Source organism: Methyloprofundus sp., from assembly GCF_965251085.1.
Classification (GTDB): domain Bacteria; phylum Pseudomonadota; class Gammaproteobacteria; order Methylococcales; family Methylomonadaceae; genus Methyloprofundus.
The window spans coordinates 3,921,661-3,979,331 of the sequence record NZ_OZ252594.1 but is presented as its reverse complement, the minus strand read 5'-3'; the positions used below and the strand labels follow the sequence as shown (position 1 = coordinate 3,979,331).

Sequence of the window (57,671 nt, the reverse complement as noted above, 5' to 3'; positions counted from 1 at the left end):
TTCGAGCCCGTGTTGCTGGAATAGTGCGGCTAACTGGCGTAATTGAAAGCCCCTGTCTTTTGAAGCTATACCTTGGGGATCAGATAATACTTTACCGAGTACGTATTCTCTGGATTTTGGGCTATTCAGAAATATATTATTTTGCGTGTAACGCTGAAAAAAAGGCGACCATTTTTTGCTTGTCAGATACTGTAAATCAGACTGATTCAATAAGGCTTTGTCTTCAGGTAGTTGTATGCTGCCATTTCGCACCCGCAAAGAATTTAGCACAATAGCCGCAGAAGCTGGCCCGCAAAAAATCTTATTATGTTGACTCTCAAATTGGTTAGCTAGCTTAAAAAAATCGGTTTTATAATTGGATTCTTCCAAGCGATGAATTCCAGTAGCGCTGCCCCAGTTGACAATGGCTTGATGGGTTGGTTTTACTGATTTGTCTGCAACAGAACAGGCTGATATAAATAGTACGCAAAGAGTATACGATAGAATTAAAGAGCGACTCATATTAACAGGGCTGGGTAATTTATTAACAAAACACCTGAATTATATAATATTTTTTATCTTTAAAAATTGTTACAGTCGTTTAATCTTTTTAAGTGATGGCGCTATTCGAATCAACTATTGGTAAAAAGGATTATACATTCTGAGTAGTTGGTTTATGACTATCAATGCTTTAGTGCTTGGAGGCGGAACTAAATAGCTGTGAAAGTATTTAATAATACGCCTAAAAAGGACAGGCTTCGTAATTTGCGAGTCGGCTTGTAAGCTCCGCCAATCAATTGCTTTCGTGGCCTCGATTGTTGGGTTTCGTACCTCTACCCAACCTACACAAAATACTTTCACAGTCTCTAAAGATCCTGCTTCCGAATATTGCTTGTAAATTCCTGAGAACCTATAGAACACGGGGAATATAATATATTCGTGGTACTTATTTCCCGGGTTCAGTAAGCTTCATACGGGCAACGTCTACTTACTGTAATTGAGTAACAGTTTTAAGGTTACTGAAACGCGTGGGGAATCAGAAAATATTTTTGAAATAACCAACGTTTAGCTGGTTATGATCAGTGAAGAAACGATTTCAAAGTAATTATTTAACAAAGTTGCTAATGAATCATAGTATATGTTTTCTACTGTCTGGATAGGCTGTTCAATTAATAGTGTAATGATTTCATCCGCTTTTGCACTGAGTTCATCAAGTATGATCGATGATACATTGACTGATTTATCGATGAATAGGGTTAAAGCCTGGTTAAAGGCGGTGAAGGCTTCTACCGTCACTTTTTCGGGATTATCCAGGAAAACCTGAAATGATTCGCGGGACCTAATACCATAGTTCGTGACATTGCTCACGAGTTGTATATAGTCTGCCTGGGCACTAGGGATAATTTCAGTATTGAGTATGCTATACAGCTCATTACCCTTCTCAACAGCTTGTGCCTGCCAGCGTGTGGCAGTTTCAGTCGGGTGTTGATAAAGGTCCAGTCCGGATTCTGCAATCTGGGCATGTAGTTCAATAGCAGATTCTTTTGCCTGTGCAAATAATTCATCTGCCTGAGTGCTTAGCTGTTGATAGAGCTGTTTACTTGGGGTGATTATTTTTGCCTGGTAATCTAGGTTTTCCGGGTTCATTGCATTGCTCCTGAGGAATTTATATCATTAATGAATGGAGCCTTATCGTTCATTAGGGCACTAGATTTAGAAAAGACGAAAAGGCATAATAATATATTCTATCGACAAGTTTAGGCTATGAAAATGTGGCAATTTGCCGCGCGACATTTTGCCGCTGATATTGGCATGAAATTTGAATGATTTATTTGGTTTGTCTCCATAAGATCTTGACTAGCCAAGCTAAATACTAATTTATGCACGGGTAAACTGAGTCATTTCGCACAGTTATAAAGCTAAATAACCTAATGTGTTTGTTTGCAGTGAAGAAATGATGTTTTTCACTCTTGCAAAGCATCGGGATAAAATAATTGTTCACCATGTTTTTTATAAGCAGCAATCAATTTCTGTCCTTCAGTGCCGGTGACAAAAGCGATATATTTCTTGGCAAGCTGATAATTAACGTGCGGATGCTTAGCGGGGTTTACCGCGATGATATGGTATGGGTTGAACAGTGCTTTGTCTCCTTCGTTGAGGATGATCAAATCAATTTTATCTTTATAGGCTAGATAAGTTCCTCGGTCAGTTAAGGTATAAGCCAGTTTCTCATCGGCTATAGTAATAACGGCTCCCATACCTTGCCCGACTTCAAGATACCATGGCTTTGCGGGTGTTATTTCAGCCTGTTGCCATAATAAGAGTTCTTTTTTATGCGTACCGGAGTCATCCCCGCGAGAAATAAATGCGAGCTGTGTTTGAGAGATTTTTTCAAGTGCACGAACTATGGTTTGATTGAGCTCAATGTCGGCAGTATTTGATTTAGGTCCAATCAATACAAAATCATTATGCATTACCGCATGTCTATCTGTGCCATAGCCTTCATTTACGAATTTTAGTTCAGCGCTAGGTGCATGCACAAATACCACATCAACATCGCCATTTTCGCCTAAACGTAATGCTTTGCCAGTGCCAACAGCTATAATGTCTAGCTGAACTTTATAACGTTCCTCAAACGCAGGATTGAGTAGATTTAGCAGGCCTGAGTTTTCGGTGCTAGTCGTGGTTGATATGCGCAGCTTGTCTTGCGCATAGACAGGGGAAAATATTAGGAAAACACTGATTAGCAACAGGCTTTTAAGCATAAGGGGGTTTGCTTTGGGGAGGTTTTATTTGATAATAAATAGTGCTGTATTTTACTGTAAATTTATGAAGTATTCTTTTGTTTAACCATTTTTCCAGGTTTATTCTGGTTCTGTCATAAAATAAAAAAATGACTCATATTTATCAATTAAATAATATGCACTTTGCCTATGCGGATAAAAATGCATTATCGATAGATCACTTGCAGATAGAAGAGGGAAAAGCTTTCGCTTTAATCGGAGCGAATGGCTCAGGAAAAAGTACCTTACTTAATCTCCTTGCTTTTTTGGCTAGCCCTACTCAGGGAGACATTTTGTTTAAGGGGGAGCGTGTCAAACTGCGGCATTTAATTCAGTATAGGCGGCGTGTAGGGTTTTTAACGCAAAAGCCATTTATGCTGGCTGGGACGGTTTACGACAATATTGAGTTAGCCTTAAAAATTCAGGGAATACGGCAGCGTGCTGAGAAAATTCTTAAGATTTTAAAGCAACTGGATATAAGTCATTGTATGCACAGCCAAGCTAAATTATTATCCGGTGGCGAATTACAAAAAGCTGCTTTGGCGCGTATTCTGGTTTTAGAGCCCGAGGTATTGTTATTGGATGAGCCCTTTAGTTACTTAGACCAAAGTAGTGCGCAAACTCTGGAATTGTTTTTGCAAAGCTATACACAGGATACCGGGGGCAGCTTAATTTTTAGCACTCATGATCGTCTGCAAGGTTTTGCTCTGGCTGATAATGTACTGGCATTAGCTGAAGGCAAAGAAGTGAAAACGCCGTTAATCAATTTATTTCATGGTGAAATTAAACAGCATGAATTTCATAGTGGCGCATTGTGTATTAAATTACCCGACGCGATTAAAAGTGGTCGCCATATTTCAATTAATCCTCAGGATATTGTGTTGTCCAATACTGCACTGGTTTCTAGTATGCGTAATCATTTTCTCGGGCGTATTATTATGGTTGCCGAGGAAATGGGCAGCGTCAGGGTAAATATTGATACAGGCGTTGTTTTTAAGGCGCTGATTACCTATCAGTCTTTACACGAGTTAGATTTAAAGCTGGGAGGGAATGTCTGGGTGAATTTTAAGTCCAGTGCGGTTGTAGTGTTTTAATAAGAGACGAGGCTCTAAGTACCCAAGCATAATTAATTTAACATTTTTCTTGTCTTTTTTCTCATTTTCAGCGTTGCATAAATAGTTGCGTAGCCAGCTATGCGCCTATTTATGAGCCTTGAAAATGAAAAAAAATCCTGCGTAAAATTTGTTAAATTAATTATGCTTGGGTACTTATGCGGCTGCGGTATTTTTCAGGTGGATTTAACTTTCAAGGTATAATTTAATAAATAGTTGTTTAACTTCTTTAGTCGCCTGGAAATAAATAAGCGTCCAATATTTGGGCAGGATTTTTGTTTGTCATTAGTGCGGTAGTAGTAGGCGCATAGCTGGCTACGTAACTATTTCTACAGTGCTAATGACGGACAAAAAGACCCGCAAAGTTGGATGATTATCTGTTTCCAGGTGCCTTAGTTGATTCAGGCTTGTAATCTGGCAAACATTTATCTCGATTTCTTCAGTAAACAAGCAATTAACTCAGTCATTATTGGGTATTATTTTTGAAAAAATCTTTGTTTAATCAATATGCTTTTGCTCTAATCTTGTACTTGGGTTTAAGCCCTTTATTATGTTTTGCTAGCAACCCATTAATTGATATTCAAACTTCTGAAGGATTGGTTACTGTTGAGTTAGCGGCCGATAAAGCCCCGCTCACAACAGAAAATTTCCTAAGCTATGTTGAGGGCGGCTTTTATAACAATACGCTGTTTCATCGAGTTGTAGATGACTTTCTGATTCAGGGAGGTGGCTATACAGCTACTTTGGAACTCAAGGAAAATAAACAGCCCATAGTTCTGGAACTTGGTGAAGATTTGTCCCATGTGCGCGGCAGTATAGCCATGGCAAGACGCAGCAGCCCAGATAGTGCAAGGTCACAATTCTTTATAAATACAGTCGATAATTTAAGGCTCGATGAATTAGGCTACGCTGTATTTGGCAAAGTTATTGCCGGTATGAATGTGGTGGATAGTATTGGTGAAGTAGCAACCGAGTCAGTTGCAATTGAGGCAGGCACTCTTCGCAATGTGCCTAAAGAACCGGTGATTATTGAAGCCATACGCCCACGAACTGGGCAATTGAGTTTTGTTGCTTTGCACGAGACCTATGCTGAAGGAGAAGTTGTTGCAGTGACGCTGGTGGAAACGATACCCAGATTTGAAACGTTGGATTTATGGGTGGCTGTTCAAGACCCTGCAGGGCGTTTGTTTTTTGTGGGAGAAGCAGGATTTTCTGCTACGCCGGTTGCATTTAAAAGTGGAGTAGCAGAGAGCGAAACAAGTCACCCGGTCATTGAATTTAGAGTTCCGAAAGGTCTTGCCGGGCAATACACTTTGCTGGCTGCCTTCAATCAGCAGGGTGCCGAAATTGAAGATTTAATTTTTAGTTTACGTTCTAATATCGCGCAAACTCGTATTAATTTTAAGCTGGAATAAAAATGAAATTATTTTTTAAATTATTAGCCGTTCTGTTAATAGTCGGCTTGCTAGCCTATATTACTGCCGAGTTTTTAATGGAGTTTTGGTGGTTTCGCTCCTTGAATTTAGGCGCTTATTTTGTACTACGCGAAAGTTATGAATGGCTGGTAAAAATTGGCACGACACTGCTTTTAACGAGTCTAGTTTATTTAAACTTCTCGTATATGCCGCGAGCATTGTCGCTACATAAAGAGAGTGATATTAAAGGCCTGTTAGCCTTCTTGCAAAGAAATAAAAAGCTTTTATGGTTAATTTCCTTTTTGGTGGTGATGCCGCTATTAATGCCTGTTTATACACATTGGGAAAGGTTTTTACTTTTTTATTTTGGTGCGAAATCTGAACTTGTTGATCCGGTCTATGCTAAAAATATTAGCTTTTATTTATTTTCTTACCCCGTTTATGCGCTGATTCAAAAAGAGTTACTTTGGGTTTTTGGTATTTTATTAAGCTTGGTTAGTTTTTTGTATTTTGTGTTTTATAGAAAACATAAACAACAATTGCAGCAGTTCCCTCGGGCTGCCAAATTACATATAGCAAAAATATTGGCGATTCTGGTGTTGTTGCAAGCCTGGTCAATCGCTTTGGAGCGGATTGAAATGCTCTACGAAGATAGGCATTTGCCAGTCTTTTTTGGCCCTGGTTTTGTGGAAATGAATTACCACTTACCACTGATTTTTTTAAGTTTTCTATTGTTCTTAGCCACTGCAATTGCAACTGTGTATAGTTTGTATACGGGAAAAAAATATACCCTGACAGTGGCTTTTGGAATTGCGTACTTACTTGTTTTTACCATTAAACAGGTCGATGGTATACCAAATATGATTGATGATTATTATGTTGATCCTAACCCGGTTAAGGCGGAAGCTAAATATATTCAGTATCATATCAAGGCGACTTCAGATGCTTTTAATTTTGCTGATGTGACTGTAAAAAATTACACCATAGCTCCCGCATTAACGCCTGCTATTAGCAATGAAATAAAAAGTGAATTAGCGAATATTCCACTATGGGATAATGACTTACTTTTACCCGTATTAGAGCAATTACAAAGCATCCGCCCATTTTTTAGCTTTTATACGGTGGCTGCAGATCGGTATGAACTGGGTGGTAAAAATCATCAGGTTAATATTGCTGCGCGTGAAATGGATTATCAAAGCCTTGCTACAGAAGCGAAGAACTGGCGTAACAGGCACCTGATTTATACGCATGGTTATGGCATGGTGATGTCGCCTTCTGACCAGCTAGCGAATCAACCGATGCAGTGGTTAATCAATAATTTTGGCCAGGATATAAAATTTGATAAATTACGTATAGATCGGCCGGAGATTTATTATGGGCTGGCAAAGTCCGGGTATGCGATTGTTCCGAATACCGAATCGATAGGGCAGGAAGATAAAATATCCGGTGATATGGACACTGATTATCAAGGGACGGGAGGGCTGCCACTGTCTTCTCTAGTCACTAAAGCTGTTGCCGCGATATTTTTTCAAGATCAGCGAGTGTTCTTTTCTGCAGGCATAAATAACGATAGCCGCATTCTTGTGCGACGTAATATTTATAAACGCATTAGTGAGATTGCGCCGTTTTTAATGCTGGATAGTGACCCCTATCCCGTTCTGGTTGATCATAAAATCTACTGGATAGTCGATGCATATACTACTTCCCAGCTATACCCGTTAGTGATGCCTGTAACGCTGACTGGTAAAGATGAAATAGCAGAGAAATTTAATTATGCGCGCAACTCGGTCAAGGTTGTTATCGATGCATATAATGGCTCTGTTGACTTTTATGTAGTCGATGATAAGGATCCCTTAATCAGAACCTATCAGCGGCTTTATCCGGGCTTATTTAAAGAGTTTGCTGCAGTGCCCAAACCCTTTATTAAGCACTTTAGTTATCCAAAAGCCTGGTTTGCTTTGCAGATGCGAATGTATTCCCGTTTTCATCAGACCGATCCGGTTATCTTTTATCAGCAGAGTGAGGCACTGGAGTTTTCCAGTATGGATGATAAGCCGGTTGAGCCTTACTATCTAACGCTTGATATCGAAGAGCAGGAAAATGTAGAAAATATTGAGCAGCAAAAATTTATTTTAGTCGGACCGTTGTCACCAGTAGGGCGAGATAACTTAGACTCGTTAGCAATAGCAGGTTGCTTAAAGGCATTGCATTGCATGGATCATTATCAGGATGATATTTTTATCTATAAGTTCCCCAAAGATGTGCAAGTCGAAGGGCCAGGGCAAATCAGTGCATTAATGAGCCAGAATCCAGATATATCCAGACAATTTACGCTCTGGAATCAGCGAGGCTCCGGTGTTATTCGGGGGCGGATGATTGTTGTTCCGGTAGAGCATACCTTGTTGTATATTCAGCCTTTATACATTAAAGCAAGTTCAGAAGAAGGCTTTCCTAATCTGGTAAAAGTGGTGGTCGCTATGAACCGGCATACTGCTATGGCTGATTCTCTGGCTGAAGCTTTTAAAATACTGTATGGCAAAATAATGGCTGCAGAAAACCCTGTCAGTATGCCGGTTAGTGAGCCTGAGTTAAGCAATTAAAATGCTAGTGGCACGGCAATTTTGGTTTGATGGTTAAAAAATGTTGAGTTAGTTTGTTTAGGGAATCTATACTTCGCGCGGTCACGACGGCGGATTTCTAGCGGCTGATTTTTTGCTGATAGCAAAGCCTGCCCCGTACTTGATGCGAGGGCGCTGAAAAATGCGCATAGCTCGCTACGTAACGGTTTCAGCAACGTAGCTATCGGCAAAAAAATCAGTCGTGACCGCGCGAAGGATACGATTGCAAAAGGGGAGGAGTAAAAAAGCTTTAGCTTTTCATGTGTAACAGCAATAGCTAAAGCTATTGCACTCCTACAGCACTTTTTAGCTTAATGAAGGCGCTTATCACGCGAAGTGCGATACACCTCTAGCAATCTAGCCAAAGAGCTTAAGGCTTAATCATCATCCTTGCGCTTTTGCTTTGCTGGTATAGCTAATAAAGGCACGTGGTAGCTTTTCAGGATGCTATCAATTTCCGCCTGATTACTATGGATAAGCTCATTTAGCTGAGCTTTACGTTGCTTATCTGCATAACGCACGCCCATAGCCATAGAATAATCAAACTTCATATTCAGGCTTGATTTCATCGGCAATATTAGATAATCATCCGGGTTTTTCGCGACGATGTATCCCGCCATCGGGCCCCATAAAATGACCATATCAATGTTGCCTGCCTGGAGTTCTTTTTCTATCATCATGGCAGTGTTGTTTTCATTGTCACCGGTCATGGTCTGATAGGGTACCCCTTGTTCTAATAAACCATTCTGCTGTAGCCAGGCTGTGCCTGGGCCTCGGTCAAACATGGCTATTTTTAAACTATCCTGCTTGGCAAGCGGAAGTGATCGGAGTTGTTCAGGAATAGTAATATTGTCCCAGCCACGCCCCTTGGCGATCAATAATACATAGGTCGAGTGGTAATAAGCATCAGTCGTTGCAGTAAAGTCAAAACCTGCGGGTATACCGATAATGACATCGCATTTAAACTGCTCGGTATCACCCACCGTTGCTTTTAACGTGTTACGTACAAAACCGATGCGTTGCGGAAACCAATAATATTCAACTTCTTGTCCAAGTTTATTGGCAAACAATTCGGCAATTTTATTTTCGTAGCCATCCTGTTTTTTAGAAGAATAGGGAGGGTTAAGTGGGTCAGCGCAAACTCTAAATTTTTCAGTTGCATGGCTAGCAAGTGCAACGAAAAGTAATAAGGTAGCGAACAGTGGTTTTGAAAAGTGTGAAGCTGACATGAGTTCCCTTTATGATGTGATTAGGTGGTTATATCTGTAGGGCGTGGCTTTAGTCCGGCTTGGACAAGCTAAAAGGCCAATGCTGTTGCCTTAAGCCCTCTCTTGTTGGAGAGGGTTGGGTGAGGAGTATAAAATCATGCATTGATAATCCCTTGATCCCCAATTTTCTCCCTCTGGAGTGGGAGATTATTCTTAAGTCAACAGCATTGAGCTAAAAGGCGGGCTAAAGCCGCGCCCCACAGTTACTTTACATACACAATATAGCAGATACAAAAAAGCCCCGGCTAAAAAAATAGCCGGGGCTTTTTAGGTTTAAGTTAATCTAGAAACAGATTAGCTTAGTTTGGTAGTGCGAATACTGTAAATACACCACCTAATTTAGTGAAAGCGCTTAAGCTTCTATATGCTCCAACAGCACCTAGACCTTCTGTGTTAGAAGAGTCAGTACCGTCATCGATACCTGCTGCGATACCAATACCAGCCCAGCCACCGATACCAGAAAGTACACCTACGTATTGCTTGCCTTTGTAAGACCAAGTGTTTACGTTACCGATGATGCCAGAAGGTGTTTTGAATTTATATAATTCTTTACCTGTGTTAGCGTCAACTGCTTTTAAGTAACCTTCTAATGTGCCGTAGAATACGATGTCACCTGCCGTTGCAACTGAACCAGACCAGACAGAGAATGTTTCTTTGTTAGACCACTTGATTTCACCAGTCGTTGCATCAAAAGCAGTGAACTGACCAAGGTTAGTTGTACCGTCTTTTTTACCCGTTAGTACATCTGCACCTGCTGGCATCATTGTTAAAGTAGCACCTACATACGGTTGGCCCGCAGTGTATGAAACTTCAAATGGTTCGTATTCCATACATAGGTGGTTACCAGAGATATAGAATAATCCAGTTTTAGGAGAAAAAGAAACAGGTTGCTGGTTTTTAGCGCCTAATGCTGCAGGACATGTGCCGATAGTATTTTCATCTTCACCATTAGCTTCTGTGCTGTACTTAAGATCTAAAACAGGACGACCTGATTTCATATCAATATGTGTTGCCCAGTTAACTGATTCATCAAATTTCTCAGCAACTAACAATTCACCAGTAACACGATCTAATGTATAACCAAAACCATTACGGTCGAAATGCACGACAGTTTTGCGCATTTTACCTTTAATTTTTTGGTCAACTAAAACAGTCTCATTGATACCATCGTAATCCCACTCATCATGTGGAGTCATTTGGTAAACCCATTTAACTTCACCAGTGTCAGCATCACGTGCCCATAAAGACATGGACCATTTGTTGTCACCGGGACGTTGTACTGGGTTCCATGTAGATGGATTACCTGATCCGTAATACACCAGGTTTAAATCTGAGTCATAACTGAACCAGCCCCAGGTAGTACCGCCACCGATTTTCCATTGGTCACCTTCCCAGGTGTTAAGCCCAGAGTTTTTACCAACGGGTGTGACTTTACCATCTTTCCAGGTTGTTGATTTTTTAGGATCCATAATAGTATCGCCGTCAGGGCCCATACTATAACCTTTCCAAACTAATTGACCTGATTTGATGTCATAAGCTGCCAAGAAACCACGTACGCCAAATTCACCACCAGAAATACCGGTGATAACTTTGTCTTTAACAACTAAAGGCGCTTGAGTGTTAGTCATCCCTAATTTAGGATCACCATTTTGCACACTCCAGATACGTTTTCCTGATTTGGCATCTAATGCTGTTAAAACAGTATCAGATTGCTGCAGGAAGATTTTTCCATCGCCGTAAGCTAATCCACGGTTAACCGTGTCACAGCACATAACCGGGATAGTCACATCAGCATCCATAACGGGTGTATATTCCCAGATAACTGATTGTGTTGCTTGATCCAGTGCATAAACCGTATTAGGGAAAGGCGTGTGAATATAGATAATATCGTCAACTACGAGTGGTCCACCTTCGTGTCCACGTAATACTCCCGTAGAAAAAGACCAGGCTGGTTGCAGGTTTTTAACATTTTTGGCGTTGATTTGATCTAATTTACTATAACGCGTACCTGCATAGTCGCCACCCCAAGTAGCCCAATTAGCAGGGTTTTTGGTTAAGTTCTCAACGCCACTATTTGCAGATGCAATAAAAGGTGTTGCAAGTAAAGCTGCTACAGTTGAAGCAAGTAGTAAGCTTTTTAAAGGCTTCTTCATATAATTCCTCCAAAGATTCTATTTAAAAAATAGATCTGTGTTTGTTGTTGTTAAGACTAATATTAGTTTTAAGCTTTAGAGAAGTTGAATGTTATTTTGATCCCGAGCTACGGGTAATTCCAATCACTTCAGCTTAGTAAATTTAATGATTTTGAGGTAAAAGTCAACTTATAACTTTTTCACCAGCCTTAGAAAAATGGGTTGAGTTAATAAGAAAACAATGTAAGTTATTGGTAATTCGGAACTTCTTGCGGCATAATTTTATTAAGATCAATATTATATTAATGACATTAATATGACAAAATGATGAGTTGGTAAGTACCCAAGCATAATTAATTTAACAAATTTTACGCAGAATTTTTTTTCATTTTCAAGGCGCATAAATAGGCGCATAGCTGGCTACGCAACTATTTATGCAACGCTGAAAATTAGAAAAAAGACAAGTAAAATGTTGGATTAATTATGCTTGGGTACTTATACTTCGCGCGGTGACGGTTGCGGATTTTATAACGAGTCGATTTTTGTTGAGAGCAAGGCGCTGAAATAGGCGCATAGCTAGCTACGCAACTGTTTCAGCAACGCAGCTATCGGCAAAAAGCGGCCGCTAGAAAACCGCAACCGTGGCCGTGCGAAGTATATGTAACTGCTTTAGCTAAATACTTAAATGCAATGATAATATTAAACAATAATGGATAATCAGCAACAAATTGAGGAGTTTTTCGCTAGTGACGGAAAACTGGCAAAAGTCATTCCAGGTTATCTGCCGCGTGCTGCGCAGGTGGAAATGGCAGAGGCCATAGCGCAAAGCATAGAAAATAAAGAGCATGTGATTGTTGAAGCCGGTACAGGCACAGGGAAAACCTTTGCTTATCTGGTGCCTGCGATTTTATCGGGCAAAAAGGTCATCGTATCGACAGGTACAAAGAACCTGCAGGATCAACTGTTTAATAAGGATGTTCCACTGATACGCGAAGCGATGACGGTACCCTTTTCTGCAGCTTTACTAAAAGGGCGCGCGAACTATCTATGTACTTACCGTTTAGAGCTCGCTGTCCACTCTAATTTAGGCTTTAGCCGTGAAGAGGCTGCTGACCTTGCGAATATAAAAAAATGGTCTAAAAGCACACGCACAGGCGATATTTCAGATATGCCAGATGTAATGGAATCTAACCCTATCTGGGGACAGGCAACTTCGACACGCGAAAACTGCATAGGCCAGGATTGTCCAGAGCATGCTGAATGCTTTTTAATGAAAGCACGGAAAAAAGCTCAGGATGCACACTTAATCGTAGTAAATCATCATTTACTGTGTGCAGACTGGTCAATTCGGGAAACTGGCTTTGGCGAATTGCTGCCTAATGCAGAAGTGGTGATTATCGACGAAGCGCATCAGTTAGCCGATACCGCTTCTAATTTCTTGGGCATGTCGCTGAGCTCAAAGTTACTTAGCGATTTAGCCAAAGATGCTTTAATGGAATACTTTCAGGATGCAAGTGATATGCCTGATTTGCGTGTCGCTAGCGAAAACCTGGAGCATGAAATTAAAGATATGCGCTTAGCCTTTGGTTTGAATATGACCCGGGGTGAGTGGAAGGATCTCGAAGCAAACCCTAAAATTATGGATGGTTTACTGCGCCTGCAAGAGCATCTGGATACTTTGGCCGATCAATTAGAGCTTGCATCTGTGCGTAGCAAAGGATTGGAAAGCTGCTTTAAGCGTGCAGAAGAACTAGAGCTACAGTTTAAAACTGTGATGCAGGATAACAGTGGGAAATGGGTGCGCTGGTATGAAACGCATAAAAAATCCTTCACCCTAAACCTTACCCCATTAGATATTGCAGCAGAATTTAAAGCGTTTATGGCGCAGCACAGTGCCTCGTGGGTATTTACCTCTGCAACCTTAAGTGTCGCACATAAATTTGATTATTTTGCTAAAAGTTTAGGTATAGGTGATCCGAAAAGTTATAGCTGGGAAAGCCCCTTTGATTTTCCTAATCAATCCTTGTTCTATCATCCCAAGGGCTTGCCTCAGCCGAATGCGCCAGAATTTGTCGAAGAAATTGTTAAAGTGGCTATTCCGGTAATCAATGCCAGCAAAGGACGCACGTTCTTCTTGTTCACCAGCCACCGGGCTTTGCAAGCGGCGGCGAAATTATTAGATAAACAGATCAAATATCCGATACTGATTCAGGGAGACAAACCCAAAGCAATATTGCTGGATGACTTTAAGCAAAAAGGTAATGCTGTATTACTCGGCACAGCCAGCTTCTGGGAAGGTATCGATGTAAGAGGAGAGGCGTTATCCACTGTAATTATCGATAAACTGCCTTTTTCATCACCCGGCGATCCGGTATTAAAGGCTCGCCTGGATGCCATGGAAAAGCAGGGCCGCAAGCCCTTTATCGAATACCAGTTACCGACTGCAGTGATCGCTTTGCGCCAGGGAATAGGGCGCTTGATTCGCGATGTAAATGACCGTGGCGTGTTATTGCTGTGTGACCCTCGATTACTCAAAAAGTCTTACGGACATATGTTTTTAAATAGCGTGCCGGCTATGCGTAGAACACGAGATATTAAAGATGTTGAGGCATTTTTTGCTGAGCAAGAGAAATAGAAAACTATTGATCATGAAAGCGCAAAATTATTTCCGTTTATACTCATTGTTCATGTTCTATGGTTGCCGAGGATATTTACCGGGAGCGCTTTGCGTTCTGAGATATAGAGTGTCAAAATGAGAAATTTATAAACCTATCACTCAATTACAGATACTGTTTAGTGTTAATAACTTATTTAAGAGGGTTAGATCATGTATGCAGCCATTCAAGGTACTCATGAAAATGGGGAAATTACTTTAGAAGAAATACCTCCTACAACTAAAAAATCTAAAGTAGTGATAATGTTTATTGAGGAAAAAATTGAAAACAAACTAGACCAACACAAAGGTGTAAAAATAGGAGGTTTAGCCGGTAAAGGATATAAAATTCCTGATGACTTTAACGAGCCGCTCGATGACTTAAACGAGTACCTGTAAATGGCTTACCTTGTTGATACACAGATACTAATATGGGTGATGATTAACCCTAAAAAAATAGCAAGTCAGGTAGTACAGACATTAGAGAATAACACTATTTTTGTCAGCTATATCAGTCTTTGCTAGTTTTTTTGTCAGTTATCAGCACAATAACACAATTGAGTAAAAATGGGCATTACACTGCAAGCCCCTTTCAGAGTGTGTTGGTTTTTTAGTAGCGCTTGGCACACTAGATATGTCGGCAAAGGAGCTCATGATGCGGCGTAACAATGTTTTTGTTGAAAGTGAGCGACGGCTGACTATTCTCTATTGTAGCTTATTTGTCAATAAATTCGCAATTCGGGACCTGACCCCGTGTTTCTTGACCCCGTGTTTCTCATATCTAAATTATTAACTGTGGAGTATCAGTGAAAGGCATCTCAATAAACGGTTCAAAGCTACATGACATAAACATGCCATTAATGCCTTATAATTGTGGTGTTGTGGCATCTTTACGCTACCCAAAGGAACGTATGGATTTTGAGCGCTCAGAAGGTGGCAATGTTAAACTAACAGTGCCCACACGCTTGGTTTTAGAAATGTACAGAACTGGTGTTTTACCACAAGATGAAAACCAAATATTTCCAATTTGTATCAGTGGCAAATCAATTGGTACGTATCGGGTTGTAAAATTTTTGTATTCAAACGATCACAGCGATGTTGTAATCATCACCTTTCAAAGGTAAAAGTGTTAACAAGCAGTACCACCAGACTCCGTAATGTGAGCTGGGCGTTAGCACTGCAAGGAGACAATCATGGAAATAAATTTTGAGTGTAAGAAATGCAACCAAATATTTTACTCTGAAGTTGGAAAAATAAAAATGAATGAGCAAACATTTAGACCCGATTTCGAGGAAGAGGTTAAGTGCCCTAGGTGTGGTGTTCGTACAATTGATGAAGTTTTTTTGACTGAGTTAGGTCAGTCTCAAATAACTGAAGTTATGATGAATATTTAGCAATGGCCAAAATTAAAAAGGCACTTACAAAAATACAAAAACAAGCCCGAAAAGATGCAAAAATTGAGCGCCAAAAAAAATATGAATGGATTTTTATTAATGGCAAGCAAGTTAGAATAAAGAGAAGTCCCACAGTTGATGGTATTGATGTAGATGAGTTTATTGAAAGAAATGCTGACCTCATTTGGTTACATCAAAATGAAATGTGGGAATATATAGATACTGATGAAGAGCAATTATCTTTCAAAGAAGATAATGATGAAATACCATTTTAAATCTATATTGATGAAAATTGGGGTCTTTGATTTATGATTTTTACATGTACCCTGAAATTCAAAAATCTTTATTTTTAAGTTCTCTCCCTCATAAATCAAGGCTATGTCACCGTTAAGTGTGGAATTTTAAAATCACTTATTTTTTTTCAATCACTTAAGAACGTGGTGAAATACTGCTTAAAGCTTGGTAGGTCAAGCGTTCAAAAGTTTTGATCTATATTTTCCACACTTAACGGTGACATAGCCTAAATCAAAGACCCTATATTTCTTTGACCCTAGATTTTTTCGTTTACTAAAGCGCGTTGGTTGGGCTGACGGTAGGAAGCCCAATAATTCACTCGATAGATTAATTGATTATGCAATATCGAAGAGCCAAATATACGAAAATGTTGGATTTCGTTATCTACGCTTCGCTAGATAAGCTCATCCAACCTACAGGACGCTCACCCACTTCAATATCTTTGTCTTCACTTCCTGCCCAATCAGCGGGATAAAGTCCATTTTTTTGATAACGGTGAAAACTTGAATAACGCCAGTCGATTACTTTTGTTACCCAGCCATGTTTAACGGGATTAAAGTGTAAATAATCCATATGTATTGCATAATCCCGATCATCTCGAATCGTATGCTCCCAAAAGCGGCGTTGCCAGATACCTCGCTCACCGCGTTTTATACGTATCATTGATACGCCTTTCATCTTTTGGCAATCCTTTGGAAAATTCTGCTTTAATTAATTTCCAACGTTTTGAAAAATTCGCATCACCTTCAGGTAATGTCCAGATACAATGCATATGCTCCGGCAACACCACCCACGCATCAATATAAAACGGATGTTTTTGTTTACACAATCGCACCGATTCCCGTAATAAATCAACATGATCAACCAATAATGATTTATTCCGTTCCAACAAAGTCACAGTAAAAAAATAACACCCACCCGCAATACGATAGCGTCGGTAATTAGACATAATCCACCGTCATATGTTTTATAAAACAAATTCAAAACCGTAGGTTGGATGAGATTTTTTATTGCAAAGCATTAAAAAACGAAATCCGACATAAAACGCATAGAACAAGCCCAAAATTGTTAGGCAGAAAAGCGGTACATATCCCAAGTCAAACAACACCACATAGACCAAAATCAAACCAGCACCATCAACATCAACAAGGTGCATCCCGAAACATGTGGGGTTTCGCAAAACTCACTCAACTTACGACATATACGATACACCGTACCACGTAGGTGGATGAGATTTTTTATTGCGGAGCATTAAAAAACGAAATCCGACTTATAAAGGTACCCGAAAGTGTCGGATTTCGTTATCTACGCTCCGCTTGATAAGCTCATCCAACCTACGTATGCGCCTTACGGGTTGAACCTTATGCGACACAAGACCTCCTGGTATTTATTATAATTTTCAAATAAGAATGGAAAAAAGGGGAGTAGACTTTAGTCTACACGGAGCATGAATTGCATGAATGAATTGTATGCATTACTTGAATTAGTGTAGGCTAAAGCCTACTCCCCAAGTCTATAATATACGCCCTAATTCAATATATCTATCTACGAAAAACCGTAATCCAAATGTTAAGATAATGATGAATCAAGCCTTCTCCAATACGAAACTGTTTCTTCAGCGCAGAAGACGGATAAAGAGGGGAGTAGACTTTAGTCTACACGGAGCATGAGTTGTATGCATGAATCGTATGAATTACTTGAATTTGTGTAGGCTAAAGCCTACTCCCCGGTCTATGAAACCGGGAAACAAAAAAGGCAGCCCGTGGGCTGCCTTTTTATTGCGTTAATAAAATTGTTATTAACTGGGAGGAAGGCCAAATTTACCGCCTTTCTTTATCCCGCGACGCTGACGCAAGACCTCTGGCTGGTGCTCTTTGATATATTTCATTGCACCACTGGCCGGATCAAAATGGCTGGCGTTGATAGAGCCCAGTACCCAACGAAATTGACGGCTGGTTTTACCGGTCTCCATAGTGAACGTATAGCTGTTTAATTCACCTTCCGCTGATACTGCCGGGATGACCTCCAGTGTTTCCAGATCAATCAACTGCAGGCGCTTCAATGTCCGGCTATTCAGCGTCTTGTTTTCAGCATACGTAAGGCGGCCATGGGCATTAGTCGGGGTTAATTCAAACAAGCCATTCCAGTTTAAGGTGACTTTACCCTCTTTTACGGTACTGAAAACCGTCATTTCCCAGCTATCACTCTGGCGTTTACTGCCATGATAGTTGCTGTTAAATTCGCCTGAACGGTTTCCCCAGTTTTCTTGAATAAATAACACCGCTGCTTTGGAATTGGCCAATGACGCATAAGGGCGTATATCATGTTTATCATAACCATCACTACTTTCAGCCAGTTTTCCCAATACTGCCGGGTTAATACTCTTATGGGTCTGTTCAGTGACCGGATCATAAACAGAGACGCTATTACTTAAATACCATTGCTTTACCGGCTGATTATTATGTTTCTGTGTAGCGTCTTTTGCTGGTTTGCCTTTACTGATCGCCAGGCCGCTTGATGTGATCAATGTCGCGGCTGTGAGCAGCGTGATCATAAATTTTGTGTTGCTTGTTTTCATTGTTTATATCTCCTATTTGCTCACAGCGAGTTCAAGTATTGGCGTCATGAAGCTAACAGAGAAATTGCTTATGCGCAGAAAAAAAACCTCCCCTGGCTTAATTCCCCGGGCCAGGCCAGGCGTTGCGTAGGCGATCGTTATATAGTCGCCTGTGGTTGGATCATAAACATACGCTGACCGATCTGTGTCCCCAAGATCACCGGTTAGATTTAGAGCAAAAGCTAGGGCTGCTGTTGGGGTGTTGGGCAAGCCACTGTCGTCAAGAAACGACTGTGTGGTCTGAACTTCCATCAGCGTATCACTCCAGTCTACAGCGGATGAAAATGGATTTGAAAACATCATTCTATTATCACTGCCATTTGTGGGGTCGGTGGCGACGGGGGCTGTTCTAGCTGCAAGCAACGGGACCAGGTCATATGGAAAGATGCCGGCAAGATCATTCCTTGTAGGAATTCCAATGCTGTGGGGCGCCGTCGGCGGCTGCACCGCTCCCGCAGGCCAGGCAGTGATCGCCGTTTGTGTGGCGGCATCCCCTATTGTTGTAGGGATAGTCCAGGTCTTGTCAGTATCGCTAATAATCCAGTAACCCTGACCTTGAACCATGGTATCGGTGTCCGCCATTTTCACATAAGGGACATTAGGAGTAGCACCATGACCATCAGCGTCATAGGTATATCTACCTACATAGTTAGGGAGATGGAAAGAAATAATCATCCAAACGAAGTAAGCTTGTGTCTCAATAATTTATAATAATGAATTCTGAATTTATTCTCACACTAGGCAGATAAGCTTGTTGATATTAACAGATAGCATTATAGGTTGGATTATAAATACAGCCCATCGTTTAAAAGGCTCGGTACGTCGTATATTCATGGCTGAAACGGTGGAGCTACTAGGCTCAGGTGGTGCAAGTATTGCTGAAGAAAAACTAGGATGGAATAGAGGCACTATCCGAAAAGGACAATATGAACTTGAAACTCAGCCCATAGAAGATAATTTTTCAGCGAGAGGGCGTAATAAAAGTGAAGAGCATTTTCCTCATCTACTTGATGACATAAAAAAAATTGCTGAACCGGAGTGTCAAACGGATCCCTCTTTTAATTCCTGTCGATTATATACCCGGCTAACGGCTAAAGAAGTTAGAAAACGTTTACTGGAGATTGATTATTACGATGAAAAAACATTACCTTGCTCAAAAACTATCAATACAAAATTAAATGACCTGAGTTACCATCCAAAAAAGGTACAAAAAACAAAGCCTCATAAGAAAATCAAGGAAACGGATGCAATTTTTGAACAAGTTCATTCAGTCAATGGAATGGCAGATATCAACCCAAAAGAGATTCGTATATCAATTGATGCCAAAGCAAGAATGAATATAGGAAATTTTTCACGGGGAGGACGAAATCGGGTTTTAACAAAAGCAGAGGATCATGATTTAGATGTTAAGGAAAAGTTAACTCCTTTTGGTTTTTATCTGCCTGAACATGATGATTTTTTCCTTTTCTTTACAGCAGGCTATGCCAGCAGTGATTTCATCGTTGACCGATTGGAAGAAATTTGGCCAGAAATTCAAGAAAAATATGGAGTAGATATTCTGACAATTAACGCTGACAATGGTATGGAGAACAGTAGCTCCAGAACTCAGTTTATAAAAAGGCTTGTGGAGTTTGCTGAAAAAAGCAACATAAAGATAAAACTGGCCTACTACCCTCCTTATCATAGTAAATATAACCCAATTGAACGAGTATGGGGAGCCTATGAAAATCATATTAGTGGCGACATAATGGATACAGTTGAAACAACTTTAAAATTTGCCAAAAGTATGACCTACAATGGCAAAGCACCTATTGTTAAATTAACAGAAAAAATATATGAAACAGGAGTAAAGGTAGGTAAAAAAGCAATGAAGACGTATTATCAGTTTGTTGACCGAATGCCATCGTTGGAGAAATGGTTTTTGACCATTTCTCCTGGTTGTTCTGGATGATTATTTCTTTCCATCTCCCTTAGTTGTCTGTTGGTACATCACCCAGTTTGTATCATAGGCACCCAGGTCGGGTGTGAAAATCTCATCAATAGTTGCTGCTGCTGCGCCGCCGGCACCAGCCGAACTGACATCACACTGCAAGCCAATCATGGTCCATTCATTCGCTTTGAGATCACCACCGTGGTAACAGGAAGCAGTGTAATAGGCATAAGCAACACCGCCGCCATCGCCAATCGTGGTATTGCCATTACCATTGACCATCACCCTGAGCCCGCTACCCCCAGCAACACTGATATCACGACCGTATTCCGACTCTGTTTTTTGGAACAACCAGTCTGGCATCCCGCTGACATTCTGTTTATCAAAAAACAGTTCGACTCGATCACCCTGAAAACCAAACCCGGCGATATCTCCATCTTGAAAAACATCACCATTTAAAGTGTTAACCTGGCCGCCTGGAGCCGTTGAATATGGGCCATTTGGACTCGTTAAACCATTGTATATGTGTTGCGAGGCCAATGCATTTCCACCCAGCAACATCACGCTACCGGTTAAATCACCTGGGGCGGAGCCTGGAGAAAGAGAGACTGATATGCCGGTGTTCTGGTCAGTACCTGTGGTTGGAATAAGTGCTTGTAGCTGTGTTATCGCACCACCCAAAACAGGAACGAAGCTGTATAAGAAACCAGCCCCATTATCTGTCCCGGCTAAATCAGTCAAAGGCGCCCCAACAAGGAAGTGTATCCCATTTGACGTAACACTTTGTCCAAAGTGAGCATCAGCTTGCGTAACCTCCACGGAATTAATAAACTGAACCGTACCGGTGCCGGGTGTTGCTCCTGCAGTATATTCATAGACATACACCTTACCGGCATAGGCATTTTCACCGACATCGTATAACGGCGCACCGCCCAGTAAAATACCGCGGTTTAATGCCGGGTTAAAACGTATTGACACGACCGTACCGTATGCGGCACCGGCCTGGGAATCCGGAGTGACATTTGTGCCATCTGTATTTTGGGGGAAACCAAAGTTGATATCTCCTACCCAGCCACCCGTGCCGTTCGTTACCTGCGTTGGATCATACTGATAGAAAAATATTTTACCGCCGCGAATACTACCGCCATCTTTTGCCAATGGGGCACCAACAGCCAATAAACCGTTTGAAGTTGAAACCGAGGCGCCAAAACCACCAAACTCTGCCGTCTTACAGGAGCCTGTCTCACGCAACCTGGTATAGGGAAAATAATCAAAGAAAAATCAAAGGGTGTGCGGCCGAGCAAGGTCGATAATTCCAGCGGGTGAAAGTCCCGCTCTGGCAAGGTAGGTCAACCACCAGATAGTAAACATCGGGCAGGCGGAGGTAACTCCAAATGTTAAGCACGATGGGCGCAAGCCAGCAGGCCGTAAGCGCAAGTTGAAGTGATTTAGCCTCGAAATGGTTTTACGTAAGCAGGACGACAGAGTACCCTTTCTGGAAGTCCCTATTCTATGACGCGCATGACAAGTATCATAGGGCTGCTTCGGGGTTGTAAAGCATGGCATGTTGGACATTGGGAATAATCGGCAACTCGGGAGATCCTGAATCGTCTTTCAAGAAGAGAGTAGGTTGAACAAGTGATAATAAAACAAGAACAGCCGAAGCGGTTCAGGAAGTCGGATGGTGGCATAGTACCGATGAAAGTGTGTAATGCATCTGGAGGGAAGGCCATCACGACAACAACAGCGAAGCAAGGACACACGTATCATGCACAGTAATGTAGAAAGCGTGCCAACAAAACTGCAACGAAGCCTGAGAAAGCCAGCACAGACAAGGACTGTCAATTCACCAGTCTGTATCACTTGATGAATAAAGAACTACTGCTGGAATGCTTCACGCAGCTCAAAGGGAAAGCCGCGTCAGGCATAGATAATATCACCAAAGATCAATACGCTATTCATTTAGACGCAAACCTAGACAATCTAGTCGAGCGACTACATAAAATGGCGTATAAACCACAGCCTGTCTTAAGGATTTACATCCCCAAAGCAGGCAGTCAACGGAAACGACCACTGGGTATTCCCACGCTAGAGGATAAACTGGTACAGGCAGGCTTGGTCAGAATTCTGCAAGCCATCTATGAGCAAGACTTTCTTGATGATTCTTATGGATTCAGACCGCTACGAAGTTGTCATGATGCGCTACGCGCATTAAGTCAAACAGTCGAAGGTCAGCCCGTTCATTATATAGTGGAAGCCGATATAAAAGGCTTCTTCGATAATGTAAATCAAGAGCAACTGATACGCTTTATCAGTCATCGAATAGCGGACAAACGGATCCTCAGACTCATCCAACGGTTTCTAAAAGCAGGGATACAAGAAGACGGACAGCACAAAGCCAGTGAAACAGGCACACCGCAAGGTGGAGTCATCTCACCACTGTTAGCCAACATTTACCTACACTACACATTAGACTTCTGGTTTGAAAAGTGTATAAAGGAAAAGTGTCAAGGCTATGCAAAGCTCATCCGCTATGCGGATGACTATGTTGTTTGTTTTCAAATAGAAGCTGAAGCCAAGCACTTCAAGAAAGCCATGGAAACACGGCTAAAGCAATTTAACCTAGAAGTCGCGCCTAAGAAAACCAAGCTGTTTGAATTTGGAATATTTGCGCAGTCAAAAGCAAAAGCCAGAGGCGAAAGACCATCCACGTTCGATTTTCTAGGGTTCACGCACGTAGTCGAGATGGCAAGCGTTATCGGATGAAAAGGAAAACGGTTAGCAAAAGATTGATCGCCAAAGTTGTTGGATATAAAGAATGGTTGAAGGCACATCGAACACTGCCCACCGCTCAAATTATGAAAACGACAGCCGCGAAACTACGCGGACATTTTGCCTATTACGGTGTGACCGATAATAGTAAAAGTCTACAAAGCTTTGCCTATTGGGTAAGGAAAACGTTGTATAAATGGTTAAATCGTCGTGGAAAACGGGGTTGCTACACATGGGAAAAGTTTATTAAACTTCTCAAGTTGTATCCATTACCGAATCCACGAATTACGGTGAATTTATTATCTACTTCATGGTAAAGCGTGTTGTCGAGGAGCCGTGTGCGTAAATAGCGCCAGCACGGTTCTGTGAGGGGCGTGGTAACAACTGATGAGAATTAGCAATGGTTAGAAATCACACAGTAGCTGCGTGCAGCGAAGTGTACAATAAAAGTATTATCGACTCATTGACTAGCTTGTCGGAAGAACCCGTCTACTCGACCGGCCAGCTTGATTTGTCATTAAGAGTTCGGTATAGACCTTGAATGGCCCGATTATCCAGAATCGTCATTCCCAACCACCCCGTGCATATTATGCATAGGGCATCAGTGTTCCCATATTTTCACCTACCTAGGACTGCCTATTACCCATAAATCATGACACACAATATCACCCGCCTTCCAGTAGCAAGAACCCGGCACACAAAAGCTGCAAAGCTGCGTACCCTCGCCACATGATTTGATGACCGGGCGGGGGATCTTTTTTCCGCCCCAGATGTCCTCCAATTCTTGCTACCAATTGTACAGCTTCACCTAGTAACAAAGGGGGGTTTAATCTTTTTTTTTGCGTAGGCGTGCAGGGTACGCAATTCAACATCAGAAAATAATATTTCAGCAGGAAGCTCAGGCGTTTCTCTACCCAGAAGCGTCATGAGCATGATCCGCCAGGCGATAACCAGATTGATACCAATCGCCCGACGCAACCGCTCAGCCGTTTCATGAGCAAGATCGTCAATTTTACAGCCTGATTTTAGCACACGATGCCAGTCTTCAATTCGCCAGCGCAACGTATACCAACGCAAACACTTTTCAATGTCCTTTGCGGATTCAATTTTAATCGTTGTCAGTAAAAACCACTCGACGGCCTTTGTGCCTTGAGGCGGGTTTTCTTCTAGCGCATGGATAAGCTGTATTTCAACCGGCTCTTTGTCATGATAATAGCTGGGAGCAGGGAGTTGTATGGCTAAGTGACGCAATGCCAGTTCTGCCCGCCTTCCTGGTCTTGCTGCTTTGGCTTTTTGCTTGCTTTTTTTAGGCCGGGCACTTTGCTGGGGAACATTGACGCTAACTCGACTTTGTACTCTGGTTTCACGAATGGCTGCGAACAGCTTGAAGGGGGATTCATTAATATTACGGTCGTGCTGAGCACGAATAAGCAGTTCAACACAGGGATTTTTTCTTTGTTCATCAAACAATTCAAAAAAATCAGCTTCCCGGTCACAGACATTAATCAGTTGTGTTTGCGGCATGGTTGCCGCTAATTCAACCAGGTCACGGTGGTGCTCTATCCAGACAAAGGTCTTTTTTCTTCAATCGGTATTTTTGATGGTTTACGTTTGTCATCGGGCAATCGGGGGTGCGGAGCAATACACTGTGCTTTTAGGACGCCCAATGGCAAGCCATTGGGCGCAATGGCGAAGCTTGAGTGTAAAGTCAGTCCTTTGGTTTTTGCACCGGTCTGGTTGGCTTTCAACTCTCCTAAGCCACTGCATTTATCCAGGTTTGTGTAGTTGAGTTCACTGCCATCTTGCAGGCATAGCACCGTTTTTTGCCCCATCATCCGTCGCGCTGTCCGTTCGCGGTGAGGTTGCAAGATATTTTCCAGATTAACGGCTGAGCCTTCTGGCTGGTCAATCATGCGATAGTAGGCCTTGGTGGCGGGCCAGTCACCTTCAACTGTCCCTGAGAAGGCACTGCCAGGATTCTGGGCTTTAGCATCAGCGACGTTGACGAGCCTTTTACTTAATCGTTTATCGCCCAGTGGCGCACCGCCAAATTCATGTTCGGCCCATTGCTCAGCATCCAGTCCTTCACTGATAGTCAGTGCGCCCAGACCTGCATTGGCTGATAATCCCAGCTGTTTCCTGAAAGAGGTATCGAGTGGGTACATATAAATCGTTTTTTGACTTAATGTCGAGTCATTATGCCGGTCCTGGCGTCCCCGCCCTTTGGTTTTTCCGATGGCCAACCAGTTTGAAGCCCTTGCCTTCCAGTAATTGTTTGATGTATTCTATATTGCTTGATAAGGAGAGTGTTCGTTTGATTTGGTTTTGTTTATTCATGCCTTATAGCATGCAATAATTATTCTTGATTGTCCAGCTGTAATTTATGGGTAATAGGTAGACCTAGGAACTAATCGAGCCATAAGGTCGACCAGAGACATTCCTGTTATTATTACGTTTTGAACGGCTCGAAAACCTTGTTCGTTATGCTTTTATATTTTTCAGCTCCTCTCGAATTACTTTTCGTAATAGGTTTTCGTCGAATACCGCTGACGAGCTACATGTTTTTAATGCTTGATTAATAAGCGTTTGATAACCAAGACCTTCTTGCTTTGCTTTTAATCTAAAGTTATATATAACATCGTTATCGAGCATAATTGTTATTCGTGTTTTCCCTTTTTCTTCTGCTTGTAATTGTGCTAAATGTGGAATGTCTTTAGCCCTTTTTCCTTTTGAAAAGTCATATTCTTCACGCATAGTATTCAGCCTCTTTTTTTGTCGCCTTTCTTGCGGAAATAAGGCGGATTGTATCTTCATTTCCCAACGTGTAAACAACGGTAAGAAAATCAGGGTCTTTCTGTAACACATTGAAATATAATTAGGACGGTTACTTTTCTGTCATGGAATGACCTGACCCTTAGTTTCACATCCTACGAGGAATGTTGTTTACTACAATATTTATGCTGAAAATAAACTTTAAAGCAATGGAGCAAGAGCAGATAAAGGCAAAACTAGGCGATTAGGGGAAGCGATAAGTCGTTTAAAACCGAATTTTTCATAAAATCTAGTAGCCGTTTCATCTTTAGCATCAACCACCATACCTAAAATTCCGATTTTTTCAGCCATGTCTAGTGTTGTCTTAAATGCATGAAAAAGTAATGCATCGCCAAAACCCTGCCCCTTAAAATCGTTATCTATTGCTAAACGGCCTAGCAATAAGAAAGGCGCATAAGGGTAATGCGCTAACCTTTTACCATCTGGTAATTCATTCGTCAAAACAGAGTGTGCACTAATTGAATAGTAGCCAATAATACGTGTTTCTTCTGCTAAAACATAAATACGGGTTAGGTTACGTTTTTGGTCTTGATTTGCAAAGCGTTGTAAATAAATATTAAGTACGTTAACCCCACAATCAAATTGTTGTCGATTGTGTTGTTTTGTATTTAATAACTCAAATTTCATTAGCAGCTATAATTTTTTGGTAAGTTTTTGCAGCCATTTTCATACGTTCTGTAGGTTTAGGTGGGTTATCCAGCATCGAAAAAAACAATTCCCAATCTTCAGTGTTAAAGCGAGTTCTTTCGTGCTCTGAAATAATAGCCTTAGACCTTTCTTGAATACATTGACGAATAAATTTACTTTTATCTAAATTAACATGGGCTCTTGCTTGTTCAATGAGTTGTAGCGTTTCGCTATCTATACGTACTTTTAATACATCACTTTTTATATTTTCGGTTCTCATTTTATATCTCCAGTTACGATCATTTACAGAAGTATTGTACCCACAAATGTACCTATAAACATAAAATTTAAAGGACAAGGTGTGAATCTTGAATTCAGTAAAAGAAAAAGCATTAACCGGAATTGAATACCTTAATGAAAAGCTATGCCACAACCGCTTAGTCCACAATAACCATCAGGATTTTTAGCCAGATATTGCTGGTGTTCATTTTCTGCATAGTAAAACTCCGGAGCAAGAGTAACTTCGGTGCTGATAAGGTCTAAACCCGCTTCGGTGAGGCGTTGCTGATAGTGCTGTTTTGATTCGAGTGCTGCCTCAAGTTGCTCTGTACTAGTCGCGTAAATGGCTGAGCGATACTGGGTACCTATATCATTACCCTGACGCATTCCCTGGGTTGGATTATGTGCCTGCCAGAAAAGCATCAGTAAATTCTGATAACTGATTTTCTCAGGATCAAACATCACTTTGACGACTTCGGTATGCCCGGTTAAGCCAGTGCACAGTTCTTTATAGGTAGGATTGGGTGTTATTCCACCGGCATAGCCTACTGCGGTGCTGAAGATGCCTTTTTGTTGCCAAAAAAAACGTTCGGCTCCCCAAAAACAGCCCATGGCGAAGATAGCAACCTGAATATTGTCCGGGAAGGGGGGGGCGATAGATTGAGCCGTGACAAAGTGTTTTTCTGGAATACAAATCGCGGTTGTACGGCCGGGCAGTGCTTCGTCAACTGAAGGTAGGGATAGTTTTTTTTGTGAGAAAAGCATGGTGTGAGTCCTTAATAAAAAGTTCTAAATAGGATGTTTTAGGTTTAAACCTAGAAAAATCAGTTGCTCACGGTTTCTAGCGCAAGCTCTTGATTCCACAGCACTTCCAAAAAATGTCCGCTTAACCTATGGGTGAAGCTAAAATTTTTTGAAAGCACTGTGAAACCAATATCTTGCACTATAAATTCGCGCTCAACTGATTTTTCTAGGTTATAGGGAAGAGTGATAGCGCTATGTTGTGAACATACATATGCTCTTGCCGATATGAACTGTGTTCAGTACGCAGTTGCAAAATAAGATCATTGATAGGTTTAGATAAACAAGCTGTATCGCTTATTTTCATAAGATATTTCATTGCACTCGTTTGAATATCAAAACCACTATGGCTGGCATGGCGACTTTTTAAACAATCGGTCCATGCAGCGGTTTCAGGCCCTAGCCAGTAATTTGCATGGGGAATGGTTAGCGCTATTTCCAGACCTTTTGGGTCCATATCGCTAAAAACAATAATGTTTTTATCATTTCCAAAGCGTTTTAACAAATCATAACAGGCATTCATTTTTGCGCCACTTTTGTAGTCTCCCCGATAAATCCATAGGGCATTTTGGCACAGAGGAGGTAATGTAAAGGCGCTGCATAGTTGCATGATAGGCAGGTTTTCGACGACCACTATCGATTCATGATCAATTTGATTTATGCCAGAACTCAGGCACATTAAACCCGCGCTGAGAATATGCTCTGATTGTAACTGGATTTGTTGCTTATTAAGTTGCAGGATTCCGTTAGGGCTGTTAATTAAAATATGTCCATGACTGGGAGGAAGTCGGGCTAATTTTTCATTATCGTGATGTCTGGCAATGTCCAGGCGATCATCAGGTAACTGCGTGGTAAAAAATGGGTCAATGCCAAATTCTGATTTAAGTTTACTGCGTAATTGAAATTTGTCCTGGGCAGTAAAAATCAGTTTGTCGTTTTGTCTATGTCCGCAGTGATAAAGTTCAATAACAGAAGAGCCGATCATACTCCAGGCTCGGGTCGTTGTTTGATCGGGTTTTGTTTTAATGAGATCGCTAACCCATTTGAATACTTTACGACTCACGTTATTTAATTCTACGTAGCAAAATTTCAGAAATAAGCTGGTTACCATTAAAGCCAGATAAAGTTTTGCCTTGCATTTCTAATGCGATCACTCGTTTAATGTGTTGCTGTAAACAGCAATATTGTGCAAAAACAAGGTCGAGCCAAAGATCGGGGTTAATATCAAGCTTTACAGTTTTCCAATAGTCTAAGGCGGAAATTTGATGCCCTTGTTTTTCCAGTGCCTGGGCAAATAACGTTTCTACATGTGTTTCATAAACATCACGCAGGTACTCAATGGTCGCTGTTTCTTCTGCATTAACAGCAATGGAATCCCGGGATTTATCTTTGCTAGCGATGGGTCTGGCTTGGCGCTTTAATTGCTGAATAATATTGATAAAGTCAGCTTGTAAGCTGGCTTTTGTTGTATTGATTCCGGCTTGTAATGTTAAGCCTGTTCCGCGTTGCAACATTTTAGGCACAACAGCTTCGTTGCTCCAGTCTTGCGGCTCCCATTCCGGGTGTTGTTTTAAATACTGAGCCAGTGCACGGGTACGATTAGCCGTTTGCTCCTGAAGTCTTAGGGTAAATAATAATGTTTTCATCCGGTCGACAATGCTGGCGAGTCGCTCGACGATACTTTTGTATTGATCTATAAAGCGGATGATTTTATGCGCTAACTCAGGTGGCGCGGCCCAGTTAAACCAGTTATAACAGTCATTCAGGTTGATTTGATTGAGCTCTTTAACCAACAGCTGTGCATAGGCCAGGGCACGCTCATTTTCTCTTATTTTACTGGCTAGGGAATTCACAAAGCCAAATTGACTGGTAATATTAGAAAACATCACACTTAGACTGTTTTCTAGCATTTCCATGGATTCATAAAGATTGTCGTCTATTTGTTCCAGATGGTATTTAGCCTCGTCTTGTTCGTTATGTTCAAAAGCAAAACGATAGGCTTCTATATCCTCTTCAACACCGTTAATCATTTTACTCATATCGGTATTATGCCGATAGCGCAAATTACGTAATAATAACCGGTCTATAAGATGCTTAATATCCGTGGTTAAACGATACTCATCACTGCGATCCGCGATGCGTAAAATGCCGGTTTTTTTTAGTCCTTCGATGAGCTTCTGGTTTTGGTCGTCAACATAGATGATGCCATTAATATAGGCTTCTGCGAGCAATTTATCCGCGCTGGCAAACTTTCTAATTAAGCTGGCAACTTGCTGTTGATCAAAGCTCATGTAAATAATTCCTGTTGCTGGCTTTGGTCATCAGCGGGAGCTTGTTCATCTAGCCCCAGGTCTTCGGCATCATTTAAAAATGCAATCAGCTGGTGCAGGTAATTCATTTTCCCAGTCACAATATAAAGAGTGCCATGTGGATTAGGTTTGACTAGATAGCCGTGTTTTTCCAGTTGTTGTAAAATCCAGCTTAACTGCTCAGTAATATTAGTTTTTGTTGTTTTAAAAAATGCCAGTTGTGTCAGCCGGTTCATTTGCTCAGTCAATGAAGGCTCTTGTTCTATGGCATTGAGCAGATTTTGCAGGCGTATTTCATCTCGTGCTCTGATAGGCATATCTTGCCCCAGCGCGGTCATCACCATATCCATCCATTCAACAACCGGGCGTAGCTGGGAACGGAATTCAGCAAAGGCATCTTTAATCAGGCCACGATTACTATCATCAACCAGGGTATAGGCAGAGTAAAAGATTTCATCACCTTCTAAAACACATAATTCACGATCTAGCGGCGCTAAAAAGTCAGTCACTTGCTTAAAATGTCCCTCTTGAGATAAATAAGCAAAGGCATCTGGAGTGGCGGTCTGGCAAATAAATTGACCACGCAATAAGGGAGATGGAAAGAAATAATCATCCAGAACAACCAGGAGAAATGGTCAAAAACCATTTCTCCAACGATGGCATTCGGTCAACAAACTGATAATACGTCTTCATTGCTTTTTTACCTACCTTTACTCCTGTTTCATATATTTTTTCTGTTAATTTAACAATAGGTGCTTTGCCATTGTAGGTCATACTTTTGGCAAATTTTAAAGTTGTTTCAACTGTATCCATTATGTCGCCACTAATATGATTTTCATAGGCTCCCCATACTCGTTCAATTGGGTTATATTTACTATGATAAGGAGGGTAGTAGGCCAGTTTTATCTTTATGTTGCTTTTTTCAGCAAACTCCACAAGCCTTTTTATAAACTGAGTTCTGGAGCTACTGTTCTCCATACCATTGTCAGCGTTAATTGTCAGAATATCTACTCCATATTTTTCTTGAATTTCTGGCCAAATTTCTTCCAATCGGTCAACGATGAAATCACTGCTGGCATAGCCTGCTGTAAAGAAAAGGAAAAAATCATCATGTTCAGGCAGATAAAAACCAAAAGGAGTTAACTTTTCCTTAACATCTAAATCATGATCCTCTGCTTTTGTTAAAACCCGATTTCGTCCTCCCCGTGAAAAATTTCCTATATTCATTCTTGCTTTGGCATCAATTGATATACGAATCTCTTTTGGGTTGATATCTGCCATTCCATTGACTGAATGAACTTGTTCAAAAATTGCATCCGTTTCCTTGATTTTCTTATGAGGCTTTGTTTTTTGTACCTTTTTTGGATGGTAACTCAGGTCATTTAATTTTGTATTGATAGTTTTTGAGCAAGGTAATGTTTTTTCATCGTAATAATCAATCTCCAGTAAACGTTTTCTAACTTCTTTAGCCGTTAGCCGGGTATATAATCGACAGGAATTAAAAGAGGGATCCGTTTGACACTCCGGTTCAGCAATTTTTTTTATGTCATCAAGTAGATGAGGAAAATGCTCTTCACTTTTATTACGCCCTCTCGCTGAAAAATTATCTTCTATGGGCTGAGTTTCAAGTTCATATTGTCCTTTTCGGATAGTGCCTCTATTCCATCCTAGTTTTTCTTCAGCAATACTTGCACCACCTGAGCCTAGTAGCTCCACCGTTTCAGCCATGAATATACGACGTACCGAGCCTTTTAAACGATGGGCTGTATTTATAATCCAACCTATAATGCTATCTGTTAATATCAACAAGCTTATCTGCCTAGTGTGAGAATAAATTCAGAATTCATTATTATAAATTATTGAGACACAAGCTTACTTCGTTTGGATGATTATTTCTTTCCATCTCCCTAAGGCTTCTGTTACTTGCTTAAACATGATTTTGAATCTCCGAATCGGTATGGCTCAAAAGCATTTCCAGTTTACTTTCTGGCAACTTAACCTCATGAATTTTTTGTTTATCCAAAAGATAACGGCGATTAAATAGACTGAGTACATGTCTATCCGCAATAGGTGTTGCTGACATAATATGGATATTATGTTTTTTTAACAGCGACATCATCGCTTCAATATTTTCTGGTGCCAAGTCGCCTAGTTCATCAATTGGCCAGCAAATAACAGTGTTATCCTGTTTACGTAACATAGAAGTAACGCCAGTAAAAAATGTAATCAACGCTAGGTAAGACAAGCCAGTTGAGCTAACGTCCTGCAGTTCTTTTGCATTTCTGGCATGTTTAATCTGGCCGTTTTCGATAATGCTAAACTCAATATCGAACAACGCTAAATGCTTAATTTTAAAACCAGTGGTCGGAAGGATGCTGGTTAATTCAGCCATTGCTTCGATCAAGGTATTGGGAATGTTGTTATTCCCGGTTAAAGCCACATCATTTTTGTATTCATCATAATTATCACCAAAATTTTTCAATGCTTGCCAGTACTCGAGGTCATTCATTTTAGAACGGATTTTAACGGTAATTTCACCTAGGGCATCAAAATACTTTTCTTCACTGACATGTCTGGATAAATCAGATCCGGTCGCTTTGATGACCCGCTCAAATTGACGTAAATGCTGGTAAAATGCATTAACGTCAAAAGCATGGGTGTCAATTTGTTGAATAGTGACTTGTTTTACATGAGCCACCATTTGTAGCACATTAATTAACGGTTGCTCAATTTCCAGTAGCTCAGCTTGAAAATAAGTGCCGCTTCCCTGGGCGGAATCAAGTGCTTGTTGCCATGCTTCAGCCAGCCGGCTACGATGATGTCTAGTAAATAACTGTAACAGGGTACGCTTCCCATCCTCTAGTATTTTCTCGTGCTGTTTGCGCTGTTGCACGGCATTCTGGGTCAGCCTAAATAAATTATCAGCGGCATAGTCTGGCAAGTCATTATTTAAAATAGGCTGGCAATTTTTCAGTTGATCTTTGCAATAAGTTAGCTGGCTGAGTAAGCTTTGTGCTTTATCCTGGTCTGTTTTTTTGCCGCTAATCTGTCGATTAATAGATGCTTTTTTGTTTTTATAATGGGTCTCAGATTGTTTAATCTCATCTTCAAGACGAGTGAACTGTTGTTTATACTCGATAATTTGCTGGCAGAAAATTGGCTGCTGTAGCCATTTGTTTTTTAGCCAAACCTGATATTCCCTGTCTAACTGTTGATTGTTTGTAAGCGCTCAACGAAGCACGTACTTGCCCTATTCAGGCGTATCTGATTTTTTAATATTCCAGGGCAACAAAGCCTCCACTTTATCAACCGTATCAGCATAAGGGAGATGGAAAGAAATAATCATCCAGAACAACCAGGAGAAATGGTCAAAAACCATTTCTCCAACGATGGCATTCGGTCAACAAACTGATAATACGTCTTCATTGCTTTTTTACCTACCTTTACTCCTGTTTCATATATTTTTTCTGTTACCTAAATCCTGCAAGCATTATACATAATAATCCACAAAACTCCTTATTAAACAATGATATAATATCATTTTCCTGATTTCACTATCTCATTGTTTTAATGAAGCCCTCTAAAGTATCAAAATCCTCATCTCACGTAAGAAACCGTACCCGAACGGTAAAAATGACATCTACAGCACATGGATTGACAAGCCAGGCGGGACTGATTCCCGTCGTGAAATATTTAGACAGGATAGGTTTTGAAAAAACCGTAAAACAAAGCGTTCCACATCGGCGGGGTGAAAATGCAGACCATCACTTATCTGATGTGGTTCTATTGACGTTGGTTGGCATGATGGGGGGAGCAACATCAATGGCAAAGGTGACGACCGTATGGGCAGATAGCGTACTGCGCAAAGTAGCTGGCTGGATAAAGATTCCTGTTGAAACCACAATTTTACGGATCTTTAAAGAAGTAAGTGATAGGCAGATAAGCCAGTTTGAAACGCTCACGCATACTTTGCGTGGTCAACACTGGCGGCGATTGCTTCGTTCCGGAAAATCGAAAACTGGCATACAATCCGTCCAGTGGGTCGATGTCGATTCAACTGTGGACACCGTTTGTGGTCGACAAGAAGGAAGTGCCAAAGGCTTCAACCCCAAAAAGAAAGGTGCCCGTTCATACCATCCACAACTCGCTTTTCTAGCGGAAACAAAAGAAATTTTACAAGCCTGGTTCCGGACAGGCAATGCCTTTACAAGCAATGGTGTTGTAGAATTTACCAAACAGTTACTTGCACACTTGCCCAATCGGATGCGCATTATTTTTCGCGGTGACAGTGGTTATTTTGTCGGTGATTTGCTTGAATTTCTCGATACCAGAGGGCATGGGTATCTAATAAAGGTTAAACTTAAGAATTTGAACGCATTGCTGGCCAAACAGGCCTGGACAGCCATACAAGGCCGACCCGGTTGGGAGCAGAGCGAGTTTCAATATCGTTGTGGTGGCTGGTCTCGCTCTCGTCAGTTTGTCGCGGTCAGGATAAAGCAACCTAAACAAGTGACAGGACCTCAGTCCGAGCTTTGGGATACGGCAGAATATGACTATTTTTGTTATGTAACAACTGAACCTCTATCGCCTTGGCAAACACATAAGAAGTATGGTGAACGAGCGACGTGCGAAACATGGATTGAAGAAGCAAAATCACAAATGGGTTTAGGTAAAATCAGAACGAATCAATTTCTGGCTAATGCCGCATTATTTCATTGCGCCGTTCTTGCCTACAATACCGTGCGCTGGATGGCTCAATTGAGTGGCAACAAAACGTTGTGCCAATGGGAGCCGGATACACTTCGTACTTATCTGATTCGGGTGGCTGGAAAATTACTCACAGGCAATAATCAGCTGAGAGTCAGAACACCTGCAGATCCGCTCTATCCACAGGAATGGGATGATTGGGTTAAGGTGGGGTTACTCGCTTAACATTAACCGAAGTTAAGTCACTTTGATTAAAAGGTCATGGCACGTTGGCAGGGTGTTTATTGCCTTGGGCTCGGGGGATATCCATACGATACAAAAAATTTCCTCTATTTATGATTTAAATCTGGATATTTTGATCGGTTGGACAAAGAGGGCTGGCAAAGCGGCAGTAAAAACCTAATAACCACTTAGCTAGACAGGTTAATGAGAGTCAAAATATGGGCTTGCAGGATTTAGGTTGTATATAAAATTTCGTATCGTCATATGCCGTTTTAACATCGACATTGACGAATCCCCGCTTACCCGAAATTGGATTAGGCTCTAATCGTTTTCCGGAAACTAGCAGGCTGCCCATGTCTTTTTCTTCACCTTCATGACATTCCCGGCAGCCTTTTCCCTTGCGAATTTTTTTTGCCCCTTTATGATCGGATGTCGTTAACAACCATTCCCATGAAGATTGGCCCGGATAAAATAAAGTGACTTGCATAGCTTCGACTTTGCCCCAGTCTATTGCATTAACTGAAAGGCTAAGACAGAACAATAATAAGCTAGCAATAAGTTGTTTGCTTGTTTTCATAATTATTTTTTATTTTTAATTTATGATAATAAACTTAAAGCTTTATAACATGAAGTCTTCTTCCTCTTTCTCTTCTTGCTCTAGCTCTTTATGTACTTGCTTATGGGTGATGCCTTTATGGCAATCTATACAGGTTTCATTATTTTCTTCTGCATCCCGGTGTAATTCTCGGGCTCGAAGCTTTTGTAGGGAAAAATCCATGGCTTTCTCATTATGACAGGAACGACATTCACGCGAATCCGTTTCCTTCATTCTCTGCCACTCTCGTTTAGCCAATGTCAGGCGCTTAGCCTCAAATTTTTCCAGCGTATCAATACTGCCAATGAGATGATGGTAGATATGCTTACTTGCATTGATTTTAGACAATACCAGAGGTATAAACGGCTTTGGCACATGACAGTCATCACACTCAGCACGGACACCAGAGCGATTTTTATAATGCGTTGATTGTTTATACTCCGGATAAAGAGTGGCCCTGACATAATGACAAGAAATACAAAACTCTAAATTATCAATTTTGTCGACAGCGATATTAAAGCCGGTAATTAATGTGCCACCAACAAGCACAGTAAGAAATATTATTACATAGGTTTTATAGCGCATTAGTAACAGACCTTATCTTTGACTATTCTATATTTAAAGTTATTTATCGTGACTATAATATCGCTTTGTCCCTCTCGTTAGCGACAGCGACACAAGGAATCAGTACTTTCCAGTCTCGATAAAAAAGCTATCCAAATAAATATTATAGGCGAAAAATCCAGTCAATTCTTTAAAAATTTGCGCATTAATCAAGGCCTGCCGCTAATGTGCTAACAAACAAAGTCAATAACTTCGTTTAATAAACCTCATAGCGCATTAGTAACAGGCCTTATGAACTAATGTTCCTCTATGCTATCAACTGAAAAAATAAGCTCATCTATTGAATCTAATGACATTTCTACGTCAAACATAGCATCTCCAACTTTAACATAGGGAATAGACAGCATCTGCGTCTGAAAAGAGAAGCTTGCCACAGCGCTATTGGAGGCGAAATAGGCTGCTAAATCATTAATATTTTCAGCAGTAAGAGGGCCTACGATTGCTGACATAGTAGGATCTTTTCTATCTCCTGACTTGTATTTAGTTAACTGTGTAACTAAATACGATTCCTTCTGTCCCGCAATGTTTGGCCATTGCTCACTAGGACTCATTCCACCCGTGCCGTGACAAGCAGAACATGAAGTACTCAATGCGCGACCGTTTTCGATATTACCTTCAGCTTGCGCTGTATTGATAAAAGCAAAGCTGGCGATCGCTAATAAACCCATTAGATTTTTCATAATCATCCCCTTAAAAAAGTTGTAAATATTTATTTTTATTATTATTCCTAGTTATTGAATGGCTGAAGGAGCTCTCACTTGCTCCATTAGATCATTATTCCACTCACCGCTAACGACTACCTGTGCTGCAGCACCTAGTTGTATAGCCTGAATTAAATTATGATTGAGATAAACATAGGTGCCCGGCTGTTTAAACTCATAGAGAGCAGCAACCGCACTTCCTCCCGGTATAAACCAGGTTTCTCGATCAGTGACAGGGGCATCATTAAATGACCCACCTTCCCAGACCAGGTCACCATGTCCGCCTATTAAATGTGGGCGGCTATCTTCATTTGCTTGCATGTGAAGAAATAGCACCTTCTCGCCCACCTTTGCAGTTAAAGCCTTTGCTCCGGTCATAGACCCGACGGCCCCATTAAAAACGGAGTGGCTGGGTATTAATTTTCTCATCTGTTGTAAGACATCTGGCATAGAGTCTAAAACAGAGCTGTATTGTATATAATTTCCCTCAGCATCCTTAGGAAAATAAAAGCCCTGCTCGCCTATATAATAAGCTTTATCATAGATCATTAGCGCTAAGGGAGATGGAAAGAAATAATCATCCAAACGAAGTAAGCTTGTGTCTCAATAATTTATAATAATGAATTCTGAATTTATTCTCACACTAGGCAGATAAGCTTGTTGATATTAACAGATAGCATTATAGGTTGGATTATAAATACAGCCCATCGTTTAAAAGGCTCGGTACGTCGTATATTCATGGCTGAAACGGTGGAGCTACTAGGCTCAGGTGGTGCAAGTATTGCTGAAGAAAAACTAGGATGGAATAGAGGCACTATCCGAAAAGGACAATATGAACTTGAAACTCAGCCCATAGAAGATAATTTTTCAGCGAGAGGGCGTAATAAAAGTGAAGAGCATTTTCCTCATCTACTTGATGACATAAAAAAAATTGCTGAACCGGAGTGTCAAACGGATCCCTCTTTTAATTCCTGTCGATTATATACCCGGCTAACGGCTAAAGAAGTTAGAAAACGTTTACTGGAGATTGATTATTACGATGAAAAAACATTACCTTGCTCAAAAACTATCAATACAAAATTAAATGACCTGAGTTACCATCCAAAAAAGGTACAAAAAACAAAGCCTCATAAGAAAATCAAGGAAACGGATGCAATTTTTGAACAAGTTCATTCAGTCAATGGAATGGCAGATATCAACCCAAAAGAGATTCGTATATCAATTGATGCCAAAGCAAGAATGAATATAGGAAATTTTTCACGGGGAGGACGAAATCGGGTTTTAACAAAAGCAGAGGATCATGATTTAGATGTTAAGGAAAAGTTAACTCCTTTTGGTTTTTATCTGCCTGAACATGATGATTTTTTCCTTTTCTTTACAGCAGGCTATGCCAGCAGTGATTTCATCGTTGACCGATTGGAAGAAATTTGGCCAGAAATTCAAGAAAAATATGGAGTAGATATTCTGACAATTAACGCTGACAATGGTATGGAGAACAGTAGCTCCAGAACTCAGTTTATAAAAAGGCTTGTGGAGTTTGCTGAAAAAAGCAACATAAAGATAAAACTGGCCTACTACCCTCCTTATCATAGTAAATATAACCCAATTGAACGAGTATGGGGAGCCTATGAAAATCATATTAGTGGCGACATAATGGATACAGTTGAAACAACTTTAAAATTTGCCAAAAGTATGACCTACAATGGCAAAGCACCTATTGTTAAATTAACAGAAAAAATATATGAAACAGGAGTAAAGGTAGGTAAAAAAGCAATGAAGACGTATTATCAGTTTGTTGACCGAATGCCATCGTTGGAGAAATGGTTTTTGACCATTTCTCCTGGTTGTTCTGGATGATTATTTCTTTCCATCTCCCTAGCTCTGTTTTTAATTGCTGCTCAATACGGGATTTTTCTGCTTTAAAAAGGCTTTTTTCGGACTCAATCTGAGTGTTAATTGCGATAATTGTATTTTCAGTATCCGATTGAAGGGTACCTTTGCGACTTAAATATTCCGAGTGCAGGCTTTTCTGCTGGTTAACGAAGTCACTTTCTATGGTCTGTATGGTGCGCTCACTGTCAGCAATGCTTTGCGAAAGTCTATTAATTTCAGCTTCTATCTCAAGTCGTATGGTTTCTTTTTCAGCTCTGATTTTATTATTTAAGCCATCTGTCTCACTTTGCAAATTGTCTTTAGTATGACGCTGACGTTTTACTTGTTGTTCCGCTTGGTTTTTTTCCGTCAGGCACTGCTCGCGTGATTTATTGGCTGTACTCAGGCTAGATTTTGTTTGCTCAATCTCTAGTTTAAGTTGCGTACGTTGCTCAGATAAACGTAACTCTTCTTGTTCTAAGGCCGCTTTATCCGCAGTCATGTTGGCTCTATCAGCTAGCACATCAAGGTTAATTTGTAAGCCATATAAGTTTTTGTTTAAAGGCTCTAATTGCTGTGGATCCAGATCTGTTCTTTCTAATAACTCAGGAGCAATCACACGACCAATATTTTGCGACCAGTCTGTAATTTCGCTATCTAAAAAATAGTGTAAAGAGTCTGCTGCAGGGCTGAGACGTTTAAGACATAGTCCATGGGATTTTTCAATGACTCTTAAGTCAGTGTTCTTGTTTTTTAGTTGTTGCTCAATTTCGAGGAAAGTGGCAAGGGCAGAGCTATAGTTGTCATTAGCGCTAAGTTGATTTTGTATGGCCAGGTCAGTTTCATGGCGGATTGTTTCTAGTGCTTGCAGAGTTTTATTAAGTTGCTGCTGTAATGTGTCAGAAACAGGGATATTATTTAAACGATCTCGTTTAATCTCAAGGTCAATTGTAAATTGAGATTTAGAATCATTAACGGGTTTTAATCTACTGTCTTTGTCGATTAAGTATTGGTCTTTACTTTGCTGATAAAGTGTTTCAGCTTCCCTCAGTTGTTCAACGCCGTTAAGTCTTTGTTTGCTTGATTCAATATCGAATTGTTGTATTTGATGAGTATGGCGATATTTTAAATCGCTTAATTGTTTTTCATACAGTAAATTAATTTGTTTGCTTTCATTTTCCAAAGCATCAATTTCTTCTTTAATGTCTTTTTGTTGTTGCTGGTATTGCGTCAGTAATGATGCTTTGATGGCAAAGCCTTCGGCATCTTGTTGCTCATAATCCAGCTTTTGTTTTTCTAAATTTTGAACCTTAAAATCAAGATCATCTATGAGTTTGTTGCATTCACGTAATTGTGCTTGTTTCGGTTCTAACTGTTGCTCATAATCATTTTCAAGTTGCACTCGTTGCTGCTTTAATTCAGTCAGAGACTGAGACATTGCCGTTAGCTCTGCCTGCCTGGATTTATGTTCTCTTAAGGCTAAGCCATGCAGATGAGATAATTCATTAAGCGTGTCTTTTAACGTGCTAATGGTTTGCAATAAAATATCAAAATCTTCTCGTTTATCTTCTAGCTCGTGTACTGCATTTAGATCTGCCAGCCAGGCATCAATATCATTCTTATTGAGTTGAAACGGGGCTTTGTCTTGTTCCCGGTCGAGTAAATTCTGGCTGAGTTTGTCACGCGAAATATCAATCAGCATTTGTTTGATGGTATCGAAGTCGCCAATTTTTTTAATCACTGAGCTAATGACTTTTTCGATATGAGTAATGGGCGCAGAGGCCATTGCAAATCGACTTTGCAACGGACGCAACCATTTTTTGCCACTACTAACAGATTGACATTGAATAATATTGCAGTAATCATCAACCCCCATAAGCTTTGATGGTTCAGCTTCTTTCCTATAAAGTTGAGTTACTGAAGCGGAGTCACGAGGGATGCTGTTTTCAGCTATATAGTATTCTTGGTTATAGGGAGCATCTATAAATCTATACTTTGCACCACGGCCATCGCTTTGGATCATAACGTGACAGATTTGCTTTAAGGGGCGTTGATATTCATAGATCAAATAACTGCTATTACGCGGCAAATAGTATTCAATAAAGCCTTTTTTACTACCCGTACCACCGACTATATTACTCGGGCGCTCACCCCAGAATAGCTGTATTAAACGTAAGAATGTCGTTTTTCCGGCACCGTTAGTTCCACTAAGGTTGATATGACCGTCTAAATCCAGTAACACGGTTTTTCCAGCCCAGAAGCTGTCTATTAAAATAATTTTTTTCAGCTGATAAGTATCAGACATAGTTTTCCTTATAGTGAGCACTTATTGAAACTTGTGGGCAGCGTGTTTTTTAGGGATGGAGAGGGCAGAAGATAATTGGGGTATTGCATATGCTTACTTAAGTTTTTGCCTGTCTTAAGCGACCCACAAAACTCTGCAGGATCAGCGCGCTTAATATCAGTCCAGAACCGATTGCAATTTCCAGCGTGAGTGCTTCTTTATTCAGGTAATGACCCAGAAATAAAGCCAACACAGGCGATATTAATGTGATCAAAGCGACACGAGTGGCCGAGATATGGGTCAGAATATAATAATATAAAGCAAAACCTATCGGCGTGGCAATCAGGCCCAGATATAAAATAGATAGCATACTTTTAACCGGTAAACTTTCTGGAATTTGTCCATCTATCAGCCACCAGCTGAGCATATAAAGGGGAAAAGCAAATAGCATTCCGCCGGTGACTTGAGTAATAGCGGGTAATTGCGCATGAATACGCTTCAGCCAGACCGCGCTAAAGCATTGTAAAAAAGTAGCGAGTAATACACCGAATAGTCCCATCACTGTGCTGTAGCTTATATGCAAGGCGGAATGAAACATAATGCTTAATCCTGCGATACCTAAAATATAAGCCAGTAATTTATCTACAGATAAGCTCCGTTCTCCCAGCCACAGTGCGGAAAGTACTGCAGTAATAAAAGGTGAGAGTCCGAAAATAACTGAAATCCAGCCGGAAGGGATAAATTGTGCCGACCAGTAAACGGCCATCATTGCACCATAAATCTGCACGGCAACTGCAAAATAAGTTTGTTTCGCTTTGCTATGCCAGACCAGGCGCTGGCGCATTATTAATAGCATCATGGAGATGCAGACTAAGCCTATGCTCATACGTGCCGCAACGCCAAAAATAAAGCTGGAACCATCGGCGCTCCACTTTATTGCCAGTGGCGTAGTTGCCCATAGTAAGACAATAAAGATAAAGGATAGTGCAATTCTCATGCTATAGATAACCGGATATTTGTAACAGAAGTAAGCCCAGTGTAATGATCAACGTACTGCTGGCCGTTGTCAGGGCGATAATTTCAGCGGCAAGCATGCCATGCTCGGTCATTTTTTTAGCCATTATATAACTGGATACTGCGGTGGGTGATGACAGCATCAGATAAATAAGCCCCAGTTCCTTGCCTGAAAACCCCAGGTGTATGGCCGCAACAGTTCCCAAAAAAGGCATGATCAATAATTTGCATATTGTGGCCCAGATCACTTCTTTATGATGACTTTGAAAATCCTGCCAGTATAAACTGCCTCCGACACAGATTAGCGCAAGTGGTAGGGTCATTTGTGCCAGATATTGCCCCGTCTCAATAATAAAAAATGGCGGGGTGATAGCAAATCTCGAAAACATCAGGCCAGCGACGACCGCAATAATAATCGGATTGGTTAAAATGTTTCGATAAGGCTTTTCACCTTTCTGTTGTAATAATAGTACCGAGATGGGGTTGTCCAGTATCGCAATAAGCGCCATATATAAACTAGCAACGGCGAGCATTTCGTTGCCATAGGCGTTGAATACCAGAGCAATACCAATAATACCCAGATTCCCCCGGAAAGCACCCTGGATAAAAACACCGCGTTTATCCTGCTGAATCAGGGTGAGACTAAGTAACCAGAACAATAAAATACTGGCTAGAGTCGATAACACGCCAAAGAGTAATAGCGGAATGTTAGTAGATTGCGCAAGTGGAGTGCTGGCAATACTAAAAAATAGCATGCAAGGCAGGGTAACATTAAACACAAAGCTATTGGCGATATTGATAAAATGCGGGTCTATAAAGCCTCGGCGGCGGAATATAATCCCTAATATCAAGAGTATCAAAATCGGCGCAGTGACATTTGTAGCAAATATAAATTGATCTAACATTATCCTAGAAACCGCAGTTGAGCAGGGATTTTGTGGAAAATCTGAGTGCGAAAGACAAGGCACAGCTAGCAGGCAATGGCCGTAGCCCTTGGCAATAGCTGTAACGCAGTATTTCGCGCTCAGATTTATTCACAAAACCGTGAAGCGGAGTTTGTTGGCCCTGCAGGTGATAAGTTGTTACGGTCATTATGTTTTATATTCAAATGCTTAGAGTGTTTTTTAGCGTTCAACTGCGGTTTTTAGGATTATTGATAATTGCATATGAGTCGCACTTACTTTTGGATTGTTAGTGCCTGATTACTCAAGTTCGGTAATTTGATATGTCTTTAAATCGTTACTTACTTTTTGCATTTTTGCTTTTGCATAAACTTTTCCCCCAAACAAGGATGTATATTCAACTGAGGGTAAATTTAACACGCCTGTTTCAATATTATAGGTTGCTCTTTCACTGCAATATGAATTTGAACTTTTACAAACGCTATCAGCGGAACTGATTCCTTGCTGAAAGGCATTTAATGCTAACTCTAACATTTCAACACTGACTGAATCGCCCATTTGGTCTAAAACATTTATTCCTGTTTCTCCTTGGACTATTGCATTTTCAATAGTAAGTGTAGGCGCACACCCTGCAAAAATATAAGTGTCTTTATATTTTGATAAAACTGTCAGCCATTCAATATTTTTTGTAAACGTACTCAGTGCTGGTCCAAAGCCATTTTCAGTCTCTATCTTAATGCGGGTGTCTGTTAGTTTTTTAGAATAAAACTCCTTGGTAATTTCTATCTCAATAAAGTTATTGTCAATTTGCCCTGAAAATTGACTGTCGATCACTCTAAAACTAACAATGATATTATCCTCATGCATAAGATAGTCAGATAATTGTGTATTGCTACAGCTACCGCTAGTAGAAAAAGCTACACTGGGAAGCATGAGTAATAAACCAACGATATAGTTTTTAAGCATAAATCTTATCCTCGTTTTGTACGAAAAAGATATTGTTAATATTCTTCCTGATTACCCATAACTCTCAGCTATATTTCGTCATTCCTGTATGCTTTTAGCAGGAATCTCGCAGGCTAAGCACAGATTCCCGATTAAAGACTTCGGGAATGACGAGCTTTATAGCATACTGATAATTAATGCCTTATTCTGCTATGGTTGAGAGTTGTACGTAATCAGGGTATTCCTTGAAAATATACGGGTTTATTTTAGTGGTGATGATAACTTTTCTTGCCATTGTGCGATGTTCTGTTGTAAATCCTGAATATTCAGCGTGGTCAATTGCCTGTTTTTTAAGCAATGCCTTCCTGCTACCCAGACATCACTGACTTGATGCCGCGAGGCAGAATACACAATTTGCGAAATAGCATTATATAGCGGCTGGGTTTCTATCGCAGATAAGTCGATTGCGCAGATATCTGCAGCTTTACCTATTGTTAACGAGCCAGTAATATCGTCGATACCTAAAGCTTTAGCGCCATTGATAGTCGCCATACTTAGCGCTGTAGCGGCACTTACTGCGCTGGCATCTTGTGCAACGCCTTTGGCTAATAATGCCGCAGTGCGCATTTCTCCCAGCATATCCAGATCATTATTACTGGCTGCACCATCAGTACCCAGAGCAACATTAATACCAGCATCTAGGCATTTTTGTACTGGACAAAAGCCGCTGGCCAGTTTCAGATTGGACTCAGGGCAATGCACAATATGCGCACCGGATTGTGCAAATTTAGTAATTTCACTATTGCTTAATTGAGTCATATGTACTGCAATAAAAGCCGGGTTGATCAGGCCTAATTCATGCAGGCGTTTTAAGGGACGCTCACCCTGGCTGACTTCAAAGAGAGTTTCATGCACATGCATATGGATCGGCAGATTGAGTTCATCTGCCAGCGTGCTGATTTGGCGTAAAGGCTCGTCAGCAACTGTATAAGGCGCATGCGGCGCGAAAGGCGTGCGTATTAATGGTTCGTGACGCAATTCATCGTGCAGGGCCAGGCCTTTTTCCAGATACTGTTCAGGGCCATCCGCCCAGGCAGTCGGAAAATCAATCATGATAAGCCCGACATTGGCGCGTATGCCATGCTGGATTGCCTGGTGTGCGGTGATTTCCGGGAAAAAATACATATCATTAAAACAAGTGGTACCGCCGCGTAGCATTTCAGCAATCGCCAGGTCGGTGCCATCGCGAACAAACGCTTCATTTGCCCATTTTTGTTCTAAAGGCCAGATATGCTGTTCCAGCCATTCCATCAGCGGTAAGTCGTCTGCAATCCCGCGAAATAATGTCATTGCTAAATGTGTATGAGCATTGATTAAGCCCGGAATAAGCGCGTGATTACCCAGATTTTCGACTTGCTTTGCCTGGTACTTTTGCATCGCCTGCTGTTGCGGCAATATATCTAGTATGTTGCCTTCATGAATTACCAAAGCTTGATGTTCTAGTATAATTTCATAAGGTTCTACAGGTATAATCCAGCGAGCATTAATAAGGGTGTCAACTTGCATAACAGAACACTTTTAATAGAATGGTTTGTTGGTAGAATTAATCGCTTGTCGATCAACTTTTTTCTGCTTCCCATGCAGGGCACGGGAGCGAGATAATAATAGCTAATGAGTATACGTGTTAATGAGTAGTTCCCCAAATAAACTCAAAGTCCATGCTTTAGTATGGCAAGACAGGCAGTTATCTGTACTAGACCAGCGGCAATTACCCGAGCAGGTGCATTATGATAATTTTGCTACTGCTCCAGAGGTTGCCGAGGCGATAAAAAGCATGCGCGTACGTGGTGCGCCTGCCATTGGTATTGCCGCTGCTTATGCTGTGGCATTATCGGTGCAGCAGCACTATGCGGCAGACAATACAGAATGGCGCCAGCAGGTTGCAGCGGATATAACTATACTCGCTGCGTCACGTCCTACGGCGGTAAATTTATTCTGGGCATTATCGGTAATGCAGGAAAAGTTAGCATTAATGACTGGCTCACCTGTTATCAATATGATTAATACTGCGCTGGAAATTCATCAGCAAGATATCGCGGCTAATCAGTATATGGGCGAAATAGGCGCGGATATACTGGCGGATGCGCAAGGGCTATTAACCCATTGTAATGCTGGTGCCCTGGCAACGGGTGGGTATGGAACAGCGCTAGGTGTCATTCGTAGCGCACAAAAGCGCAAGGCACGCGATATCTTTGCCGGGGAAACGCGCCCCTGGTTGCAGGGGGCGCGATTAACGGTGTGGGAATTGGCGGAAGATAATATTCCAGCAACGCTTATTGCTGATTCTGCTGCGGCGATGTTGATGCAGAGCGGTAAAATAGACTGGATTATAGTCGGCGCAGATCGTATTGCAGCGAATGGTGATGTTGCCAATAAAATTGGTACTTATTCTTTAGCCGTTTTGGCCAAACATCATGGCGTTAAGATGATGGTAGTCGCGCCAGTATCGACGATAGATTTTGCCATGCCAAATGGTAGGCAAATTGAAATAGAGCAGCGCGCTGCAAGTGAGTTCCTGCCGGATTATTATGCACAGGAAAATAGCTTGATCGATGCCTGGAATCCTGTATTTGATGTCACCCCAGCTGAGTTAATCAATGTTATTGTCACCGAGCGTGGCGCAGTGTTTAATCCTTTTGAACAAGGTGTTAGTGAATTAAAATGAATATAGTATTTAATAAAAAAGCAGGTGCGAATCCATTGCTGGCGGTACAGAGCCTGACCAAAGGCGCATCTTTGTTATGGCATGAAAAGTTAAGAAAATATGTATTGATCCCGATAGCGGTCAATTTAATACTGTTTTCCAGTATGCTGTATCTGGGTTATCTTTATGTCGGCGTGCTAATTGCCAAATTTATACCCGACTGGTTGTTATGGCTGGACTGGTTAATCTATCCTCTATTTTTTATCAGTTTTTTTGTTGCCGGTTTTTTTACTTTTACACTTATTGCAAATCTTATTGCCGCACCTTTTTATGGCGGTCTGGCAGCGAAAACGCAACATATCCTCAATGATCAATCTGGAGATATTCAGGAGCAGCCGATATTTAAAGTATTAGGTTCTGAATTAAAGCGCATTGCCTATTTAGTGAGCCGGGCTATTCCGATTGTCATTATTTCAATTATTCCGGGAGTTAACCTGATTGCTCCTGTTTTATGGGGACTATTTGGAGCCTGGGGCATGAGTATGGAATATTTTGCCTATACCTTAGAAAATGAAGGTGCACTCTTTCCTGAACAAAGACAGCTACTTAAAACAGTCCGGATTGGCAGCTTAAGTTTTGGCGGAATGGTGTTATTTGCTTTGATGATACCTGTGGTTAATATAGTAATACCACCGATTGCGGTGATTTCCGCAACTATTTATCGTAATAAGTTAGCCGGTTAACTACGGCCCTTGTGATTTGCAAAATCTATATTGCCAGGCTCGATTGAAAGGGTTGTCATTGAAGTCTTTTGATCGTTTATCGCCGCCGCGTGGTTTTGGCTTAGCCTGTCTAGCCGGTAGTAACTCAATTTTCTGTTTATTTTTCAATCGAGACTTCATTGGTTCCCATGTTCTTCCTTTTATCTCTTTCGTGGTACCTTTTTTCTGGTTTTTTTCGTTTCCACTACCAAAGAAAAAGCCCCCTCCAGATGCAATCCGGAGGGGGCTTTACGTTAAATCTCTAATTTAAGGTTAAAGGAAGGAATCCGGCGTCAGCGTGATAGCATTCGCAGGCGCTGTGGGATCCACATCAGCGGGGCCGCCCACGCACAGAGGCGTGTGGTGCGCAGGAAATTTACATCCACTTCCCGGGCAGTCCTTTTCGACAGCGAATACCGTATAGCAACCGTCTAACACTGGAATGGTTTTGGTCGTACCATCATAGTATAGCGAATGGGTAGACACCCGAGTCACACCACGGAGATGGTGGGAAACGGGCAGGGAGTCACGCAAACCTTGTTCCGCCACTCTGCTGGAGGTAATGCCAACCGCCATTTGAAAGTCCATGTTATTGGTAATGTTGACGTTATGCGCAGGAACGTCATAGAAATACTCCATAAGGCCGGTATCATTTCTGGACGGGAGATCTAGATACAGATAATGCACCTGCGCCGGGTTTGAAATCTTGTTACCATTGGTTTCTGCATCGGGCACCCACGCCAGGCGGAATAACACTTTGGGCGCATTGCCACCGGTAAAAATGCCCGTGAAGCTGCACGAATCGGTATTGTCTGTGATAACGCAGGACTTACCATCGTTGATCTTGGTAATATGCACCTGGTGGATGTCAACGCCAGCCGGCTTTTGCCAGGTAACGGTGACCCGTGGGTCTGCCTGTGCTGTACTTGCTCCAATAGCCAGCAGGGCTGCTACAGCACTGCAAGAGATTAATTTTTTAGATAGTTTCATGATCTTTCCTTTTTGTGATTTGTAATAAATATATTTGGAGTATGAAATTTAATTACAAACTGTCTAATTCTTGATAAGGGAGATGGAAAGAAATAATCATCCAGAACAACCAGGAGAAATGGTCAAAAACCATTTCTCCAACGATGGCATTCGGTCAACAAACTGATAATACGTCTTCATTGCTTTTTTACCTACCTTTACTCCTGTTTCATATATTTTTTCTGTTAATTTAACAATAGGTGCTTTGCCATTGTAGGTCATACTTTTGGCAAATTTTAAAGTTGTTTCAACTGTATCCATTATGTCGCCACTAATATGATTTTCATAGGCTCCCCATACTCGTTCAATTGGGTTATATTTACTATGATAAGGAGGGTAGTAGGCCAGTTTTATCTTTATGTTGCTTTTTTCAGCAAACTCCACAAGCCTTTTTATAAACTGAGTTCTGGAGCTACTGTTCTCCATACCATTGTCAGCGTTAATTGTCAGAATATCTACTCCATATTTTTCTTGAATTTCTGGCCAAATTTCTTCCAATCGGTCAACGATGAAATCACTGCTGGCATAGCCTGCTGTAAAGAAAAGGAAAAAATCATCATGTTCAGGCAGATAAAAACCAAAAGGAGTTAACTTTTCCTTAACATCTAAATCATGATCCTCTGCTTTTGTTAAAACCCGATTTCGTCCTCCCCGTGAAAAATTTCCTATATTCATTCTTGCTTTGGCATCAATTGATATACGAATCTCTTTTGGGTTGATATCTGCCATTCCATTGACTGAATGAACTTGTTCAAAAATTGCATCCGTTTCCTTGATTTTCTTATGAGGCTTTGTTTTTTGTACCTTTTTTGGATGGTAACTCAGGTCATTTAATTTTGTATTGATAGTTTTTGAGCAAGGTAATGTTTTTTCATCGTAATAATCAATCTCCAGTAAACGTTTTCTAACTTCTTTAGCCGTTAGCCGGGTATATAATCGACAGGAATTAAAAGAGGGATCCGTTTGACACTCCGGTTCAGCAATTTTTTTTATGTCATCAAGTAGATGAGGAAAATGCTCTTCACTTTTATTACGCCCTCTCGCTGAAAAATTATCTTCTATGGGCTGAGTTTCAAGTTCATATTGTCCTTTTCGGATAGTGCCTCTATTCCATCCTAGTTTTTCTTCAGCAATACTTGCACCACCTGAGCCTAGTAGCTCCACCGTTTCAGCCATGAATATACGACGTACCGAGCCTTTTAAACGATGGGCTGTATTTATAATCCAACCTATAATGCTATCTGTTAATATCAACAAGCTTATCTGCCTAGTGTGAGAATAAATTCAGAATTCATTATTATAAATTATTGAGACACAAGCTTACTTCGTTTGGATGATTATTTCTTTCCATCTCCCTAAGCCATTTTGCAATTTTCATTTGACACATTTCATAGAATTTAGTTTCTTATTTGTGCCAGAGCTAAAATTCTCCACGCCACTATTTAATATAACTTGAGAATAGATAATGCCACAGACCATCAAGTAAAACTGTGATGGGGATCACAAAAAAAAGCAAAGCCGGGGTCAGTGCGGCTAGGCAAGGTCGTGTATTCCAGCAGGTGTAAGCCCCGCTCCAGCTAGGCAGCCCAACTGCGGGGTAGAGAACTCTGGGTCGGTGAGGGGAAGCGCAAAGATCAAGCGCGGGGGGAACAAGGCAATAGGCTGATTGAAAAATTGAAGTCATTGAGCCTCAAATGTTTAAGGTGGGGCTCTAGACGATGTTGTTGGCCCGGCAGAGGTCAAAATAGTAAAGTGTGCTAAGGCAGGTACTATGCTACTCCCTGGGATCCGAAAGCATGGCATGGTGACCATTAGGAGTAGACGGCAAGCTAGGATAATGGCGTAGTACCGATGAAAGCGGGTAATGCTGTTAGAGGAAAAAATCAGGGTCTACTAAGAATTATGATTCTTAACAAAACCACTGACTGTCACCTATTTCCCTCAGAGCGCGAACTCGTATTCGACACTTGATGCACTTATACGGCAATATAGGTAAGGGCTAGAGAAACTACCCCTTACCTGATTAGGCAACTTTAGATGTTAATGCCAAAGTTTCGCAATCAATTTGCTTTAACGCTTTGTTAATATGGTTAACTTGGTTTTCTTCGAAATAAGTTTCTCCACATTGATTACACGCCCAGGCAGGAATAGATTCCCATGAAATATGATACCCATTTCGATCTGCACTAAAGGGGGCATTGCCTTTTAGCATTTTACCTTTGCAATGAAAACATTCACCAATCTTGTTTTGCTGTAGGATGGGCAAAGGGCTTCATCCGTGCCCATCAACGAAAACATGATGGGCACGTCGTACCTCCTTTGCCCATCCTACAAAACGCTTGTTCTATCATGATATTTATTATCAAATACCTTTTTCATTACTCTATTTACTTAATCGATAGCCTAATGAGGCTGTAAAACCCCCCATGACAAAGGACTCATGCTAGCCATTCTGTCATCTTTTTATTTTTGGCATCATGCCCGTTTTTCTAATTAACATCAAGGTTTGGGTTACGGACTTAAGACGGGACATTCGAAGGGGAGTAGGCTTTAGCCTACATGAATCACCATCTGTTATACGTGTAGGCTAAAGCCTACTCCCCGACACGTTTGCTTTTTTACACGAGTCAGTAAAATGCTCAAAATGCCCCGTGTTATGTTCGTAGCCAAGGTTTTCATTTGCCAGTTGATTTTTCTAGGTTTATCACGCGTGTACAGTTGCTCTGTTCTGTGTTTGCGGTTAACGGTCGCTTTTATTTGCTCTTCTCTAGCAAATTTTCGGATGGTTTGAAATAATTGGCAGTCACCAGGCGTACTGAAAAATCGATAGCGACGGACTGCTGGCCTAGTTGCCTTGAGAGTTGTTGCTCAAAAGCTGCTAATGCCACGGGGTTCGGCATATGGGTAGTCATTAGATCAGCACTGATTTTTAAAGGACGGCCTAAACGTACTTTAATATTTCGCAATTGCTGAGTATGGCCCGCTATATTGTAATCCTGGCTGAGTAGTTGTTTTTTTACAGCCGCAATTTCCTGCATATCAGCAAAAGATAAGACCAGCGGCACTGAAATAACGGCGACCATAAAGGCTGATAGTGCTATGCCTTTTTTGGCGCGCGAAAATGGCGCATAGCCGATGATCATAAAGGATAATCCCGCAGCCAGAATAATGCCGGTCAAGTTGGTTAGAAATAACAGCATGGCTCCATAAAATACCTCGAAATTCAGCCAGCCTATGCCTATGCCTGAAACACAGAGAGGCGGTACCAGTGCGACTGCAATGGCTACTCCTGGCAGACTTTTGGCAATACTCTCCCGGGCATTGGCAAAAGCCCCGGCGATCCCTGATAGTACTGCTACCAGCAAATCCAGAGTAGAGGGGTGCAAGCGTCCTGCAATTTCATTGGTGATTTCCTGAAATGGAAGTATATAAGCCATCAGTGCAGATAAAGATAGGGCGATAAGCATACCCGTGAAGAAGGTGACGAATGAGCGTTTACTTAAATCATCATCTGAGCGTAATAAGCCCATGGATAAGGAAATAATAGGTGCCATTAAAGGAGCCAGCACCATCGCGCCTATAACAATTGACGGGCTATTCAGAAATAAGCCCAGTGTGGCTAATAATGCGCTTAAGACCATCAGTAGTATATAAGTACTATTGAGCCTGGAATTTTCCTTTAAAGCCAGGAATAGATCTTTAAAATCAGACTCCAGGGCGTGGCTAAATAAAGGTAAAGTGCCACTGATATATTTAACTCTACTTTCCTGTTGTGGTAATTGCTCACAAGCGACGTTTTCCTTATCGTCGCTATAGTGTTGCCGTTCTCTGAACTTATCGCCCGCATTGACTTTGATGCCTGCATTTAATATTTCTATTTTTAATTCACGCGTCTTTAAGGGGCGGCCGTTAATCAGGTAATGTGTATCGACCGGCGATTTAATGGTTAACGATGCTGTACGTATATAGCCTATTTGCTGAGGCAGGTTTTTTTTCTGTGCGGTGACCAGTAATGAAGACGATAACTGTAAATACGACAGAATAGACTGAGGCGCGAATAAGGCGACTGAGACACGCTTATCTCTTAAGGAAACAGACTCAGCAAATAGATTAGTCAGCGGGCCGTTTTTATGAAAATCCAGTAACACCATGCCGGTAATCGCTGTAGAGATTGTTTTACCTTTTGCGGTTATCAGGGTGACTGGGTGCGGGGTTAACGAGAAGGCATGCAGGAAGCGTTTAAATTGAAACTTAAGTTTACCCAGGTTTGTAAATTCATGACTATCACCGATAAATTCAGTCATTTTAGTCTGCTTTTCCAGGTTGACGCCATTGGTGACAAATTCATCGTTACATACGATGGTATCGATAATTATCGGCTCTTTATTTATGGCTATCTCTAAACAGACATCTAAGTCTTTTGGTAAATCCAGGTTTTTAAAAAACTGACTTAGTGTATCTCCCGCGATGGGTAAAAAACCAAGAGACACATGATTTTGCTGTGCAAATAACAAGACTTGCGGGTAATCTTTTTGTTCAATCCATAGCAATGCATGGTTCAATTCGTTGCTTATATGCAGGGCAGACAAATCTGCCAGTTTTACTGTACGTAGCTGAATGCCTTGCTCTGTAAGTAAGGGGTGAGCAGTAACACTCGCTAATTGTTCTGCTACAAGCGGTGAATAAATCAAATAGTGTGTTCTAGGTAAACTCATATTCATTTTTCTGCTATTATTGAAAGACAATAATAAAAAATCAGGGTGCTTTATATGCCAGATTGTTCATTTTGTGGTACCACGGAACAGAAAGAATACCCGCTCTGTCATTCTTGTGGTGCGATTCGTTATCCTGTCGATACTAAGGGTGCTAACACTAGCGCTAGCAATCGACAGCAGAAATTAAAACTATCAGCCTCAGTCGCCGCGGCAATTATTACTCCGGGCGCTTTCGTCGTTCTTGCTGTGATGGGAGCTAACCATATCAGTGAAAAATTAAAAAATCAGAAAAAATAAGCCGCTAATAAGTTAGTTTCTGATGTCAAGATTAAGTCTGCGCACTCCTTGCCTGTTGCAGAAATATCACTCCTGAAAATTTAGTCTAAAGCCTAAACTTCAGTGTCTAACGCTTCCAATTGCTTCCAGCGATTAACAATCTTACAAAATATCTCAGCTGTTTGCTTAGCATCATACAGAGCTGAATGCGCTTGGACATTATCCCATTCCATACCGGCTTCCTTACCAATTTTAGCGAGTACTGTCTGTTTATACATTAAGCCACCTAAGGTTGCAGTATCAAAGGTGCTGAATGGGTGAAAAGGGCTGCGTTTTATTTTTGTACGGTTAATGGCCGCGTTTAAAAAGTTTATATCAAAATTTGGATTATGCCCGACTAAAATGGCGCGTGTACATTTGTTACGCTTTACCGCTTGTTTAATGGGCAGGAATAATTTATGTAATGCATCTTTTTCAGATACTGCCATACGAAAAGGGTGGTATGGGTCTATGCCAGTAAATTTTAATGCGGATGGATCTAAAATGGAATTTTCAAACGGAATAATATGCGCAGCATGACTTTCGCTGATTTGCAGCTGTTCATTGTTATCATATTCAACAATCACGGCGGCTATTTCTAGCAATGGATTTTTTTTGGCATCAAACCCTGCTGTTTCTATATCGATAATCACGGGGAGGTATCCCCTAAATCGCTCATTTAATGGATGTTCAACTGATTCCATGTGTCTAAAAATTAAATTGCTGAGTAAAAATGTGCTATGTTACGCGAAGTTTTTGTACGTATAAACTTTTAGCTAGTATTTAGGTAAGTAATGTTAAATAAAATAAGTAAATATCGCCTGCTTCTTGGCGGGATTCTCCTGACTATGCTACAGGCCTGCGCGACAGTGTCTCATCCTGATCCTGCAGATCCCTGGGAAGGAATGAACCGGGGTATTTTTTCATTCAATGATCAAGTCGATAAATTTGTTTTAAAGCCGGTTGCCAAAGGTTATCAATGGGTAACCCCAGAGTTTGTAGATGTGGGCATCAGTAATTTCTTTGCAAATTTAAAAGATATCGGTGTCAGTGTGAATGGCTTTTTACAGGCAAAGCCTAAACAAGGCGGTATGGATACAGCACGATTCCTGGTAAATAGCACCGCTGGAATTGCCGGTTTTATTGATGTCGCGACGATGATTGATTTACCTAAACATGAAGAAGATTTCGCGCAAACCCTGGCTGTATGGGGCGTTCCCAGAGGTCCATATTTTGTCCTTCCATTATTAGGACCGAGCTCGGTGAGAGGTGTGGGTGGTTATGTAGGTGACTCAGCTTTACATCCATTGACCTATACTTTCTTTTTTGGCAGCTCAGCCGTATCCTGGGGACTTTCTGTCGGTTTGCGTACGGTGGAAATTGTTGATGTCAGAGCTGATTTTTTAGGAGCAGAAGCAGTAGCTTCTGAGGCAGCAGTAGACCGTTATATATTTTTCCGCTCTGCCTATATGCAGCGCAGGGATTATTTAATCAGTGATGGCGCAGCACAACCTCTGGATTTTGAAGGCATGGATGGCGAAGATCTGGGTGAAGATTTATATGAGGATCTGGAATAGAGACTACATAGATCAGTCTAGGCTGCTTAGCCGGGCTACTTTATAAGCCTAGAAAAAGTAGCCCGACTCACAACAATGCTAAAAATTGTTTCCAGCTGCCTTAGCCCTGTAATTTCCAGTGCAAAGTTTCACCGGCTTTAAGGGGTGTTAAGCGTGTTTTATCAGCAACAGTGTAATAATCAGGCACTTGCCAGTCTGTTTTTCCCAGAGTAATTTGCTGGGTGTTGCGGGGTAGCTGATAAAAATCCGCGCCATAAAAACTGGCAAAACCTTCTAATTTATCCAATGCTCCTACTGCATCAAAAGCTTCGGCATAAAGTTCGATTGCTGCATAAGCAGAATAGCAACCGGCGCAACCACAGCTGTTTTCTTTTAAATGGGTCAAGTGTGGCGCGCTATCAGTGCCTAAAAAGAATTTAGGGTTGCCACTGGTCGCTGCTGCAACTAAGGCTTCTCTATGCGACTCTCGTTTCAGTATTGGCAGGCAGTAATAATGTGGCTTGATTCCCCCGACTAATATAGCATTGCGATTGTAGAGTAAGTGTTGGGGGGTAATGGTTGCTGCAATATTATCGGGTGATTGCTGTACAAATTGCACAGCTTCACGGGTCGTTACATGTTCCAGTACTATGCGTAATTGAGGAAAGTGCTGATGAATAAGGCTTAGCTTTTGCTCAATAAAGACCCGTTCACGATCAAATATATCAATGTCTGGATCGGTAACCTCGCCATGTATCAGCAAGGGTACATCGAGTGCTTCCATCTCGGCAAAGATAGGGAATACAGCCTTTAGATCAGTTACGCCCTGGTCTGAGTTGGTAGTTGCACCAGCAGGGTACAGCTTAAACGCATGCACGGCGGATGACGCAGCCGCTAGTTGCACATCTTTAATGCTGGTGGAGTTGGTCAGGTAGAGCACCATTAAAGGCGTGAAGTTGTATTCACTAGAGGTTGCCTGTTGAATTTCCTGTTGATAGCTTAATGCTAGCGCTACGTTGGTCACTGGGGGCTGTAGGTTGGGCATAATGATAGCCCGCGCGAATTGACTGGCGGTATGATTAATCACTGTTTTTAGCAGGTCGCCGGTGCGTACGTGTAGGTGCCAGTCATCAGGTTGGGTAAGGGTGATTTGTTGCATTTTTTTGCCTTATGGTTAGTCTTTTCTCAGTAGATGTCATCGTGATTTCTTGCTTGTACACCCGCTTATTATTAAAATAATGGGTTAATTTTGATTTGCTTATTGAAAAAAAGCAAATTCGCCTCCATATTTTTAGTTATTTTGTTTTTTCGGAGTAGCAAATGCCAATTTATGAATACCAGTGCCAAGCTTGTGGAAATGAGCATGAAGCCTTGCAAAAAATGAGTGCGGAGCCACTGGTAACGTGTCCTAGCTGTAATGAGCCAGAATTAAAGAAAAAAATTTCGGCTGCGGGTTTTAGATTAAAAGGTAGCGGCTGGTATGAGACAGATTTTAAAAGCGGCAATAAGAAAAATGTTGCCGGTGAAAAATCTGCGCCTAGCGAAAAGAAGAGTAAAGCCGGGCAAACAGAGTAGGCAGTCTTAAAAAGTAGAGTTTTCGGTAAGCGTCAGTCGAGCCGGTAGCGTTAATAAACATTCAATCAACAGAGAAAAGAGTTATGCGTACCCATAAGTGCGGAGAATTAAACAAAGACAACTTAGGTGAATCAACTGCATTGTGCGGCTGGGTACATAAAAGACGTGACCATGGTGGAGTGATTTTTATTGATTTGAGAGATCGTGCTGGCTTGGTACAGGTGGTTTTTAATCCTGAATCAACGGATACTTTTGCTATCGCTGAAAGTGTGCGTAGTGAATATGTTATACGTGTAGAAGGGATCGTCAGAGATCGCCTGGAAGGCACAGTAAACCCGAATATGGCCACCGGCGAAATCGAAGTTCTGGTCAGCCATATTGAAGTATTGAATGAAGCAGAAACACCACCGTTTCCGATTGAGAGTGATATAGAAGTTAACGAAGAAATGCGCTTACGCTATCGTTATATCGACCTGCGTAAAACATCGATGCTGGAAAAAATGAAAGTGCGTCGTGATGTCACGCGTAATCTACGTAACTTTCTGGATGAGCAGGATTTCTTTGAAATGGAAACGCCTATTTTGACCAAGGCAACACCGGAAGGCGCACGTGACTACATAGTGCCTAGTCGTACTCACCCTAACTCATTTTTTGCCTTGCCGCAGTCACCGCAATTGTATAAGCAATTATTGATGATGGCTGGTATGGATCGTTATTATCAAGTGGTTCGCTGCTTCCGTGATGAAGATTTACGTGCAGATAGACAGCCTGAATTTACTCAGCTGGATATTGAAACATCTTTTATGAATGAAGATGACATTATGCTGATCATGGAAGACATGATGCGTAATTTATTTAAACAAGTGATTGATGTTGATCTAGGCGACCCATTTCCACGCATGACGCATGCAGAGGCGATGTCACGCTTTGGTTCTGATAAGCCTGATTTACGTATCCCATTAGAATTGGTGGATATTGCCGATGAAATGAAGGACGTTGAGTTTAAAGTATTTTCCGGCCCGGCGAATGATCCAAAAGGACGTGTAGTCGCCTTGCGTATTCCTGAGGGGTCTAAACTAAGCCGTAAAGATATTGATGGCTATACTAAATATGTGAGTATTTATGGTGCAAGAGGCCTGGCCTATATAAAGGTTAATGATCGAAATGGTGGGCTTGAAGGTCTGCAATCTCCGATTGTTAAATTTGCTCCGGCTGAAGTTTGGGAAGCGGTACTGGAAAAAACCGGTGCGCAAACAGGTGATTTAATCTTCTTTGGCGCGGATAAAACCAATATCGTCAATGAAGCGATAGGTGCATTGCGGGTCAAAATAGGTC

53 protein-coding genes and 3 pseudogenes (2 of these 56 only partly in view) are annotated in these 57,671 nt (G+C 41.2%); 19 read left to right on the top strand and 37 right to left on the bottom strand.

Features of this window, described 5'->3' with window-relative positions:
• From ACQY3F_RS18750 to ACQY3F_RS18740, 3 genes are all read right to left on the bottom strand, one after another.
• Positions 1-501, bottom strand: partial view of a phytochelatin synthase family protein gene (locus ACQY3F_RS18750; protein ID WP_428356534.1) — the 5' portion only. 312 nt of this gene lie to the left of the window's left edge; the window shows 501 of its 813 coding nt (coding positions 1-501); it begins with the start codon at positions 499-501; the stop codon falls past the left edge of the window.
• Positions 502-1,044: 543 nt separating this feature from the next.
• Positions 1,045-1,626, bottom strand: a complete 582-nt coding sequence (locus ACQY3F_RS18745) for a hypothetical protein (protein ID WP_428356533.1) — start codon at positions 1,624-1,626, stop codon at positions 1,045-1,047.
• 317 nt (positions 1,627-1,943) lie between these two features.
• Positions 1,944-2,744: a substrate-binding domain-containing protein gene (locus ACQY3F_RS18740; protein ID WP_428356531.1), complete on the bottom strand. Its 801-nt coding sequence runs from the start codon at positions 2,742-2,744 to the stop codon at positions 1,944-1,946.
• Positions 2,745-2,872: 128 nt separating this feature from the next.
• Between ACQY3F_RS18740 and ACQY3F_RS18735 the strand changes: the two genes are divergently transcribed.
• The 3 genes from ACQY3F_RS18735 (at position 2,873) to ACQY3F_RS18725 (ending at position 7,889) form a co-directional block, all read left to right on the top strand.
• Positions 2,873-3,856: an ATP-binding cassette domain-containing protein gene (locus ACQY3F_RS18735; protein WP_428356530.1), complete on the top strand. Its 984-nt coding sequence runs from the start codon at positions 2,873-2,875 to the stop codon at positions 3,854-3,856.
• A 500-nt stretch (positions 3,857-4,356) separates the two neighbouring features.
• Positions 4,357-5,289 (top strand): peptidylprolyl isomerase, encoded by a 933-nt coding sequence (locus tag ACQY3F_RS18730; RefSeq protein ID WP_428356528.1) that lies wholly within the window; start codon positions 4,357-4,359, stop codon positions 5,287-5,289.
• A gap of 2 nt (positions 5,290-5,291) precedes the next feature.
• A complete protein-coding gene (locus ACQY3F_RS18725; RefSeq protein ID WP_428356527.1) occupies positions 5,292-7,889 on the top strand; it encodes a UPF0182 family protein in 2,598 nt (865 codons plus the stop codon).
• Between the two features lie 395 nt (positions 7,890-8,284).
• Here the strand turns inward: ACQY3F_RS18725 and ACQY3F_RS18720 are convergent, their stop codons facing one another.
• Both ACQY3F_RS18720 and ACQY3F_RS18715 read right to left on the bottom strand, forming a co-directional pair.
• Positions 8,285-9,136, bottom strand: coding sequence for a quinoprotein dehydrogenase-associated putative ABC transporter substrate-binding protein (locus ACQY3F_RS18720; protein ID WP_428356526.1), 852 nt, complete (start codon positions 9,134-9,136; stop codon positions 8,285-8,287).
• Between the two features lie 338 nt (positions 9,137-9,474).
• Positions 9,475-11,328: a PQQ-dependent dehydrogenase, methanol/ethanol family gene (locus ACQY3F_RS18715; RefSeq protein WP_428356525.1), complete on the bottom strand. Its 1,854-nt coding sequence runs from the start codon at positions 11,326-11,328 to the stop codon at positions 9,475-9,477.
• A gap of 688 nt (positions 11,329-12,016) precedes the next feature.
• Here ACQY3F_RS18715 and ACQY3F_RS18710 point away from each other — a divergent pair.
• From ACQY3F_RS18710 to ACQY3F_RS18690, 5 genes are all read left to right on the top strand, one after another.
• Positions 12,017-13,942: an ATP-dependent DNA helicase gene (locus tag ACQY3F_RS18710; protein ID WP_428356523.1), complete on the top strand. Its 1,926-nt coding sequence runs from the start codon at positions 12,017-12,019 to the stop codon at positions 13,940-13,942.
• A gap of 192 nt (positions 13,943-14,134) precedes the next feature.
• A complete protein-coding gene (locus tag ACQY3F_RS18705; RefSeq protein WP_428356521.1) occupies positions 14,135-14,359 on the top strand; it encodes a hypothetical protein in 225 nt (74 codons plus the stop codon).
• 452 nt (positions 14,360-14,811) lie between these two features.
• Entirely contained in the window at positions 14,812-15,084 is a 273-nt protein-coding gene (locus tag ACQY3F_RS18700; RefSeq protein WP_428356520.1) for a hypothetical protein, read from the top strand.
• Positions 15,085-15,153: 69 nt separating this feature from the next.
• Positions 15,154-15,354, top strand: a complete 201-nt coding sequence (locus ACQY3F_RS18695; protein WP_428356519.1) for a hypothetical protein — start codon at positions 15,154-15,156, stop codon at positions 15,352-15,354.
• 2 nt (positions 15,355-15,356) lie between these two features.
• Complete coding sequence (locus tag ACQY3F_RS18690) at positions 15,357-15,629, top strand: hypothetical protein (RefSeq protein ID WP_428356517.1); 273 nt, start codon at positions 15,357-15,359, stop codon at positions 15,627-15,629.
• A gap of 403 nt (positions 15,630-16,032) precedes the next feature.
• Here ACQY3F_RS18690 and ACQY3F_RS18685 read toward each other — a convergent pair.
• The 4 genes and pseudogenes from ACQY3F_RS18685 to ACQY3F_RS18670 all read right to left on the bottom strand — a co-directional run bounded on the left by ACQY3F_RS18685 (position 16,033) and on the right by ACQY3F_RS18670 (position 18,940).
• Positions 16,033-16,597 (bottom strand): annotated as a pseudogene (locus ACQY3F_RS18685) (REP-associated tyrosine transposase).
• Between the two features lie 18 nt (positions 16,598-16,615).
• Entirely contained in the window at positions 16,616-16,804 is a 189-nt protein-coding gene (locus tag ACQY3F_RS18680; protein WP_428356516.1) for a hypothetical protein, read from the bottom strand.
• Positions 16,805-17,446: 642 nt separating this feature from the next.
• Positions 17,447-18,226: a hypothetical protein gene (locus ACQY3F_RS18675; RefSeq protein ID WP_428356515.1), complete on the bottom strand. Its 780-nt coding sequence runs from the start codon at positions 18,224-18,226 to the stop codon at positions 17,447-17,449.
• Between the two features lie 12 nt (positions 18,227-18,238).
• A complete protein-coding gene (locus tag ACQY3F_RS18670; protein ID WP_428356514.1) occupies positions 18,239-18,940 on the bottom strand; it encodes a hypothetical protein in 702 nt (233 codons plus the stop codon).
• Between the two features lie 79 nt (positions 18,941-19,019).
• On the opposite strand from ACQY3F_RS18670, the gene ACQY3F_RS18665 reads away from it, so the two are divergent.
• Entirely contained in the window at positions 19,020-20,216 is a 1,197-nt protein-coding gene (locus ACQY3F_RS18665) for an ISAzo13 family transposase (RefSeq protein WP_428352931.1), read from the top strand.
• Here the strand turns inward: ACQY3F_RS18665 and ACQY3F_RS18660 are convergent, their stop codons facing one another.
• Positions 20,217-21,446, bottom strand: a complete 1,230-nt coding sequence (locus ACQY3F_RS18660) for a hypothetical protein (protein ID WP_428356512.1) — start codon at positions 21,444-21,446, stop codon at positions 20,217-20,219. It lies immediately after the preceding gene.
• Positions 21,447-22,061: 615 nt separating this feature from the next.
• Between ACQY3F_RS18660 and ltrA the strand changes: the two genes are divergently transcribed.
• Together ltrA and ACQY3F_RS18650 are read left to right on the top strand one after the other, a co-directional pair.
• Positions 22,062-22,961 (top strand): group II intron reverse transcriptase/maturase, encoded by a 900-nt coding sequence (gene ltrA / locus ACQY3F_RS18655; RefSeq protein ID WP_428356511.1) that lies wholly within the window; start codon positions 22,062-22,064, stop codon positions 22,959-22,961.
• Between the two features lie 92 nt (positions 22,962-23,053).
• Positions 23,054-23,284: a group II intron maturase-specific domain-containing protein gene (locus ACQY3F_RS18650; RefSeq protein WP_428356510.1), complete on the top strand. Its 231-nt coding sequence runs from the start codon at positions 23,054-23,056 to the stop codon at positions 23,282-23,284.
• Between the two features lie 487 nt (positions 23,285-23,771).
• Here ACQY3F_RS18650 and ACQY3F_RS18645 read toward each other — a convergent pair whose 3' ends face one another.
• The 12 genes and pseudogenes from ACQY3F_RS18645 to ACQY3F_RS18590 all read right to left on the bottom strand — a co-directional run.
• Positions 23,772-24,491 carry an IS4 family transposase gene (locus ACQY3F_RS18645; RefSeq protein WP_428355562.1) on the bottom strand — a complete coding sequence of 240 codons (720 nt, stop codon included), beginning with the start codon at positions 24,489-24,491 and terminating at the stop codon, positions 23,772-23,774.
• A 35-nt stretch (positions 24,492-24,526) separates the two neighbouring features.
• On the bottom strand, positions 24,527-25,132 hold the full coding sequence (locus ACQY3F_RS18640; protein ID WP_428356509.1) for an IS4/Tn5 family transposase DNA-binding protein: 606 nt from the start codon (positions 25,130-25,132) through the stop codon (positions 24,527-24,529).
• A gap of 31 nt (positions 25,133-25,163) precedes the next feature.
• Positions 25,164-25,304 carry a hypothetical protein gene (locus tag ACQY3F_RS18635; RefSeq protein ID WP_428356507.1) on the bottom strand — a complete coding sequence of 47 codons (141 nt, stop codon included), beginning with the start codon at positions 25,302-25,304 and terminating at the stop codon, positions 25,164-25,166.
• Between the two features lie 144 nt (positions 25,305-25,448).
• The gene (locus ACQY3F_RS18630; RefSeq protein WP_428356505.1) at positions 25,449-25,721 is read right to left on the bottom strand and encodes a BrnA antitoxin family protein; all 273 of its coding nucleotides are present in this window, start codon (positions 25,719-25,721) and stop codon (positions 25,449-25,451) included.
• A 219-nt stretch (positions 25,722-25,940) separates the two neighbouring features.
• Positions 25,941-26,426 carry a GNAT family N-acetyltransferase gene (locus ACQY3F_RS18625; RefSeq protein ID WP_428356503.1) on the bottom strand — a complete coding sequence of 162 codons (486 nt, stop codon included), beginning with the start codon at positions 26,424-26,426 and terminating at the stop codon, positions 25,941-25,943.
• A complete protein-coding gene (locus tag ACQY3F_RS18620; RefSeq protein ID WP_428356502.1) occupies positions 26,416-26,706 on the bottom strand; it encodes a DUF1778 domain-containing protein in 291 nt (96 codons plus the stop codon). The genes ACQY3F_RS18625 and ACQY3F_RS18620 overlap by 11 nt, the downstream gene beginning before the upstream one ends.
• Before the next feature lie 131 nt (positions 26,707-26,837).
• Entirely contained in the window at positions 26,838-27,470 is a 633-nt protein-coding gene (msrA, locus tag ACQY3F_RS18615; RefSeq protein WP_428356501.1) for a peptide-methionine (S)-S-oxide reductase MsrA, read from the bottom strand.
• A 205-nt stretch (positions 27,471-27,675) separates the two neighbouring features.
• A complete protein-coding gene (locus ACQY3F_RS18610; protein ID WP_428356500.1) occupies positions 27,676-28,569 on the bottom strand; it encodes a DUF7281 domain-containing protein in 894 nt (297 codons plus the stop codon).
• Between the two features lies 1 nt (position 28,570).
• Positions 28,571-29,797 (bottom strand): hypothetical protein, encoded by a 1,227-nt coding sequence (locus ACQY3F_RS18605; RefSeq protein ID WP_428356499.1) that lies wholly within the window; start codon positions 29,795-29,797, stop codon positions 28,571-28,573.
• Complete coding sequence (locus ACQY3F_RS18600; protein ID WP_428356498.1) at positions 29,794-30,402, bottom strand: condensin complex protein MksE; 609 nt, start codon at positions 30,400-30,402, stop codon at positions 29,794-29,796. Before ACQY3F_RS18600 ends, ACQY3F_RS18605 begins: the two co-directional genes overlap by 4 nt.
• Positions 30,403-30,424: 22 nt before the next feature.
• Positions 30,425-31,621 carry an ISAzo13 family transposase gene (locus ACQY3F_RS18595; protein ID WP_428352931.1) on the bottom strand — a complete coding sequence of 399 codons (1,197 nt, stop codon included), beginning with the start codon at positions 31,619-31,621 and terminating at the stop codon, positions 30,425-30,427.
• Positions 31,622-31,742: 121 nt separating this feature from the next.
• Positions 31,743-33,005 (bottom strand): annotated as a pseudogene (locus tag ACQY3F_RS18590) (ATP-binding protein); the annotation flags it as partial.
• Positions 33,006-33,385: 380 nt separating this feature from the next.
• Here ACQY3F_RS18590 and ACQY3F_RS18585 point away from each other — a divergent pair.
• Positions 33,386-34,747 carry an IS1380 family transposase gene (locus ACQY3F_RS18585; protein WP_428352972.1) on the top strand — a complete coding sequence of 454 codons (1,362 nt, stop codon included), beginning with the start codon at positions 33,386-33,388 and terminating at the stop codon, positions 34,745-34,747.
• A gap of 208 nt (positions 34,748-34,955) precedes the next feature.
• Here the strand turns inward: ACQY3F_RS18585 and ACQY3F_RS18580 are convergent, their stop codons facing one another.
• The 4 genes from ACQY3F_RS18580 to ACQY3F_RS18565 form a co-directional block, all read right to left on the bottom strand.
• A complete protein-coding gene (locus ACQY3F_RS18580) occupies positions 34,956-35,321 on the bottom strand; it encodes a hypothetical protein (protein WP_428356496.1) in 366 nt (121 codons plus the stop codon).
• Between the two features lie 42 nt (positions 35,322-35,363).
• A complete protein-coding gene (locus ACQY3F_RS18575; protein WP_428353370.1) occupies positions 35,364-35,924 on the bottom strand; it encodes a NapC/NirT family cytochrome c in 561 nt (186 codons plus the stop codon).
• Positions 35,925-36,199: 275 nt separating this feature from the next.
• Positions 36,200-36,643, bottom strand: a complete 444-nt coding sequence (locus ACQY3F_RS18570; protein ID WP_428356494.1) for a c-type cytochrome — start codon at positions 36,641-36,643, stop codon at positions 36,200-36,202.
• 51 nt (positions 36,644-36,694) lie between these two features.
• Positions 36,695-37,213 (bottom strand): hypothetical protein, encoded by a 519-nt coding sequence (locus tag ACQY3F_RS18565; protein ID WP_428356493.1) that lies wholly within the window; start codon positions 37,211-37,213, stop codon positions 36,695-36,697.
• A gap of 111 nt (positions 37,214-37,324) precedes the next feature.
• Here ACQY3F_RS18565 and ACQY3F_RS18560 point away from each other — a divergent pair, with 111 nt between their 5' ends.
• Positions 37,325-38,521, top strand: coding sequence for an ISAzo13 family transposase (locus ACQY3F_RS18560; protein ID WP_428352931.1), 1,197 nt, complete (start codon positions 37,325-37,327; stop codon positions 38,519-38,521).
• 79 nt (positions 38,522-38,600) lie between these two features.
• On the opposite strand, the pseudogene ACQY3F_RS18555 reads toward ACQY3F_RS18560, so the two are convergent.
• From ACQY3F_RS18555 to ACQY3F_RS18535, 5 genes and pseudogenes are all read right to left on the bottom strand, one after another.
• Positions 38,601-40,841: pseudogene (locus ACQY3F_RS18555) on the bottom strand (ATP-binding protein); the annotation flags it as partial.
• A 97-nt stretch (positions 40,842-40,938) separates the two neighbouring features.
• Positions 40,939-41,817, bottom strand: a complete 879-nt coding sequence (locus tag ACQY3F_RS18550) for a DMT family transporter (protein WP_428356492.1) — start codon at positions 41,815-41,817, stop codon at positions 40,939-40,941.
• A gap of 1 nt (position 41,818) precedes the next feature.
• On the bottom strand, positions 41,819-42,739 hold the full coding sequence (locus tag ACQY3F_RS18545; protein WP_428356491.1) for an AEC family transporter: 921 nt from the start codon (positions 42,737-42,739) through the stop codon (positions 41,819-41,821).
• A 297-nt stretch (positions 42,740-43,036) separates the two neighbouring features.
• Positions 43,037-43,702 (bottom strand): hypothetical protein, encoded by a 666-nt coding sequence (locus tag ACQY3F_RS18540; protein WP_428356489.1) that lies wholly within the window; start codon positions 43,700-43,702, stop codon positions 43,037-43,039.
• 240 nt (positions 43,703-43,942) lie between these two features.
• Positions 43,943-45,247 (bottom strand): TRZ/ATZ family hydrolase, encoded by a 1,305-nt coding sequence (locus tag ACQY3F_RS18535; protein ID WP_428356488.1) that lies wholly within the window; start codon positions 45,245-45,247, stop codon positions 43,943-43,945.
• Between the two features lie 121 nt (positions 45,248-45,368).
• On the opposite strand from ACQY3F_RS18535, the gene mtnA reads away from it, so the two are divergent.
• Both mtnA and cysZ read left to right on the top strand, forming a co-directional pair.
• Entirely contained in the window at positions 45,369-46,406 is a 1,038-nt protein-coding gene (gene mtnA, locus ACQY3F_RS18530) for an S-methyl-5-thioribose-1-phosphate isomerase (protein ID WP_428356486.1), read from the top strand.
• Complete coding sequence (gene cysZ / locus ACQY3F_RS18525; RefSeq protein WP_428356485.1) at positions 46,403-47,128, top strand: sulfate transporter CysZ; 726 nt, start codon at positions 46,403-46,405, stop codon at positions 47,126-47,128. The genes mtnA and cysZ overlap by 4 nt, the downstream gene beginning before the upstream one ends.
• 291 nt (positions 47,129-47,419) lie before the next feature.
• On the opposite strand, the gene ACQY3F_RS18520 is transcribed toward cysZ, so the two are convergent.
• The 4 genes from ACQY3F_RS18520 to ACQY3F_RS18505 form a co-directional block, all read right to left on the bottom strand.
• Positions 47,420-48,136 carry a hypothetical protein gene (locus ACQY3F_RS18520; protein ID WP_428356483.1) on the bottom strand — a complete coding sequence of 239 codons (717 nt, stop codon included), beginning with the start codon at positions 48,134-48,136 and terminating at the stop codon, positions 47,420-47,422.
• Between the two features lie 96 nt (positions 48,137-48,232).
• Positions 48,233-49,429 (bottom strand): ISAzo13 family transposase, encoded by a 1,197-nt coding sequence (locus ACQY3F_RS18515; RefSeq protein ID WP_428352931.1) that lies wholly within the window; start codon positions 49,427-49,429, stop codon positions 48,233-48,235.
• Positions 49,430-50,198: 769 nt separating this feature from the next.
• Positions 50,199-50,441 (bottom strand): YgiT-type zinc finger protein, encoded by a 243-nt coding sequence (locus ACQY3F_RS18510; protein WP_428356482.1) that lies wholly within the window; start codon positions 50,439-50,441, stop codon positions 50,199-50,201.
• Between the two features lie 487 nt (positions 50,442-50,928).
• Entirely contained in the window at positions 50,929-52,890 is a 1,962-nt protein-coding gene (locus ACQY3F_RS18505; protein WP_428356481.1) for a DUF389 domain-containing protein, read from the bottom strand.
• Between the two features lie 54 nt (positions 52,891-52,944).
• On the opposite strand from ACQY3F_RS18505, the gene ACQY3F_RS18500 reads away from it, so the two are divergent.
• Complete coding sequence (locus ACQY3F_RS18500; protein WP_428356480.1) at positions 52,945-53,187, top strand: hypothetical protein; 243 nt, start codon at positions 52,945-52,947, stop codon at positions 53,185-53,187.
• A gap of 92 nt (positions 53,188-53,279) precedes the next feature.
• Here ACQY3F_RS18500 and rnt read toward each other — a convergent pair whose 3' ends face one another.
• A complete protein-coding gene (rnt, locus tag ACQY3F_RS18495) occupies positions 53,280-53,909 on the bottom strand; it encodes a ribonuclease T (protein ID WP_428356478.1) in 630 nt (209 codons plus the stop codon).
• Between the two features lie 90 nt (positions 53,910-53,999).
• Between rnt and ACQY3F_RS18490 the strand changes: the two genes are divergently transcribed.
• Positions 54,000-54,782: an MlaA family lipoprotein gene (locus tag ACQY3F_RS18490; protein ID WP_428356477.1), complete on the top strand. Its 783-nt coding sequence runs from the start codon at positions 54,000-54,002 to the stop codon at positions 54,780-54,782.
• Positions 54,783-54,882: 100 nt separating this feature from the next.
• Here the strand turns inward: ACQY3F_RS18490 and pyrC are convergent, their stop codons facing one another.
• Complete coding sequence (gene pyrC / locus ACQY3F_RS18485) at positions 54,883-55,920, bottom strand: dihydroorotase (RefSeq protein ID WP_428356476.1); 1,038 nt, start codon at positions 55,918-55,920, stop codon at positions 54,883-54,885.
• A gap of 161 nt (positions 55,921-56,081) precedes the next feature.
• Between pyrC and ACQY3F_RS18480 the strand changes: the two genes are divergently transcribed.
• Both ACQY3F_RS18480 and aspS read left to right on the top strand, forming a co-directional pair.
• The gene (locus ACQY3F_RS18480; RefSeq protein WP_428356475.1) at positions 56,082-56,336 is read left to right on the top strand and encodes an FmdB family zinc ribbon protein; all 255 of its coding nucleotides are present in this window, start codon (positions 56,082-56,084) and stop codon (positions 56,334-56,336) included.
• Between the two features lie 83 nt (positions 56,337-56,419).
• Positions 56,420-57,671, top strand: partial view of an aspartate--tRNA ligase gene (gene aspS / locus ACQY3F_RS18475; protein WP_428356474.1) — the 5' portion only. It continues 533 nt past the right edge of the window; the window shows 1,252 of its 1,785 coding nt (coding positions 1-1,252); its start codon is at positions 56,420-56,422; the stop codon falls past the right edge of the window.

Excerpts from the sequence above, each read along its gene's own strand:
- msrA (WP_428356501.1), bottom strand. The coding sequence starts at position 27,470 with ATGCTTTTCTCACAAAAAAAACTATCCCTACCTTCAGTTGACGAAGCA.
- ACQY3F_RS18620 (WP_428356502.1), bottom strand. The coding sequence starts at position 26,706 with ATGAGAACCGAAAATATAAAAAGTGATGTATTAAAAGTACGTATAGAT.
- rnt (WP_428356478.1), bottom strand. The coding sequence starts at position 53,909 with ATGGAATCAGTTGAACATCCATTAAATGAGCGATTTAGGGGATACCTC.
- ACQY3F_RS18675 (WP_428356515.1), bottom strand. The coding sequence starts at position 18,226 with ATGAAAACAAGCAACACAAAATTTATGATCACGCTGCTCACAGCCGCG.
- ACQY3F_RS18500 (WP_428356480.1), top strand. The coding sequence starts at position 52,945 with ATGCCAGATTGTTCATTTTGTGGTACCACGGAACAGAAAGAATACCCG.
- ACQY3F_RS18690 (WP_428356517.1), top strand. The coding sequence starts at position 15,357 with ATGGCCAAAATTAAAAAGGCACTTACAAAAATACAAAAACAAGCCCGA.
- ACQY3F_RS18635 (WP_428356507.1), bottom strand. The coding sequence starts at position 25,304 with ATGAATAAACAAAACCAAATCAAACGAACACTCTCCTTATCAAGCAAT.
- cysZ (WP_428356485.1), top strand. The coding sequence starts at position 46,403 with ATGAATATAGTATTTAATAAAAAAGCAGGTGCGAATCCATTGCTGGCG.
- ACQY3F_RS18710 (WP_428356523.1), top strand. The coding sequence starts at position 12,017 with ATGGATAATCAGCAACAAATTGAGGAGTTTTTCGCTAGTGACGGAAAA.
- ACQY3F_RS18625 (WP_428356503.1), bottom strand. The coding sequence starts at position 26,426 with ATGAAATTTGAGTTATTAAATACAAAACAACACAATCGACAACAATTT.
- ACQY3F_RS18570 (WP_428356494.1), bottom strand. The coding sequence starts at position 36,643 with ATGAAAAATCTAATGGGTTTATTAGCGATCGCCAGCTTTGCTTTTATC.
- ACQY3F_RS18565 (WP_428356493.1), bottom strand. The coding sequence starts at position 37,213 with ATGATCTATGATAAAGCTTATTATATAGGCGAGCAGGGCTTTTATTTT.
- ACQY3F_RS18545 (WP_428356491.1), bottom strand. The coding sequence starts at position 42,739 with ATGTTAGATCAATTTATATTTGCTACAAATGTCACTGCGCCGATTTTG.
- ACQY3F_RS18745 (WP_428356533.1), bottom strand. The coding sequence starts at position 1,626 with ATGAACCCGGAAAACCTAGATTACCAGGCAAAAATAATCACCCCAAGT.
- ACQY3F_RS18695 (WP_428356519.1), top strand. The coding sequence starts at position 15,154 with ATGGAAATAAATTTTGAGTGTAAGAAATGCAACCAAATATTTTACTCT.
- ACQY3F_RS18490 (WP_428356477.1), top strand. The coding sequence starts at position 54,000 with ATGTTAAATAAAATAAGTAAATATCGCCTGCTTCTTGGCGGGATTCTC.
- ACQY3F_RS18670 (WP_428356514.1), bottom strand. The coding sequence starts at position 18,940 with ATGATTATTTCTTTCCATCTCCCTAACTATGTAGGTAGATATACCTAT.
- ACQY3F_RS18640 (WP_428356509.1), bottom strand. The coding sequence starts at position 25,132 with ATGTACCCACTCGATACCTCTTTCAGGAAACAGCTGGGATTATCAGCC.
- ACQY3F_RS18715 (WP_428356525.1), bottom strand. The coding sequence starts at position 11,328 with ATGAAGAAGCCTTTAAAAAGCTTACTACTTGCTTCAACTGTAGCAGCT.
- ltrA (WP_428356511.1), top strand. The coding sequence starts at position 22,062 with ATGAATAAAGAACTACTGCTGGAATGCTTCACGCAGCTCAAAGGGAAA.
- pyrC (WP_428356476.1), bottom strand. The coding sequence starts at position 55,920 with ATGCAACAAATCACCCTTACCCAACCTGATGACTGGCACCTACACGTA.
- ACQY3F_RS18520 (WP_428356483.1), bottom strand. The coding sequence starts at position 48,136 with ATGAAACTATCTAAAAAATTAATCTCTTGCAGTGCTGTAGCAGCCCTG.
- ACQY3F_RS18630 (WP_428356505.1), bottom strand. The coding sequence starts at position 25,721 with ATGCGTGAAGAATATGACTTTTCAAAAGGAAAAAGGGCTAAAGACATT.
- ACQY3F_RS18585 (WP_428352972.1), top strand. The coding sequence starts at position 33,386 with ATGAAGCCCTCTAAAGTATCAAAATCCTCATCTCACGTAAGAAACCGT.
- ACQY3F_RS18580 (WP_428356496.1), bottom strand. The coding sequence starts at position 35,321 with ATGAAAACAAGCAAACAACTTATTGCTAGCTTATTATTGTTCTGTCTT.
- ACQY3F_RS18650 (WP_428356510.1), top strand. The coding sequence starts at position 23,054 with ATGAAAACGACAGCCGCGAAACTACGCGGACATTTTGCCTATTACGGT.
- ACQY3F_RS18540 (WP_428356489.1), bottom strand. The coding sequence starts at position 43,702 with ATGCTTAAAAACTATATCGTTGGTTTATTACTCATGCTTCCCAGTGTA.
- ACQY3F_RS18550 (WP_428356492.1), bottom strand. The coding sequence starts at position 41,817 with ATGAGAATTGCACTATCCTTTATCTTTATTGTCTTACTATGGGCAACT.
- ACQY3F_RS18575 (WP_428353370.1), bottom strand. The coding sequence starts at position 35,924 with ATGCGCTATAAAACCTATGTAATAATATTTCTTACTGTGCTTGTTGGT.
- ACQY3F_RS18605 (WP_428356499.1), bottom strand. The coding sequence starts at position 29,797 with ATGAGCTTTGATCAACAGCAAGTTGCCAGCTTAATTAGAAAGTTTGCC.
- ACQY3F_RS18680 (WP_428356516.1), bottom strand. The coding sequence starts at position 16,804 with ATGCACCTTGTTGATGTTGATGGTGCTGGTTTGATTTTGGTCTATGTG.
- ACQY3F_RS18705 (WP_428356521.1), top strand. The coding sequence starts at position 14,135 with ATGTATGCAGCCATTCAAGGTACTCATGAAAATGGGGAAATTACTTTA.
- ACQY3F_RS18505 (WP_428356481.1), bottom strand. The coding sequence starts at position 52,890 with ATGAGTTTACCTAGAACACACTATTTGATTTATTCACCGCTTGTAGCA.
- ACQY3F_RS18740 (WP_428356531.1), bottom strand. The coding sequence starts at position 2,744 with ATGCTTAAAAGCCTGTTGCTAATCAGTGTTTTCCTAATATTTTCCCCT.
- ACQY3F_RS18735 (WP_428356530.1), top strand. The coding sequence starts at position 2,873 with ATGACTCATATTTATCAATTAAATAATATGCACTTTGCCTATGCGGAT.
- ACQY3F_RS18720 (WP_428356526.1), bottom strand. The coding sequence starts at position 9,136 with ATGTCAGCTTCACACTTTTCAAAACCACTGTTCGCTACCTTATTACTT.
- ACQY3F_RS18480 (WP_428356475.1), top strand. The coding sequence starts at position 56,082 with ATGCCAATTTATGAATACCAGTGCCAAGCTTGTGGAAATGAGCATGAA.
- ACQY3F_RS18535 (WP_428356488.1), bottom strand. The coding sequence starts at position 45,247 with ATGCAAGTTGACACCCTTATTAATGCTCGCTGGATTATACCTGTAGAA.
- mtnA (WP_428356486.1), top strand. The coding sequence starts at position 45,369 with ATGAGTAGTTCCCCAAATAAACTCAAAGTCCATGCTTTAGTATGGCAA.
- ACQY3F_RS18645 (WP_428355562.1), bottom strand. The coding sequence starts at position 24,491 with ATGCCGCAAACACAACTGATTAATGTCTGTGACCGGGAAGCTGATTTT.
- ACQY3F_RS18725 (WP_428356527.1), top strand. The coding sequence starts at position 5,292 with ATGAAATTATTTTTTAAATTATTAGCCGTTCTGTTAATAGTCGGCTTG.
- ACQY3F_RS18700 (WP_428356520.1), top strand. The coding sequence starts at position 14,812 with ATGCCATTAATGCCTTATAATTGTGGTGTTGTGGCATCTTTACGCTAC.